The organism is Sutcliffiella halmapala (assembly GCF_050107295.1).
GTDB classification, from domain to species: domain Bacteria; phylum Bacillota; class Bacilli; order Bacillales; family Bacillaceae_I; genus Sutcliffiella_A; species Sutcliffiella_A halmapala_A.
Genome location: NZ_JBNIKR010000007.1, coordinates 1 through 57,671 on the forward strand (window position 1 = coordinate 1; position 57,671 = coordinate 57,671).

General features: G+C 43.2%; 55 protein-coding genes and 1 riboswitch. Of the genes, 46 read left to right on the forward strand and 9 right to left on the reverse strand.

From position 1 onward, the window contains the following. Nucleotides 1–449: 449 nt before the first annotated feature. On the forward strand, nucleotides 450–1,646 hold the full coding sequence (locus tag ACQCT5_RS12560) for an MFS transporter (protein ID WP_499642373.1): 1,197 nt from the start codon (nucleotides 450–452) through the stop codon (nucleotides 1,644–1,646). Between the two features lie 318 nt (nucleotides 1,647–1,964). Then, nucleotides 1,965–3,026: a ribosome small subunit-dependent GTPase A gene (gene rsgA, locus ACQCT5_RS12565; protein ID WP_499642374.1), complete on the forward strand. Its 1,062-nt coding sequence runs from the start codon at nucleotides 1,965–1,967 to the stop codon at nucleotides 3,024–3,026. Between the two features lie 416 nt (nucleotides 3,027–3,442). Here the strand turns inward: rsgA and ACQCT5_RS12570 are convergent, their stop codons facing one another. Next, nucleotides 3,443–4,231, reverse strand: a complete 789-nt coding sequence (locus ACQCT5_RS12570; RefSeq protein ID WP_499642375.1) for an alpha/beta fold hydrolase — start codon at nucleotides 4,229–4,231, stop codon at nucleotides 3,443–3,445. Between the two features lie 273 nt (nucleotides 4,232–4,504). Beyond that, a riboswitch (cobalamin riboswitch) is annotated at nucleotides 4,505–4,681 on the forward strand. Nucleotides 4,682–4,821: 140 nt separating this feature from the next. Here ACQCT5_RS12570 and ACQCT5_RS12575 point away from each other — a divergent pair. From ACQCT5_RS12575 to ACQCT5_RS12595, 5 genes are all read left to right on the forward strand, one after another. Next, the gene (locus ACQCT5_RS12575) at nucleotides 4,822–5,289 is read left to right on the forward strand and encodes an acyl-CoA thioesterase (protein WP_499642376.1); all 468 of its coding nucleotides are present in this window, start codon (nucleotides 4,822–4,824) and stop codon (nucleotides 5,287–5,289) included. 65 nt (nucleotides 5,290–5,354) lie between these two features. Further along, a complete protein-coding gene (locus ACQCT5_RS12580; protein WP_499642377.1) occupies nucleotides 5,355–6,092 on the forward strand; it encodes a YwaF family protein in 738 nt (245 codons plus the stop codon). Nucleotides 6,093–6,389: 297 nt separating this feature from the next. After that, nucleotides 6,390–6,668: a hypothetical protein gene (locus tag ACQCT5_RS12585; protein WP_499642378.1), complete on the forward strand. Its 279-nt coding sequence runs from the start codon at nucleotides 6,390–6,392 to the stop codon at nucleotides 6,666–6,668. Between the two features lie 155 nt (nucleotides 6,669–6,823). Then, nucleotides 6,824–7,150: a cyclic-phosphate processing receiver domain-containing protein gene (locus ACQCT5_RS12590; RefSeq protein ID WP_499642379.1), complete on the forward strand. Its 327-nt coding sequence runs from the start codon at nucleotides 6,824–6,826 to the stop codon at nucleotides 7,148–7,150. Nucleotides 7,151–7,254: 104 nt separating this feature from the next. After that, entirely contained in the window at nucleotides 7,255–7,758 is a 504-nt protein-coding gene (locus ACQCT5_RS12595; RefSeq protein WP_499642380.1) for a mismatch-specific DNA-glycosylase, read from the forward strand. A 94-nt stretch (nucleotides 7,759–7,852) separates the two neighbouring features. On the opposite strand, the gene ACQCT5_RS12600 is transcribed toward ACQCT5_RS12595, so the two are convergent. Further along, a complete protein-coding gene (locus ACQCT5_RS12600; protein ID WP_499642381.1) occupies nucleotides 7,853–9,010 on the reverse strand; it encodes an ROK family transcriptional regulator in 1,158 nt (385 codons plus the stop codon). Between the two features lie 129 nt (nucleotides 9,011–9,139). Between ACQCT5_RS12600 and uxaC the strand changes: the two genes are divergently transcribed. From uxaC to ACQCT5_RS12625, 5 genes are read left to right on the forward strand one after another with little or no spacing between them, the layout of a single operon-like run. Continuing rightward, nucleotides 9,140–10,564, forward strand: a complete 1,425-nt coding sequence (uxaC, locus tag ACQCT5_RS12605) for a glucuronate isomerase (RefSeq protein WP_499642382.1) — start codon at nucleotides 9,140–9,142, stop codon at nucleotides 10,562–10,564. Further along, nucleotides 10,561–11,616, forward strand: coding sequence for a mannonate dehydratase (gene uxuA, locus ACQCT5_RS12610; protein WP_499642383.1), 1,056 nt, complete (start codon nucleotides 10,561–10,563; stop codon nucleotides 11,614–11,616). Before uxaC ends, uxuA begins: the two co-directional genes overlap by 4 nt. After that, entirely contained in the window at nucleotides 11,613–12,461 is an 849-nt protein-coding gene (locus ACQCT5_RS12615; protein ID WP_499642384.1) for an SDR family oxidoreductase, read from the forward strand. The genes uxuA and ACQCT5_RS12615 overlap by 4 nt, the downstream gene beginning before the upstream one ends. A 21-nt stretch (nucleotides 12,462–12,482) precedes the next feature. Then, nucleotides 12,483–13,130, forward strand: coding sequence for a bifunctional 4-hydroxy-2-oxoglutarate aldolase/2-dehydro-3-deoxy-phosphogluconate aldolase (locus ACQCT5_RS12620; RefSeq protein ID WP_499642385.1), 648 nt, complete (start codon nucleotides 12,483–12,485; stop codon nucleotides 13,128–13,130). Then, the gene (locus tag ACQCT5_RS12625) at nucleotides 13,127–14,137 is read left to right on the forward strand and encodes a PfkB family carbohydrate kinase (RefSeq protein WP_499642386.1); all 1,011 of its coding nucleotides are present in this window, start codon (nucleotides 13,127–13,129) and stop codon (nucleotides 14,135–14,137) included. Before ACQCT5_RS12620 ends, ACQCT5_RS12625 begins: the two co-directional genes overlap by 4 nt. Before the next feature lie 94 nt (nucleotides 14,138–14,231). Here ACQCT5_RS12625 and ACQCT5_RS12630 read toward each other — a convergent pair whose 3' ends face one another. The 4 genes from ACQCT5_RS12630 to ACQCT5_RS12645 form a co-directional block, all read right to left on the reverse strand. Next, the gene (locus ACQCT5_RS12630; RefSeq protein ID WP_499642387.1) at nucleotides 14,232–14,492 is read right to left on the reverse strand and encodes a hypothetical protein; all 261 of its coding nucleotides are present in this window, start codon (nucleotides 14,490–14,492) and stop codon (nucleotides 14,232–14,234) included. Nucleotides 14,493–14,692: 200 nt separating this feature from the next. Continuing rightward, a complete protein-coding gene (locus ACQCT5_RS12635; protein ID WP_499642388.1) occupies nucleotides 14,693–15,124 on the reverse strand; it encodes a DUF1801 domain-containing protein in 432 nt (143 codons plus the stop codon). 22 nt (nucleotides 15,125–15,146) lie between these two features. Further along, on the reverse strand, nucleotides 15,147–15,974 hold the full coding sequence (locus ACQCT5_RS12640) for an STAS domain-containing protein (RefSeq protein ID WP_499642389.1): 828 nt from the start codon (nucleotides 15,972–15,974) through the stop codon (nucleotides 15,147–15,149). A 14-nt stretch (nucleotides 15,975–15,988) separates the two neighbouring features. Beyond that, complete coding sequence (locus ACQCT5_RS12645; protein WP_499642390.1) at nucleotides 15,989–16,951, reverse strand: D-2-hydroxyacid dehydrogenase; 963 nt, start codon at nucleotides 16,949–16,951, stop codon at nucleotides 15,989–15,991. A 292-nt stretch (nucleotides 16,952–17,243) separates the two neighbouring features. Here ACQCT5_RS12645 and ACQCT5_RS12650 point away from each other — a divergent pair, with 292 nt between their 5' ends. From ACQCT5_RS12650 to ACQCT5_RS12700, 11 genes are all read left to right on the forward strand, one after another. Further along, nucleotides 17,244–18,011 carry a 3-hydroxyacyl-CoA dehydrogenase gene (locus ACQCT5_RS12650; RefSeq protein ID WP_499642391.1) on the forward strand — a complete coding sequence of 256 codons (768 nt, stop codon included), beginning with the start codon at nucleotides 17,244–17,246 and terminating at the stop codon, nucleotides 18,009–18,011. A gap of 128 nt (nucleotides 18,012–18,139) precedes the next feature. Further along, complete coding sequence (locus ACQCT5_RS12655) at nucleotides 18,140–20,215, forward strand: sigma 54-interacting transcriptional regulator (protein WP_499642392.1); 2,076 nt, start codon at nucleotides 18,140–18,142, stop codon at nucleotides 20,213–20,215. A gap of 160 nt (nucleotides 20,216–20,375) precedes the next feature. Continuing rightward, the gene (locus ACQCT5_RS12660) at nucleotides 20,376–21,899 is read left to right on the forward strand and encodes a class I adenylate-forming enzyme family protein (RefSeq protein WP_499642393.1); all 1,524 of its coding nucleotides are present in this window, start codon (nucleotides 20,376–20,378) and stop codon (nucleotides 21,897–21,899) included. A 10-nt stretch (nucleotides 21,900–21,909) separates the two neighbouring features. Then, nucleotides 21,910–23,085, forward strand: a complete 1,176-nt coding sequence (locus tag ACQCT5_RS12665) for an acyl-CoA dehydrogenase family protein (RefSeq protein WP_499642394.1) — start codon at nucleotides 21,910–21,912, stop codon at nucleotides 23,083–23,085. A 19-nt stretch (nucleotides 23,086–23,104) separates the two neighbouring features. Then, nucleotides 23,105–24,256, forward strand: a complete 1,152-nt coding sequence (locus tag ACQCT5_RS12670) for a thiolase family protein (RefSeq protein WP_499642395.1) — start codon at nucleotides 23,105–23,107, stop codon at nucleotides 24,254–24,256. Nucleotides 24,257–24,280: 24 nt separating this feature from the next. After that, nucleotides 24,281–25,855, forward strand: coding sequence for a fatty acid--CoA ligase (locus ACQCT5_RS12675; RefSeq protein WP_499642396.1), 1,575 nt, complete (start codon nucleotides 24,281–24,283; stop codon nucleotides 25,853–25,855). Beyond that, nucleotides 25,852–26,955 (forward strand): CaiB/BaiF CoA transferase family protein, encoded by a 1,104-nt coding sequence (locus ACQCT5_RS12680; RefSeq protein WP_499642397.1) that lies wholly within the window; start codon nucleotides 25,852–25,854, stop codon nucleotides 26,953–26,955. The genes ACQCT5_RS12675 and ACQCT5_RS12680 overlap by 4 nt, the downstream gene beginning before the upstream one ends. Before the next feature lie 58 nt (nucleotides 26,956–27,013). After that, a complete protein-coding gene (locus ACQCT5_RS12685; protein WP_499642398.1) occupies nucleotides 27,014–28,636 on the forward strand; it encodes a long-chain fatty acid--CoA ligase in 1,623 nt (540 codons plus the stop codon). A gap of 295 nt (nucleotides 28,637–28,931) precedes the next feature. Then, nucleotides 28,932–29,822 (forward strand): TIGR01777 family oxidoreductase, encoded by an 891-nt coding sequence (locus tag ACQCT5_RS12690; protein ID WP_499642399.1) that lies wholly within the window; start codon nucleotides 28,932–28,934, stop codon nucleotides 29,820–29,822. Between the two features lie 23 nt (nucleotides 29,823–29,845). Further along, a complete protein-coding gene (locus ACQCT5_RS12695; RefSeq protein ID WP_499642400.1) occupies nucleotides 29,846–30,355 on the forward strand; it encodes a hypothetical protein in 510 nt (169 codons plus the stop codon). Between the two features lie 57 nt (nucleotides 30,356–30,412). Continuing rightward, nucleotides 30,413–30,790: a TraR/DksA family transcriptional regulator gene (locus ACQCT5_RS12700; protein ID WP_499642401.1), complete on the forward strand. Its 378-nt coding sequence runs from the start codon at nucleotides 30,413–30,415 to the stop codon at nucleotides 30,788–30,790. Between the two features lie 210 nt (nucleotides 30,791–31,000). On the opposite strand, the gene ACQCT5_RS12705 is transcribed toward ACQCT5_RS12700, so the two are convergent. Then, nucleotides 31,001–31,720 (reverse strand): GntR family transcriptional regulator, encoded by a 720-nt coding sequence (locus ACQCT5_RS12705; protein WP_499642402.1) that lies wholly within the window; start codon nucleotides 31,718–31,720, stop codon nucleotides 31,001–31,003. Between the two features lie 292 nt (nucleotides 31,721–32,012). Between ACQCT5_RS12705 and ACQCT5_RS12710 the strand changes: the two genes are divergently transcribed. From ACQCT5_RS12710 to ACQCT5_RS12740, 7 genes are all read left to right on the forward strand, one after another. Further along, nucleotides 32,013–32,318: a PTS sugar transporter subunit IIB gene (locus ACQCT5_RS12710; RefSeq protein WP_386636408.1), complete on the forward strand. Its 306-nt coding sequence runs from the start codon at nucleotides 32,013–32,015 to the stop codon at nucleotides 32,316–32,318. Between the two features lie 4 nt (nucleotides 32,319–32,322). Further along, on the forward strand, nucleotides 32,323–33,660 hold the full coding sequence (locus ACQCT5_RS12715; RefSeq protein WP_499642403.1) for a PTS sugar transporter subunit IIC: 1,338 nt from the start codon (nucleotides 32,323–32,325) through the stop codon (nucleotides 33,658–33,660). Next, a complete protein-coding gene (locus ACQCT5_RS12720; RefSeq protein ID WP_499642404.1) occupies nucleotides 33,653–33,976 on the forward strand; it encodes a PTS lactose/cellobiose transporter subunit IIA in 324 nt (107 codons plus the stop codon). Before ACQCT5_RS12715 ends, ACQCT5_RS12720 begins: the two co-directional genes overlap by 8 nt. A 5-nt stretch (nucleotides 33,977–33,981) precedes the next feature. After that, nucleotides 33,982–35,325, forward strand: coding sequence for a 6-phospho-beta-glucosidase (locus tag ACQCT5_RS12725; protein ID WP_499642405.1), 1,344 nt, complete (start codon nucleotides 33,982–33,984; stop codon nucleotides 35,323–35,325). Between the two features lie 21 nt (nucleotides 35,326–35,346). Then, nucleotides 35,347–36,057, forward strand: coding sequence for a chitin disaccharide deacetylase (gene chbG, locus ACQCT5_RS12730; RefSeq protein ID WP_499642406.1), 711 nt, complete (start codon nucleotides 35,347–35,349; stop codon nucleotides 36,055–36,057). Nucleotides 36,058–36,177: 120 nt separating this feature from the next. Beyond that, the gene (locus tag ACQCT5_RS12735; RefSeq protein WP_499642407.1) at nucleotides 36,178–36,747 is read left to right on the forward strand and encodes a TetR/AcrR family transcriptional regulator; all 570 of its coding nucleotides are present in this window, start codon (nucleotides 36,178–36,180) and stop codon (nucleotides 36,745–36,747) included. Between the two features lie 52 nt (nucleotides 36,748–36,799). After that, nucleotides 36,800–37,741, forward strand: coding sequence for an NAD(P)H-binding protein (locus ACQCT5_RS12740; protein WP_499642408.1), 942 nt, complete (start codon nucleotides 36,800–36,802; stop codon nucleotides 37,739–37,741). A gap of 144 nt (nucleotides 37,742–37,885) precedes the next feature. Here ACQCT5_RS12740 and ACQCT5_RS12745 read toward each other — a convergent pair whose 3' ends face one another. Both ACQCT5_RS12745 and ACQCT5_RS12750 read right to left on the reverse strand, forming a co-directional pair. Next, nucleotides 37,886–39,241, reverse strand: a complete 1,356-nt coding sequence (locus ACQCT5_RS12745; RefSeq protein WP_499642409.1) for an MFS transporter — start codon at nucleotides 39,239–39,241, stop codon at nucleotides 37,886–37,888. Nucleotides 39,242–39,257: 16 nt separating this feature from the next. Further along, nucleotides 39,258–40,106, reverse strand: coding sequence for a patatin-like phospholipase family protein (locus tag ACQCT5_RS12750; protein ID WP_499642410.1), 849 nt, complete (start codon nucleotides 40,104–40,106; stop codon nucleotides 39,258–39,260). Between the two features lie 190 nt (nucleotides 40,107–40,296). Between ACQCT5_RS12750 and ilvA the strand changes: the two genes are divergently transcribed. The 16 genes from ilvA (at nucleotide 40,297) to ACQCT5_RS12830 (ending at nucleotide 57,620) form a co-directional block, all read left to right on the forward strand. After that, nucleotides 40,297–41,556: a threonine ammonia-lyase IlvA gene (gene ilvA, locus ACQCT5_RS12755; protein WP_499642411.1), complete on the forward strand. Its 1,260-nt coding sequence runs from the start codon at nucleotides 40,297–40,299 to the stop codon at nucleotides 41,554–41,556. Between the two features lie 530 nt (nucleotides 41,557–42,086). Next, nucleotides 42,087–43,031, forward strand: coding sequence for a branched-chain-amino-acid transaminase (gene ilvE / locus ACQCT5_RS12760; RefSeq protein WP_499642412.1), 945 nt, complete (start codon nucleotides 42,087–42,089; stop codon nucleotides 43,029–43,031). Nucleotides 43,032–43,095: 64 nt separating this feature from the next. Continuing rightward, complete coding sequence (gene ilvD / locus ACQCT5_RS12765) at nucleotides 43,096–44,763, forward strand: dihydroxy-acid dehydratase (protein ID WP_499642413.1); 1,668 nt, start codon at nucleotides 43,096–43,098, stop codon at nucleotides 44,761–44,763. Between the two features lie 21 nt (nucleotides 44,764–44,784). Beyond that, a complete protein-coding gene (ilvB, locus tag ACQCT5_RS12770) occupies nucleotides 44,785–46,500 on the forward strand; it encodes a biosynthetic-type acetolactate synthase large subunit (RefSeq protein ID WP_499642414.1) in 1,716 nt (571 codons plus the stop codon). Then, on the forward strand, nucleotides 46,497–46,754 hold the full coding sequence (gene ilvN, locus ACQCT5_RS12775) for an acetolactate synthase small subunit (protein WP_204419415.1): 258 nt from the start codon (nucleotides 46,497–46,499) through the stop codon (nucleotides 46,752–46,754). The genes ilvB and ilvN overlap by 4 nt, the downstream gene beginning before the upstream one ends. Nucleotides 46,755–46,782: 28 nt before the next feature. Further along, nucleotides 46,783–47,808 carry a ketol-acid reductoisomerase gene (ilvC, locus tag ACQCT5_RS12780; protein ID WP_499642415.1) on the forward strand — a complete coding sequence of 342 codons (1,026 nt, stop codon included), beginning with the start codon at nucleotides 46,783–46,785 and terminating at the stop codon, nucleotides 47,806–47,808. Beyond that, a complete protein-coding gene (locus ACQCT5_RS12785) occupies nucleotides 47,795–49,345 on the forward strand; it encodes a 2-isopropylmalate synthase (RefSeq protein ID WP_499642416.1) in 1,551 nt (516 codons plus the stop codon). Before ilvC ends, ACQCT5_RS12785 begins: the two co-directional genes overlap by 14 nt. Further along, a complete protein-coding gene (gene leuB / locus ACQCT5_RS12790; protein ID WP_499642417.1) occupies nucleotides 49,342–50,433 on the forward strand; it encodes a 3-isopropylmalate dehydrogenase in 1,092 nt (363 codons plus the stop codon). Before ACQCT5_RS12785 ends, leuB begins: the two co-directional genes overlap by 4 nt. Nucleotides 50,434–50,474: 41 nt before the next feature. Beyond that, the gene (gene leuC / locus ACQCT5_RS12795; RefSeq protein WP_499642629.1) at nucleotides 50,475–51,896 is read left to right on the forward strand and encodes a 3-isopropylmalate dehydratase large subunit; all 1,422 of its coding nucleotides are present in this window, start codon (nucleotides 50,475–50,477) and stop codon (nucleotides 51,894–51,896) included. Beyond that, a complete protein-coding gene (leuD, locus tag ACQCT5_RS12800) occupies nucleotides 51,896–52,489 on the forward strand; it encodes a 3-isopropylmalate dehydratase small subunit (protein ID WP_499642418.1) in 594 nt (197 codons plus the stop codon). Before leuC ends, leuD begins: the two co-directional genes overlap by 1 nt. Before the next feature lie 143 nt (nucleotides 52,490–52,632). After that, nucleotides 52,633–53,073, forward strand: a complete 441-nt coding sequence (locus tag ACQCT5_RS12805) for a MarR family winged helix-turn-helix transcriptional regulator (protein WP_499642419.1) — start codon at nucleotides 52,633–52,635, stop codon at nucleotides 53,071–53,073. A 213-nt stretch (nucleotides 53,074–53,286) separates the two neighbouring features. Beyond that, nucleotides 53,287–54,246: an ABC transporter permease gene (locus tag ACQCT5_RS12810; protein WP_499642420.1), complete on the forward strand. Its 960-nt coding sequence runs from the start codon at nucleotides 53,287–53,289 to the stop codon at nucleotides 54,244–54,246. Beyond that, nucleotides 54,230–55,186, forward strand: coding sequence for an iron chelate uptake ABC transporter family permease subunit (locus ACQCT5_RS12815; protein ID WP_499642421.1), 957 nt, complete (start codon nucleotides 54,230–54,232; stop codon nucleotides 55,184–55,186). The genes ACQCT5_RS12810 and ACQCT5_RS12815 overlap by 17 nt, the downstream gene beginning before the upstream one ends. Continuing rightward, a complete protein-coding gene (locus ACQCT5_RS12820) occupies nucleotides 55,174–55,932 on the forward strand; it encodes an iron ABC transporter ATP-binding protein (RefSeq protein WP_499642422.1) in 759 nt (252 codons plus the stop codon). The genes ACQCT5_RS12815 and ACQCT5_RS12820 overlap by 13 nt, the downstream gene beginning before the upstream one ends. Nucleotides 55,933–56,048: 116 nt before the next feature. Beyond that, nucleotides 56,049–57,026, forward strand: a complete 978-nt coding sequence (locus ACQCT5_RS12825) for a siderophore ABC transporter substrate-binding protein (RefSeq protein WP_499642423.1) — start codon at nucleotides 56,049–56,051, stop codon at nucleotides 57,024–57,026. 15 nt (nucleotides 57,027–57,041) lie between these two features. After that, on the forward strand, nucleotides 57,042–57,620 hold the full coding sequence (locus tag ACQCT5_RS12830; RefSeq protein WP_499642424.1) for a nitroreductase family protein: 579 nt from the start codon (nucleotides 57,042–57,044) through the stop codon (nucleotides 57,618–57,620). Nucleotides 57,621–57,671: the final 51 nt, after the last annotated feature.

The following is a 57,671-nucleotide window of genomic DNA, read 5'->3' on the forward strand; positions in this document are numbered from 1 at the left end:
CTCGGTGGAGCCAGTAGAATTAGCTATGTAAAGTTTCCCCCGAGAAGAAAGGTTAAAGTGATTCCCTTTAACCTTTCTTCTCGGGGCAACCAAGCGAATGCGCGGTAGAAAATGAAATAATGAGATACCCCTAGAAAGACGGAGTAAGTGTCCAAACTTAGGGGGTTGAACCGATATCAACGGAAAAAATGATATATCAACGAAAAATTCCATATATCAACGAAAACGAGACCAATATCGATAATCCGCACTTTCCGACAAAATCCACTTAAATTCTCGTGTGGACTGGCTTCACAAAATAAGAGTGGAAAGAACCTCCACTACCTTTCCCTACAAATACCAGCTGTTCTTTTCATTGACACCCGAAAAGAAAAGTCATAAGATACTAAAGGTGATTATTGTTACGACACACGAAATAAATGAACAATATATAGAAAGAGGGAATAACTTTGGGACCTGAGCAGCGTAAGAAGATGATTGTTATAATGGTCAATATGTTTATCGCCGTCGGTAGCTTCGGTATTATTATTCCAATCCTTCCAGCCTATCTGGAATCCATTGGTGAGGGAGGAATGGCGGCAGGATTGATGATTGCAATCTTTGCTGGTGCACAGCTTGTGATGTCTCCAGTTGCAGGAAAGTGGGCCGATCAATATGGTCGCAGGATTATGATCATTCTGGGACTGGCAGGTTTGACACTATCAATGTTTGTATTTTATGGCTTTGATTCGGTTTGGATGCTGTATCTATCACGTGTGATAGGAGGAGTCGGGGCGGCATTGCTGATTCCCGCACTATTTGCTTATGTCGCAGATATTACCACGATGGAGCAACGTGCAAAAGGAAACAGTTATATTTCTGCCGCAATGTCATTAGGAATTGTCATAGGACCAGGGATAGGCGGATTCCTTGCGGATTTCTGCCTGAAAATGCCACTTTTGGTTTCCGCATTGATCTCACTCCTTGCGACCGTCTTTTCCATTTTGGTATTGAAGGAAAGTAAAGAAAAAGGTATGCATCAAGTGATGCCAGCCGATTCAGATCCCATGGTGAGAAAACTTGTTCAATCCGTCAGAAAACCGTATTTCATTCCGCTTGTCATTACGCTAGTGATGAGCTTCGGTTTAATGGCATATGAATCAGTTCTAGGATTATTTATAGACAACCAGTATGGGGCCACCCCGCAGGAAATTGCTCTGATGATCACTGCTACTGGAATTGTAAGTGTGATTGTACAGTTGTTTGTCGTCGATCGGATAGTAAGACTTTTTGGTGAAGGGAAAGTATTGAATATTTTCATTACAGTAGCAGCTGCTGGATTCTTATTGTCCCTGTTTGCTTCCAGCTACACATTTTTCTTTATCATCACTTTAATCATCTTTTTGGCTACTTCCATCCTGAGACCTGTCATCAATACCTTGATTTCCAAGCTTGCAGGAAATGAACAAGGCTTCGCGATGGGGATGAACAATGCCTATATGAGCATCGGAAATGTTCTCGGCCCGACATTGGCGGGGATTTTGTATGACGTGAATATTTCGTATCCGTTCATTCTGGGTCTTGTCATTTTAAGCTTCACTGTCACACTTTCCGTGTCCTGGCAGAATCGTGAGCGTAAGAAACTGCAACAAATAGAAGCGAATTAAAATGGTCGGAAAAATTATCCACTTATACCTATTTACTTTTTGCTGAATTTAATCTATTATAATCTTTGTAATATAAATTTTCTGAAAGCGAGGGATGTTTTATGGAACGATTAATTGTAATGAACGTTAACCAATTAAATAAAACTGCACAGCCCTTGCAAGCTAATCTTTGAATTCCTTTCCTTTATGGATAAGACTGTAGATTCCCATAGGCTGTGCAATAAGCGCCATGGTTTATAAATTTTTTATGAAAAGACCGTGAAAGCGGTCTTTTTGTTTTACCCAAAATTAATCTACTTTCCATTGGAGGAATAAACATTGAAACGTAATGAACTAGGTTGGAACGATTTTTTGAATAATAGTTTTGCATTATACGAAGAGCAGGGCTTTACAGTAGGAAGAGTCATGCTTGAACATAAGAGAATATACCGAGTCGAAACGGAGAACGGTGAGTATCTGGCAGAGGTGTCCGGAAAATATCGATTTGAGGCGGAAAGCCGCGAGGACTACCCTGCAGTGGGCGATTGGGTTGTCCTAAGTGAAAGGGCGAATGAGAGAAAGGCTACCATTCAGGCGCTGCTCCCTCGCTTCAGCAAGTTTTCAAGAAAAGCTGCAGGACTTACGACGGAAGAACAAATTGTTGCGGCAAACGTGGATACCGTCTTTCTGGTACAATCTCTGAATTATGACTTTAACGCAAGAAGATTGGAACGTTACCTGATCATGGCATGGGAGAGTGGGGCAACCCCTGTAATCGTCCTCACCAAAGCTGACTTGTGTGAGGATGTGGCAGCAAAAATAAAGGATGTAGAAGCTGTTGCATTGGGTGTTCCGGTATTCGCAGTCAGTGTGAAAGATGAAACGGGAGTAGAAGCGTTGGCCCCTTATTTTACTACAGGTAAAACAGTTGCACTTCTGGGCTCTTCTGGAGCAGGGAAATCGACCTTAACGAACTTCCTTTTAGGCGAAGAAAAGCAGGTCATTCAAGAGGTGAGGGGTGACGATGATAAAGGAAGGCACACAACCACTTATCGTGAATTGTATCTTTTGCCGACTGGCGGGCTAGTGCTTGATACGCCAGGAATGAGGGAACTCCAGCTCTGGGAGGCAGACGGGGCTACGGTCGGCCAGAGCTTTCAGGATGTGGAAGAACTGGCTGAACAGTGCTACTTCAGGGATTGCAAACATGAAAATGAGCCCAGCTGCGCGGTAAGGGAGGCAATCCGTGAAGGAACATTGGAGGAAGCAAGATATCAAAGCTATGTGAAGCTGCAAAGGGAGCTTGCCTATCTGGAACGAAAAACGAACAAGCGCGCTCAATTGGCAGAGAAGGATAAATGGAAGAAAATCTCGACAAGTGTGAAAAGCAAGAAAAAATAGCATGCAAAAGAGGTTGGGACAAAAGTGTTTTAGTCTAAATAAAACCCGAACTAATTTGAATTTTAAAATCAAATTAGTTCGGGGCTTTTTTTGAAGTATTCGATTAGTTTTAGGTTACACCAGCGGTTGATTGGAGTGCAAGACGAAGACTCCTACGGGAGAAGTGGCCAAAGTGAGACCCCGCAGGCGAAGCCGAAGAGGCTCACGGGTCACCCGCGGAAAGCGAAGTCTTGCACGGAAATCAATAGCGGTATTTAGAGGCAGTACCTATATTGTTCGTCTTTTATTAGCAATTTTTAGTTTTGTCCCAGCCTCTTTTTTTGGAATAGAAATGTATCCTATGTAATGAATCGTTCTATCGGTACTACTTTCTCCACAAAAAAGAAGCTGAACACCAAGTTCAGCTCCATCACCATCTATGCTGTGATCTGCACCTTGTTTGCACTCTTCATAAAAGAAACAGCAAGATCATTGAATTTTTCACTTTCTTCAATATTGCAAACATGCCCGCAGTTTTCGATGATTTCCATTGTTGCGTTTTCTTCGTTGGCAGCATATTTCTTTGTGCTTTCGAGGAACATATGGTCTTCGGAACCCGATATATAAAGCTTGGGGATTTTATTTTCCGTCTCTGCCAATTTATCGTAGGTGGTGTAACCGTCTAGTCCGTATAGGACCCATCCCAGATAAGCTTCTTTAGAAAGTTTATAAGCTTCCTTTATGAAGGCTTTACGGGAATCGGAATGATTGCGCTTCGGTAATAGAACTCTCGCAAATATTCTATAAGGAACCATATGTGGAAGAATTTTTCTCAAAGGATAAAAGACGGAAAGTCGGCAAAGAAACTCGCCCCATTTTTTTAACTTCGGAGTGGCGCCTCCTAGAATCATCGACTTGATTGAAGATGGGGAACGCAGTGCAATTTCCTGCATAATAATGGTGCCAAGGGAAATGCCAACAAAATGAGCGGATTTTATTTTTAAGGCTTTCAAGATTTCAAGGGTTTTATCACAAGAGTACTCAAATAGATCCACACCTTTTGGATATGGAGTTTTTCCATGCCCTGGTAAATCTAGTAATAGTACATTATATTCGGAACGGAAGGGTTTCAATTGCTTGTAGAATATGGAAGAGTTTCCTCCAAAGCCATGAAAGAGCACAATCCATTCTTTTGAAGATGGGTGAATGAGAGTTTTATAGAACATAGGTTTCCTCACTTATGTTGCATATTTATATTCATGAATCCATACCCGGTTAATGGGGCAGAAAAACTTGCAAGTATAAGTATACACACTAATATAGCCTTTTCTCAACCTTCTTTTCTTACTATTTTGTGACAATGGAATCTTTTGTAAGGTTGCCATCTATTTAACATGTGATTTGAGGCACTTGCCATGAAATCAGGGGAGAAAATTTGCATGAATATTCATATACTAGAAGATATTGTTTAATGGTAGAATATAGTGGCAATATCAATTTAATCATCCAATTAATTAGATGTGCACGCACTTAATAGGGAATCTGGTGAAAGTCCAGAACTGTACCCGCAACTGTAAAGCTGACGAAATAGAGAACCCACTATTACTTTTGAGTATGGGAAGGACTAGAGTAGGGAGAAGCTAAGTCAGGAGACCTGTCTGATTGATGAAGTACTATCTTCTTCGGGAGGTGAGAGATAGAACGAGGGATTGTAAGGAAGGCTTTTTCTCAAGGCTTCTTTCAGCATCCGTCTTTCACTCATCCTTATTAAGGGGTGAGTTTTTTATTTTACTAATAAGGAGGATTATAAGCATATATGAATACCAATTCCGTTTCTTCCAATCAATCAAGGACCATACAGACTAGGTTGGTTCTGCCGCCTGATACGAATCATATGGGTACTATTTTTGGAGGAGTGATTCTATCGTACATAGATGAGATTGCAGCTATTACTGCAATGAAGCATTCCAGGAATGTTGTTGTGACTGCTAGCATCGACCAGGTGACTTTTCTTTCCCCTGCAAAGGTCGGGGATATTCTGACTCTTGAGGCGATAGTGGCCTCAACCGGGAGGACATCCATGGAGATTTTTGTGAAAGTGGAAAACGAAAATTATGAAACAGGTGAAAAAACGACAACCACGACATCATTTTTGACGATGGTGGCAAAAGGAAAAGATGGAAAGCCGACTCCGGTACCAGGTGTAATTCCTGAGACGGAAGCAGAAAAAATGCTTTTCAACAGTGCTTCAGAGCGCAAAATGAAACGTCTGGAAAAAAGATAGCAGGAATTTACCAATGTTTAGTAGAAGTATGGAGAAAGAAATGATACGAAAGGCGGTGGTAAGAAGTGTTGGATTCTTATACTGACCCGAATGCTCTTATGGAAGGGACGCTACTCTTGTCATCGTCCCATATATTTGCGCTGGTTATCGCATTGTCGCTTATTTTACTGTTGTACTTTCTACGCAATAGAAAATACACCAATGTATATGGCAGGTGGGCCATTTTTGGATGCCTTCTTTTGTCAGAGGCATGGCTGAACTATTGGTATATTACGACCGATATGTGGGATATAAGCTACACCCTCCCTTTTCAGCTATGCTCCATCAGCTTGTATCTGTGCATGTGGATGCTGATAACCCGGCAAACCTGGACATTTGAAGTGGTATATTTCCTTGGACTTGGTGGTGCGCTACAGGCGTTGCTTACGCCAGAGCTTTTTTATGATTTTCCACACTTTCGTTTTCTGCATTTCTTTGCAGCCCATAGTGCCATCATCTTGTCGGTTTTTTATATGCTTTGGGTGGAAAAGAAAGCTATTACAATAAAATCCTTGTGGAAAGCGTTTGGCGCGCTGCAACTTATTGCCATCCTGGTATTCTTTATTAATAAGCAAACTGGAGGGAACTATATGTTTCTTGCCAGGAAACCTTCAAATGCCAGCATCATCGATTTGCTCGGACCATATCCATGGTACATCCTCTCGCTGGAATTGGTGGTTATAGTCATGTTTCTCATTCTTTACGCACCAATACTGATTCTGAAAAAGAGAGCTTCACAGTCTATCGATTTGGAAAAAGCATAATAAAGGCCCTTTCAACTTGATTGAAAGGGCCTTCCCGTTAATATTTTTTTAATGTATTTTTCACATACTTGTAAACACCAAAAAAGATCACAGCAAACACTATTACAACAAGTACATCTATTAAGACAGCCATCCTATTTCCTCCGGTACATTTTACTTATAATATATCTTTAATTCCTCCAATTTTCAATGGAAGGCTGCTAGTCCCTGTTCGAACCTACAAACATTTTGTAACAGTCCTGTCACATTCCCGCATTTCGTCATAGTATGTAGAAAAGCCGGAAAGGGGGGACATGTGTGGGAACCCCACTAAAATATATACTTTCCTTATTATTGATAGCTTGCTTTCTTTATGGAGGATTGGCTGCATTGACGTATAATTCCATTCAAATAAAAATCGAAAAACTGGAAGTGCTGGAACAGGAACTATTGGTAAAAGAAGAACAAGGTGAAGTTTCCTATTCCTTCAAGCAAACTTACAAAAAGGAATATGATACGTATATGCACCTGCAAACACGACTTCAATCATTTTGGATGAAGTGGATATTCAATTTTCCGGAATACAAAACACCATAACATTACACTAAATGAAATTGGTACATTATTCCTTAGAAAAAGAGTCCAACCCATGCTGATAAAGGCTTTTGGATTTATCTTCGACCGTATAGGAAAAAAATAGTAACCAAAGTATGTTACACTATACGTAAGTCGAAATAGTTGGAGGGATCATCTTGAAAATAAATGTCTTTCTAGATGATAGTCGCACATGTCCAGAAGGTTACATCCTTGCTGAAGACATTGACGAATGCCTCACCTTGTTAGAGAATAATTCGATTGAGCATCTATCATTGGATCATGACTTACTCAATAGACATCGGAATGGTCTTATGCTCGTTCAAATTATGGTGGAGAATGAACTATATGCAGAAAGAATTACGATTCATTCTGCAAACTCGGTTGGCAGTAAAGCAATGTACAGATACTTTAAACAAGCACAGGAAGAATTGAAAATGCCGCAGTCGATTAAAGTGATATTAAGGCCACTACCTTTATTTTAATAGATTACAATGCAAAAATCAGACGAAAGTAACTGTTCCTACTTCGTTTGGTTTTTTATTTTTGATAAAATTGGGTGAAACAGAAAAGAAATGAGGGATGTGAGGTGGATTTCATCTACGATCATATTAAAAAAGATCTGGATATTTTATTTGTTGGTTTCAATCCAAGCATACGCTCAGGGGAAACGGGCCATCACTATGCCAACCCGAATAACCGCTTATGGACTATTTTACATCAAGCGGGAATAACTCCAAGAAAATATGCCCCAACAGAAGATTTCAAACTTCTCGACCTGAATTTTGGTCTCACCAATATCGTTTCCAGACCGACTGTCGGTGCAGCAGATATTACGAGGGAAGAATACAAAGCAGGACGCGAGGAATTGAAAGGAAAAATTGAAATTAACAAGCCCAGAATAGTCTGTTTTGTCGGAAAAGGGGTCTATCAAGAGTATAGTGGGCATCGGCAAATTGATTGGGGAGTTCAGGAGAGACCGGTAGTTTCAGGGACAATTGATTTTGTCGCCCCGTCTTCAAGCGGACTGGTAAGGATGAAGCTGGATGAGATAGTAGCAATCTACAGGGAACTGAATGCATTAATAAAATAGTAAATCGGTTTGTAGTGTAGCTCATCATAAGAATCATGATGAGCTTTTTGCATTGGTGTATAAGAAAAAAAGCCCATCTTTCTCCTCGAATCCTCTATTCATTTGACAAATCAATGTGATCCATCTTCAAAAATTCCTTGATCACCGTTGCACTCGCACCAAGCATGCAGGCGTTTTTTCCAAGTGATGATAATTTTAACTCCTTGCGATGGTTCATGGAGGACGTTAAATTATCTTTGACTTTATTCAAAATTGCAGGATGATTTGAAAAGAACTCACAGTTGATAATGACTGTTTCGGGATTGAGGATATTTATGATATTGTTCACTCCGATAGCCAGGTGATTTGTATAGTCCTTGATAATTTCCTCCAATTCCTCTATTCCGCTTTCCATGAATTGATGTACTTCCTCATCAGAGCAGTTCGTCCTTCCAATTCTATCCCTTATTGCCTGTAGCAGCACTTTTTCTGATGCATATTGCTCCCAGCATCCCTTATTTCCGCATGTGCAGGTACGTCCGTCAGGTTCAATTATCATGTGGCCCACTTCGCCTGAAAAGCCTTCAAATCCTTGGAATAGCTGCCTTTGAACGATGATGCCCATCCCGATTCCGGAATACGTTGTAATGCAAACAAGGTCGGTACTTTCGTTTGAAAATACTTGTTCTGCAACTGCACATAGATTAGAGTTATTGGCTATAAAAACAGGAGCTTGAAAAGATGATTCCAGGGCTCTTTTTAAATCTACATTCCTCCATTGATGCTGTGGGATATATACAATGTTCTGATTATTATCCACGATACCGTGTACTCCAACCCCGATGCCGATAATTCCATACCTCGATGTGGGCAAAGTTTTGTCCATTTCCAAAATGATTGTTTTCAATTTTTCTTCCACGGCAGGAAAGCTTGAATCTTCAATGGGGTAAATTTCTTTTGTAACAATATTTCCCTTGAGATCTGTGGCAGCGATGCTGATGCACGTTACATCAATATCAATTCCAACCGTATATGCTGCAGATTCGTTCATGGATAGGAAAATCGGTTTTCTGCCGCCGGATGAGAACTCTGCATGTGTTTCGACTAATAGACCTTCATCGAGCAAATCAGCAATCTGTGAAGAAACGGTCGCCTTGTTCAGACCTGTTAACTTGGCAATCTCTGCACGGGAAATGCTTTTATGCTGCATTATTTTTTCCAATATGATTTTTCGATTTAATTGACGAATAAATGAAGCATCACCAGTATTCAAAGGAATTCCTCCATAGTGAAAATGTTGAATAGTGTGTAAATTACCCCTTGATAAGAAAATAGGGGATGTGTATGATTATATAAAATAAAGTTTGTTTAGTAAACAAACTAAGTGGGAGGGTGCAAAAAAATGAAGGCATTTATCCATGATGACTTTTTGTTGAACAATAAAATGGCAAAGGTCCTTTATCATGATTACGCTAAGGAACAGCCTATCTACGATTATCACTGTCATTTGGATCCAAAGGAAATCTGGGAGAATAAGCAATTCGGTTCCATTGCAGAGATATGGCTCTCTGGCGACCATTATAAATGGCGTGCCATGCGCTTAAACGGTGTTTCAGAGAAATACATAACAGGAACGGCATCTGATAAGGAAAAGTTTCTCAAATGGGCAAATACTGTTTCACATACATTGGGGAATCCATTGTTTCATTGGACCCATTTGGAGCTGGCAAGGTATTTTGACTTTCATGAACTGCTAAGCGATGACACAGCAGAAAGAGTGTGGAATTGTACGAATGCAAAGCTTGAAGAAGATTCCTTCCGGACAAGGGAGCTTATTAAAGGATCGAATGTGGAAATGATCGGTACGACGGATGATCCAACAGATACTCTCGTTTATCATGAACGGTTAGCGGAGGATAGAACATGGACACCGAAAGTGCTGCCGACATTCCGTCCTGATAAGGGAATAGAAATTACGAAGGATACTTTTCTTCCTTGGATTGAAAAGCTTTCCAAAGTTACAGATAAAGAGATTGCCAGATTGGAAGATCTGCTTGATGCATTAATGGAGAGAGTGGACTATTTTCATGAAAAAGGAGCTCGCCTCTCCGATCATGGAATCAGCGAAATGGTTTTTGAAACTGCCACGAAAACCGAAGTGGAAGCTATATTCCAAAAGGCATTGAGCAATACCCCGGTGTCCGTGGCGGAAGCGAGGAAATACAAGACTTTCATCCTTCTATTTTTGGGTCAAGTGTACGCAGAAAAGGGTTGGACGATGCAGCTGCATATCGGTGCGATGAGAAATAACAACAAAAGGATGTTCAAGATGGTTGGGGCGGATGCCGGGTTCGATACGATAGAAGATTACACTGTGGCTCAACCCCTGGCGAAGTTTCTGGATGCACTTGATCAAACCAACCAATTACCAAAGACCATTCTCTATAATTTAAATCCAAAAGACAATTTCATATTTGCTTCATTGGCCGGGAGCTACCATGAAGAAGGAGTACCGGGTAAGGTTCAGTTTGGTTCCGGTTGGTGGTACAACGATCAGAAGGATGGAATGGAGCGGCAGATGACCGATTTGGCCAATATCGGCCTGCTTAGCAGATTCATAGGGATGCTGACAGATTCGCGCAGCTTTTTATCCTACACAAGGCATGAATACTTCCGTCGTATCCTTTGCAATCTGATTGGAAGCTGGGTCGAAAAAGGCGAGGCGCCACATGATGAGAGATTGCTGGGTTCGATTGTGAAAAATATATCATATAAAAATGCAAAGAATTATTTTGAAGGAGCAAACATTTCGGAGGTGAGAAAATGAAGCTGGCTTTTCGATGGTATGGAGAGGAAGACAGTATTCCGCTCGAGTATATTCGCCAGATTCCCGGAATGAAAGGTATTGTATCGGCAATCTATGATATACCCGTCGGTGAAGTATGGCCGCAGGAGAAAATAGTTGATTTAAAGAATGTGATTGAAAAGAATGGCTTGTCTCTTGCAGTAATTGAAAGCGTTCCCGTCCATGAGGATATAAAATTGGGCCTCCCTACAAGGGATAAGTATATTTCTAACTACAAGGAGACATTAAGGAATCTTGCGAGCGCAGGTGTGGAAGTAGTCTGCTATAATTTCATGCCTGTCTTTGATTGGACACGATCGGATCTTTACCACCTGTTGGAGGATGGGTCCACCACCTTGATCTACGAAGAAGATACAATAGAAAAAATGAATCCTTCCTCTGGCGGTCTGGCTTTGCCGGGCTGGGATGCTTCTTATAAAGATGGTGAACTGAAGGGCCTTCTGGAGTCCTATCAAAATGTCACCGAAGAAAGGCTTTGGGAGAACCTTGCTCATTTTTTAAATGAGATCATCCCCGTTGCAGAAGAGGTATCGATTAAAATGGCCATACATCCCGATGATCCACCATGGTCTATCTTCGGTTTGCCGAGAATCATCACAGATGCAGAAAGCTTACAGAGATTGATAGAAATACAGCGGAGCCCTTTCAATGGTATTACCTTTTGTACGGGGTCATTTGGGGCAAGGGCGGATAATGATCTTCCCGGTATGATTCGCACTTTCGGATCGAGAATCCATTTTGCCCATTGCAGGAATGTAAAACGGACTGGACTAAAGTCCTTTGAAGAGACCTCCCATCTATCATCTGACGGTTCTGTAGATATGGTGGAGGTATTGAAGGCATATCAGGATATCGGTTTTACAGGGCCACTCCGTCCGGATCATGGCAGAATGATTTGGGGAGAAACAGGGCGTCCGGGTTATGGGCTGTATGACAGGGCGCTTGGTGCTGTCTACCTTAATGGAATCTGGGAAGCACTCAACAAAGTGAAAGGGGGGGAGAAATCAACATGAATCTTCCATTCAGGGTCAATTTAGAAGGGAAAGTGATCGTGGTTACCGGCGGAAGCGGGGTGCTGGGCTCCGCGTTTTGTGAAGCTTTGGCAGATTGCGGTGCAAAGGTTGCCATTATCGGAAGAACGGAACAAAAAGTGCAGCAGCTTGCAGCTGAAATCAACGGAAATGGTGGTATTGCCATCGGATTGGCTGCCAATGTATTGGATAAGTCGGAATTGGAGAATGCCAGAGAGAAAATCCAACTGAAATTCGGCACCTGCGATATTTTGATCAACGGTGCAGGGGGCAATCACCCCAAGGGTACTACAGACCTTGAATATTTTAATCAGGGAGATTTGCAAAAAGATGTTTGGACATTCTTTGATCTGGATGAAGAGGGAATCAATTATGTTTTCCAATTGAATTTCCTTGGGACCCTTCTTCCATCACAGGTATTCGGGAAAGATATGGTAGAGAAAAAAAACGGAACGATTATCAACATTTCATCGATGAATGCATTTTCTCCATTGACCAAAATTCCTGCCTATAGTGGAGCGAAGGCAGCGGTCAGCAATTTCACGCAGTGGCTTGCTGTACATATGTCAAAAGCAGGTGTGAGAGTGAACGCCATTGCACCGGGATTTTTCCTTACAGACCAGAATAGATCACTTCTATTAAAGAATGATGGTTTGCTCACGGAGCGCGCAGAGAAAATAATAGCGCAAACCCCGATGGCCCGTTTCGGGGAAAGTCAGGAATTGATCGGCACGCTGCTCTGGCTAGTGGATGATCGTGCTTCCGGTTTTGTGAATGGTGTTGTGGTACCGGTTGACGGCGGCTTTTCCGCATACTCAGGTGTGTAAATGAAAAGGGGGATGGAAGGAATGAAGCGGTATCAGGTGTTACAAAAGCTTGTCGAACAAGGGATTGTGGCCATTATCCGGGCGGAAAGTCCGGAAGGGGGTCAAAAGCTGGCAGAAGCATGTGCAGAAGGAGGGGTATCTGCAATTGAAGTGACTTTTACCGTTCCGGGTGCGGATAAAGTGATTGGGTCCCTTAAGGATAACAGGAGACTGCTTGTTGGAGCAGGTACTGTCCTTGATACGGAAACTGCCCGGATAGCCATTTTGGCCGGGGCGGATTATATTGTCAGTCCCTGCTTCAACATGGAAACGGCAAAACTCTGTAACAGATATCAAGTTCCCTACCTTCCTGGGTGCATGACGGTAAAGGAAGTGGTGGAAGCATTGGAATATGGGGTGGATATCATTAAATTCTTCCCTGGTAATCTGGTTTCACCTGACGCGATAAAATCCTTTAAGGGACCAATCCCACAGGCTTCCTTTATGCCTACAGGTGGAGTAACCCTGGACAATGTCAGTGATTGGTTCAAGGCTGGGGCAATCGCAGTGGGAGTAGGGGGAGAGCTGACTGCTCCTGCAAAACAAGGAAACTACCAAGGGGTATCTGAATTGGCAAGGCAGTTCGTCAAGAAGGTACATGAGAGCAGAACAGAGGGTGTAAGACTGTGAAAGTGGTGACTTTCGGTGAATTGATGATGCGCCTTACCCCTCCGAATTACAGCCGGATTGTGCAGGCTACTGAGTTTCAGGCGGTCTTCGGAGGTGGAGAGGCTAATGTAGCCTCCTCTCTGGCATTGTTTGGACATAAGGGTCAGTTTGTGACGAAGCTGCCTGAAAATGAATTGGGAACAAGTGCCCTCAGGTATCTGGAGCAACAAGGAATCCATACAGACTTCATTGTCAGGGGAGGAGAAAGATTAGGGCTTTATTTTATGGAGCAGGGTATGTCAATCAGACCTTCTCAAGTCATCTATGACCGGAAAAATTCTTCCATTGCCAAAGCACGCCAGGAAGATTTTGATTGGGAGGAGATTTTTGAAGGAGCCGATCTTTTTCATACAACCGGGATTACGCTTGGAATTAGTGCCGCTGCAAGAGAAATTGCATTGACTGCTATTAAAGCGGCGAAAAACAGGGGGATCAAGACAAGCTTTGATATTAACTATCGAAGTAAGCTGTGGGGGTTGGAAGAGGCTCGGGAAGCAATAAAATCCATTCTCCCCTATGTGGATATCTGTTTTGGAGGCTATTTGGATGCAGTAAATATACTAGGGTTAAATAGTTCAGTTTCAGACGGGAATAGAGAAAAGCTTTATGAGGATCTTTTTCAGCAAATCTGCACCTCTTATGGAGTGAAAAAGGTGATCTGCACGTTTAGAGAGACACATTCAGTAACGAAGCATTCTCTTACGGGTTATCTCTATTCAAGGGGCGAAGGCATTCTTACCTCAGATTCGCAGACCTTTGAAATACTTGATCGGGTCGGAGGAGGGGATGCGTTTGCGGCAGGCTATCTCCACGGGCATCTTTCAGGTTGGAGCGATGAGGACAGTCTGAACTTTGCACTGGGGGCTTCCGTGTTGAAGCACACCATTTCAGGTGATGCAAACCTGGCAACAGAAAGGGAAGTAAGAACCTTTTTGGCCGATAAAGGGGTAAGTGGGATTGTAAGGTAGAGTAGTGCAAGATTTGCTATGCTAAGCTTGCATTCCATTGTTCTCCTAATCTAAATCAAAAACCCTCTCAATATGAAAAGAGAGGGTTTCAGATTTACCCTGAATGTTTCGTGACATCATTGTTTTCCTGCATGCTTCTTAATGCCTGTTTTATTTCTAGCATATTTTCAATCTGAAGGGTCAAGGTATGTTTGATCAATGAATTTTTATCCTGTTGTCCATCTTTTAAATGGGTAATGTCACTTTTAAGTGCTGTAGTGTCATTTTTAATGGAAACTTGATCTTTCTGTATTTGTAGTTGGATCGCTTTTATTTCTTTAAGTTCTGAAAGTATCTCGTTTAATACTTTATCCATTTTTTCGCTCCCTTTGGTTGTCCTATGCAACCTGTTCTTTTGCAAAATACCTCAAAAAAGCTGACAAACCAAGTACATATAGTATAAATTCACTTATTTGGCATTCTTTAAACTACAAGTTACTATAAATACTACTTCTCGTATTGGAAGAAAAGGAAAAAAGCAAATGAATGGGGGGGCCTCCCAAGCATTTGCTTCTTTTAGTTAGTATTATTATTTGGATACGTATCCTGCAGAAAACGCACAGATTGTTCTATCAGCCGTTTTAATACTGCCACATCCACGTCAGCTAATTTGTTGATGTACACACATGCTTTGCCAGTGGTATGCTTGCCGAAATTCTCCAGCAGCTCTTCACGTTTGGAGTCACCAGTGGCAAAATAAAGGCTGATTTTTGCTTTGCGCGGCGAGAAGCCCACAAGCGGTGCATCCCCTTCATGGCCGGTTGGATATTTATAATGATAAGATCCAAAACCGATGATGCTCGGTCCCCACATTTTTGCTTGAAAGCCTGTTGTTTCAGTAAAGATATCCAGCAGCTTATAGGCATCCTCCCGCTTAGTTGGGTTTTCAACATTTTCAATGAATTCTACAACACTTCTATCATTTTCCTTCGTTTTTAACTCGTACATGAAAGAACTCCTTTTTGTATATTTACCGATTAAAAGCAAGTGCTCCGGCTAGTGTCGGTTTTATGGAAACATTATCAAAGGAAAGTCCAAGATTGACAGTCGTTTGCGCAATTTCCGGGCGAATCCCTGAAAGAGAACACTTTACACCAATGAGGGTCAAGGCTTTGATCAACTGGAAAATCTGATCTGCCACCATGGTATCAATAATCACTACTCCTGATAGATCAATGAAGAGATGGTTGATTCCGAGCTTCGAACATTGCTCCAGGGTATGCTCCATCATGAATTTTGCTCTGCCTGTATCGATATCTCCGACTAAGGGAAGCAACGCTCGATTATTATCCAAGGCAATGACAGGGGAGCTCAGTTCCTGGATCATCTCCTGCTGTGCTTTGAGTTTCTGTTCAGAGACTTTCTGATGCTCTTCCACAAACCTCAGGACTACCTTGTCAAATGCTTTAATGATCATATTGTTCCAAGTAATTTCATTGCTTTTGTATGATTCATTGGTCGTGACGAACTCATGTATAAATTGAATATACTGTTCCCTTACTCTGAAAAATTCTCTTATTGTAAGTTGGATCGGGGTATTCAGGTGCTGCTCGTCCTGTGCAATGGATAAAATCCAATTCTGGAAATCATGGAAGAACTTTGTGTCTTCTTCAATGAATATTTTGCAAAGATGCAAGTGGAAATCATAGTTTTGCTTTTTTAATGTTTGAATGACTTCCGGATTCGTAGATGCATATACACCTGTTGAATTTTGTTTATCCAAACTTTCATACCACTGCTCTGTAAGGACTTTCGCTTTGTTTAACAAATATGAATGCAATTCTTCATTTCTATGCATATATACCTCTCCTCTTAGTAGCCTTTAGAATAATCAACCAAATTGATAGTGGGCTTTTTCCCTTCTAAATATTGCAACAGATTAGGCAGGAAGATATTCTCTATTACACGCTTTGTATAGTGCTCCGTTGAACCCGAAGTATGGGGTGTGATGATGACATTGTCCATTTCCCACATAGGACTATTTTCTTCAAGCGGTTCTTTCACGAATACATCCAGTCCTGCTCCGGCAATTTCTCCTGTCTGCAATGCTTCTACAAGCTCCTCTTCCTTTACGATTTCCCCTCTGCCGATATTGATGATGAAGGAGGATTTCTTCATCATCTTAAATTCCTTTTCTCCAAACATTTGGTTGGTAAGCGGGGTCAATGGAAGCGTGATTACTACATAATCGCACTCTGGGAGTACCTGGTGAAGTTCTTCAGGTGTAAACATGCTATCCACGTTATCTGCCTCTTCACCGGAATTCCTAACGCCGAGTACTCTCATTCCAAACGCCTTGGCAATCTTTGCTGTTTCTTTCCCGATTTCCCCAACGCCTATGATTCCGATTGTCTTCCCGTGCATCTCGAGGTTCATATGGGCATGGTGCCATTTCTTTTCCTGTTGATTTTTTACATAGGTATGTATTTTTCTGGTGAGAGCCAGCATCAGACCTAAAATTGTTTCCGAGATCGGGAAGGCATGTACTCCGTTCGCGCTTGTCAGTGCTATATCTTTAGAAGCAAGCTTTTCAAGAGGCATGGTGTTCACTCCGGCACTCCAGGCTTGTACCCAACGGAGTTCAGAGCCTCCACAGAGGGAGATCTCCTCAAGATCCTTCTTCCATCCCACAATAACTTCCGCCTTATTGGCATATGAGGCCCAGACATCCTTTTCCTTACCTACAATCAGTTCCCAATCAGGAGCCAGCGCTTTGATTTTTTTTGTATATTCATCGCCGATATCCTGCGTTATAACCATGATTCGCTTTTTCATGATGAATGTCCTCCAGTACAAGTATTAACTTTATCTTACCAAAATAGTGGAAAAGTTAGAAATAATAAGAACTCTTGCCAGGGATATTTTTTGAGTAGTAGAGACATTGGTTGAGAGCCGATTTATGTTATCCAATGTGAAAATAAAATTCCTAGAATAGATATGTAGTAAAAAAATGCAGATTTCCTATAGAATGTCCATATATTGGACACTTACCTCATGAAATTGCCTGTTCTATATTGGCATACTTATTGCATTGAAAACAATAAACAATTAAATAGGAGGTTATGAAATGAAGGTTGAAAATGTTTGTGGACTTGTAACAGGTGGCGCATCAGGTCTTGGAGAAGCAACAGTAAGGAATATAGTAGCCAAAGGCGGAAAGGCACTTATTATGGATCTTTCAGAAGAGCGTGGCAGAATGCTTGCGGAGGAGCTTGGAAAATCGGTTACTTACGTCAAAACGGACGTGACCAGTGAAGAGGATGTAAGAGCTGCATTGAAACAAGGGATAGAAAAGATCGGTTCAATAAACGCTGTGGTCAATTGTGCAGGAATAGGGGTCGCACAGAAGGTTCTCGGCAAGAAGGGAACCCATCCTCTTGATCATTTTTCAAAAGTGATTTCCATCAACCTGATCGGATCCTTCAATGTAATCCGTCTGGCAGCGGAAAGAATGGTATTGAATGAACGGAATGCTGAGGGAGAACGGGGAGTAATCATCAATACAGCTTCCGTTGCAGCTTTTGATGGACAAATCGGACAGGCTGCCTATTCTGCTTCTAAGGGTGGCATTGTGGGGATGACTCTACCGATTGCAAGAGAGCTTGCTGCTTTCGGTATCAGGGTGATGACGATAGCACCTGGACTGTTCCATACACCAATGTTCGATTCTCTGCCGGCAGAAGCGAGGGACTCATTGGGGAAAATGGTGCCATTTCCATCTCGTCTCGGATATCCAGAGGAATATGCCCAGCTCGTTCAAAGCATTATGGAAAATCCGATGCTAAATGGGGATACGATCCGTCTTGATGGTGCAATCCGTATGCAGCCAAAGTAATTGCCGCAATAAGGGGGGGGGAATCTTTTTTGATGGATACCCGCTCTTTTTTTGTTTAAACTTTCTAACAATCCACGCTATTTTCCTTTACAATGGAAGTATCCGAGGGGAAAGGGGGGATTATTGGGATGATTCCATTAAAAGATATGATAACACCGGTAGGGTATAGAATAACGGCAGAGACCTCCTTGAAACAAGCACTGGAAATAATGAGAGAAAACAAGTGGAATCTACTGCCTGTCACCAATCAGGATCATAGACTGGCAGGTGTCTTCACCCGATCGAGCTTATATAGAATGATTTTGGAACAAATGGACCTGGAGACACCTATAAGGGACTACATAAAGGAAGACGTATCGACACTTTCCATCACCTCCTCCTATTCCGAAGTGGAAAGTATCGTCCGGACAAGCGCAGTTGGGACTGGGGTGGTCGTCGATGAAGCAGGGAGGGTAGTCGGACTTTTTACAAAAACGGATATGGTTTTGAGCCTCTTGAAAGCGACAACGACATTAAAAGATCAGCTTGACACGGTACTGGCACATTCAACTATCGGGGTAGTGATGACAGATGAGAACAAACAGATCATCTATGTAAACGACCGTGCTTGCATGATGACCGGGAGAAAAGCATCAGAGCTACAATCTACTGGTCTATTATCTGTTTTTCCCGAAGCAGGACATGCCTTCGAGAGTGGGGCTCCTTTTCATCCAATAAAAGTGGAAAGATTAAAAGCAGTGCTCACCATGACATCCTATGAGAATGTCCGAAACAAAATAGGACATATTATTCTTTTTCAGGATTTGTCTGAGATTGAAAGCATTGCTACAGAGCTTGAATCAGTAAAAAGCTTGAAGCTCTCCCTTCAGACAGCCATTGATCACGCTTACGACGGAATCATGATGACGGATGAAAAACAATACATACAAATGGTAAGTCCATCATTATTGGAGCTATTTCAAATAGAGCAGAGTGATATCCTGTTTAAAAAAGCGGATAAGGTATTCCCGCAATTTCAACTCTCCAAAGTTTATGAAAGCGGAGCAGCAGAAGTCAGCGATTTCAAAGAAATTAACGGAATAAAATACATTGTTCACCGCATCCCGATTCTGCAGGATGGCAAGGTGGTTGGTGCAATAGGGAAAATCATGTACCGGCAGTTGAATGAAGTAAGTGAGCTCTTCAAAAAGCTTCAAAAAGCGGAAAATAAAGCGAACTATTATCATTCCGAATACCAAAAGTCTGAGTCTGCAAAATTTACCTGGGACCATATTCTCAGCAAGGCCCCCTATATGGAAAAACTGAAGAAAAGTGCAATAAAAGCCGCTAAAGGCCGGTCTACCGTTCTGATCCGCGGGGAAAGCGGAACAGGAAAAGAATTGTTCGCCCATGCAGTCCATAACAGTTCAGCCCGTAAAGAAGGGAAGTTTGTAGTGGTGAACTGCGCAGCAATACCGGAGGATCTGTTGGAATCGGAGTTTTTTGGTTATGAAGACGGGGCTTTTACTGGTGCGAGGAATAAGGGGAAAATCGGGAAATTCGATCTTGCAAATGGCGGTGCACTTTTCCTGGATGAAATAGGGGACATGTCTTTAAATCTCCAGGCAAAACTATTGCGTGTACTCCAGGAAAGGGAATTTTACCGGGTTGGAGGGACCAAGCGGATTCAGGTTGACGTCCGGATTATTGCCGCTACCAATCGGAACCTGGAGGAGATGGTGAAAGAGGGAACATTTCGTGAGGATCTATACTACCGTTTAAATGTGATTTCGTTTCATATTCCACCGCTCCGGGAGAGGGTAGGGGATATTCCATTGTTGATCGGGAAAATGATGACAGAACTGAATGCCGCTTTAAATACGTCCATCACAGGGATGGATACTCATGCAAGAGATGTCCTGGAAACCTATCAATGGCCTGGGAATGTCCGTGAACTTCGAAACGTCATGGAAAGGGCGATGACATTTGCAGAGCATGGCAAAATCCAGCTTGAGGATCTTCCGGAATACATGGTTGGAAAGCTCCGTGAGAAACACGTAGCTTCCTATTTGCCGGAAGTGAAAATGGCTGAGAGCGCAGAAAGGAAAGCCATCGAAAATGCACTCGAAAAGACAAACGGAAACAAAGCGAAAGCTGCTCGTATTTTGGGGATAAGCAGGTCTGGGCTTTATGAGAAAATTAAAAAGTATCATTTGTTAAGATGAAGAAACGAGTAGTCCGATCAACTTCGGAATCATGTCAGAAGTGTCCATTTTGCGGACACTTTTTTTGTTTATTTGAAAATAAGGGTGATTAACCAGCGTTTTGAATATTGGCACAATTCTTGCATAATAACTGTTAACACCCATTAAAGGAGGATGAAAGATGAACATTGGAATGTATTTAGCGCAAAATGCCAGAAAAGTGCCTGAAAAACTAGCAATAAGCTGTGAGGACAGGTCTTATACGTACGAGCAGTTTAATCGGGAAGTTAACAGACTCGCAAATGGATTACTTGATAACGGCCTGTCCAAAGGTGACAAAATTGCTTTCATGATGAAAAACTCCGACCATTTTGTGTTCTCTTATTTTGCAGGGGCCAAAATAGGAGCAGTTATCGTACCCATGAATTTTCGATTAACCGCTTCAGAAATAAGTTATATCCTGGAGCAGTCGGAGGCGAAGGCGGTTATTTGCGACAGCGAATTTGAAGAGGTTATTCAAAGGGCGATGGAAGGTTCCTCTGTGCAAAAGGTGGTGGTCGTGGGAACACCAAAACTCCCTGGGCACCGCTCCTACCATGAAATCCTCTCTGAAAACGAACAGGATCCGGATATCTCAGTCATGGAAACGGACGATCTGGAAATCCTCTATACTTCAGGAACGACAGGCCGCCCTAAAGGCGCATTATTCGATCATCGCCGTATATTCAATGTAGGCTTATCCATGATGATCAGTATGGGGATCAATCAACAAGAGCGTTTTCTACATATTGCACCGCTTTTCCATTCGGCACAGTTGAACCTTTTTCTTGTATCAGGAGTGGTCCTTGGCGCAACCCATTATATTCACAGGGACTTCCATCCGGTGCATACCCTCCAAGCGATACAGGAGCATAGGATCACCCACTTTTTCGGAGTACCTGCCATGTTCAACTTCCTCCTGCAGGTACCGAATGCGGCTGAATACGATCTTTCATCCATTAAACGCTGTGGATATGGTGCTGCACCAATGGCGCCGGAACTTGTAAAAAAGAGCATGAACCTTTTCAAGAATGATCAATTTTACAATCTTTGCGGTCTGACAGAAGCGGGACCTAATGGAATACTGCTCGATCCTAATGGCCATAAAAACCACCTAGGGAAAAACGGCAAGCCTTCTTTCCTGACAGAAGCGAGAGTGGTCGATGAAGCAGGAAGAGATATTGCACCTGGCGCGGTCGGTGAATTTGTCCTTCGGGGAGAATCCATCATGAAAGAATATTATAGAAAACCAGAAGAAACGAAAGCGACACTAAAAGAAGGATGGCTTTATACAGGAGATTTGGCAACGGTTGACGAAGAAGGTAATATCACCTTGGTGGACCGCAAAAAGGATATGATCATCTCTGGTGGCGAAAATGTCTATTCCATTGAAGTGGAAGAGGTTCTTTATGAGCACCCACAGGTTTTGGAAGCAGCAATTATCGGATTGCCTGATGAAGTATGGGGAGAAGCTGTATGTGCTGTAGTTGTCCCCCATAAGGACCAGATGGTAGATGAAGAGGAGTTGAAGCAGTTCTGCCGCCAGAAGCTCGCAGGCTACAAGGTACCGAGAAGGATTTTTATCGAAGAGGCACTTCCCCGAAATGCATCCGGGAAAATACTGAAATATCAACTGCGTCAGCAACTAAATAAAGTGAAGGCTTAGAGGTGGTAAAATGAAATCGCTTTCAACGAAAAAGGGAGTGTTGGAGCATCCTTACTTGACCGAAGAACATCATCAATTTCGGAAGTCTTTAAGAAAGTTTCTGGAGAAGGAAGCCTATCCCTACTATGACGAGTGGGAAGAAAACAGAATCATTCCCAGGTCTTTTTGGGAGAAGATGGGGGAACAGGGCTATCTATGTCCCGATATCGATGAGAAGTATGGCGGAAGTGAAACAGACTGGGGATATTCGGTTGTGATCGATGAAGAGCTGGAACGGGTAGGTACAGGCTTGATCGGGATTGCGCTTCATAATGACATTGTTGTTCCGTATCTTACCTCTTTCGGAACGGAGGAGCAGAGAGATCGCTGGCTGCCCTCTTGCGTAACAGGTAAAACCATTACCGCAATCGCAATGACCGAGCCGGGAACAGGATCTGATCTGGCGAACATCAAGACGACAGCAAGGCTTGAGGGCAATCATTATGTCGTAAATGGAGCGAAGACCTTTATCACAAACGGTATCCATGCCGATTTGGTAATCGTTGCATGCAAAACGGATACAGAGATAAGGCCAAAGCATAAAGGTGTCAGTCTGCTTGTCATTGAGAGGGGACATCCCGGATTCAGCAGGGGTAGAAAGCTGGATAAAGTGGGACTGCATTGCCAGGATACTGCTGAATTGTATTTTGAAGATTGCAAAGTGCCAAAAGAGAATCTCTTGGGTGAAGAAGGAAAAGGCTTTCTATATTTGATGGAAAAGCTGCAACAAGAGCGTCTTCTTGTTGCGATTGGTGCCCAGGTTGCCTCTGAGGAGATGCTGCAGACAACGATTGACTATGTAAAAAGCAGAGAGGCATTCGGGAAGCCAGTCAGCCAGTTTCAGAACACCCAATTCAAAATTGCGGAAATGGCGACTGACGTCGAGATGGGCAGGGCATTTCTGGATAGATTGATCGGGGAGCATATCGCAGGTGAGAATGTCGTCACGAAAGTCTCCATGGCAAAATGGAAGCTGACGGAGATTGCCCGCAATATCGCAACACAGTGCATGCAGCTGCATGGCGGCTATGGCTATATGGAAGAATATAAGATTGCAAGAAGATACCGTGATATTCCGGTAGCGAGCATTTATGCCGGAACGAACGACATTATGAAAACTATCATTGCAAAAAATCTGGGTTTATAGAGAAGGGAAGTTATTCAACATGAGAGAAGTCGTCATTGTCGAAGGGGTACGCTCCCCGGTAGGAAGAAGAAACGGACTATTAAAAGATATGAGACCGGACGATTTGGCCGGTGAAGTTTTAAAGGAACTGGTAAACCGGGCTGGAATTAACGCAGGAATGGTCGAGGATGTCATTCTGGGCTGCGTGACACAATCAGGGGAACAGGCTGGGGATATTGCAAGGGTCGCTGCCCTTATTGCCGGATTTCCGATTGAGGTGCCAGGGACAACCCTTGACCGCCAATGCGGATCCAGCCAGCAGGCTGTCCATTTTGCCTCCCAGGCGATTTTAGCAGGGGACATGGATATTGTGATCGCGGGCGGTGTGGAAAATATGTCACGTGTGCCGATGGGATCCAACTATCAGAAGACACCATTCAGCGAAAAGCTGACGGAGCGTTATGAAATGATCAACCAGGGATTGTCAGCAGAACGGATTGCCGAGAACTATGGTTTTACAAGAGAAGAATTGGACCGGTACTCCTATGAGAGCCATCAGAAGGCGTTGAAAGCGCAAACGGAGGGCTATTTCGATAAAGAAATCATGCCTTTGGAGGTGACTCTGGCTGATGGGACGTCTACTGTTATGAATGAGGATTCCGGTCCGAGGGCAGAGACGTCTGTCGAAGCACTTGGGGCCTTGAGGACTGTATTCAAAGAGGAGGGCGTGATCCATGCAGGGAATGCAAGTCAGATCAGTGACGGTGCTGCGGCACTTCTCCTTATGACAAAAGAAAAAGCTTTAGAGCTTGGGTTGAAGCCCCGTTTCAAAGTCCATACAAGAGTAGTGGTAGGTTCGGACCCGACCTTGATGTTGACAGGACCAATCCCTGCCACAAAAAAAGTATTGCAAAAGTCCGGGCTGTCGCTTGAAGATATCGACATTTTCGAAGTGAATGAGGCATTTGCTCCTGTACCAATGGCATGGTTAAAGGAGACAGGGGCAGATCCGTCTAAGCTGAATCCGAATGGAGGTGCGATTGCACTAGGTCACCCACTTGGAGCAAGCGGGGCCAGAATCATGGTCAGCATGATGCATGAACTTGAGCGGACAGGCGGTAAATATGGACTGCAGACGATGTGTGAAGGTCATGGGATGGCGAACGCGACAATTATTGAACGGTTAACGTAAACTACAAGGTTCAGGAGGAGAAAGATGTCTATTACCATAGCGAAAATCTTTGATCTTGCCGTACAGAAGTTTCCGGATAAAGAAGCGTTATACGATGTAAGGAAGAATGTCCGTCTAACCTATAAAGAATGGGATCATGAAGTGAACAAACTAGCCAATGCGTTTTTACAGGCAGGTGTGAAAAAAGGGGATAGGGTATCCACTTTTCTTTTTAACACGGAAGAACTGGCTACAACCATGCTAGCTTGTGCAAAAATCGGCGCTGTCTTCAATCCGATCAATTTTAGGCTTGGAGCGGAAGAGATTGCTTACATTCTTGAGGATGCACAACCGAAAATCGTGGTGATGGAGCAGGCGCTTGAGCATGTAGTTTCCCAGATTAGCAATCGTTTTGGAGAGATCAGCTTCTGGAAAATTGACGGGGAACCGGCAAGCTATGCCGCAAGCTATCAGGATAAGGTAGCTGCAGCCCCAGATCGAGTGGTGGAATCGGACGTCCAGGAAAGTGACATCTATGCCATCATGTACACAAGCGGTACGACAGGAAGACCTAAGGGTGTCATCCACCTTCATCGTGAAATGGCGGAGCAGAGCCTGATTATGATTTCGGCAACCAGACTGGAAGCTTTTGATGTTGGTCTCGTGACAGCACCGATGTTTCATTGTGCGGAGCTGCATTGTGCGGTGATACCAAGAATACATGTGGGGGCAAGCAATGTCATTCTTCATCATTTTGAGCCGAAAAAAGTGCTGCAGCTGATCCAGGAGGAAAAGGTGACCAAGTTCTTTGCTGCACCGACCATGTGGAACATGCTCCTTCAGGAAAACCTGAACAACTATAATTTGAAGAGCCTGAAGCTTGGGTTATACGGGGCAGCACCAATGGCGCCTGCCCTTGTACGCGCCTGCCACGAGCGACTTGGCATTTCACTTGTACAAGCTTACGGGATGACTGAAATGGGCCCTGCCATCACCTTTTTATCGGAAAAAGATCAGCTGATAAAGGCAGGCTCTGCCGGCCAGGCGTGCTTGAACCATGAGATCCGTATTGTAAGGCCGAATGAAAATGGCCCATCAGACCCTGATGATGTGGTACAAGCAAGGGAAGCAGGAGAAATCATTGTCAAAGGACCTTGTATGATGAAGGGCTACTTCAATAGGGAAGAAGCAACACAACACTCCATGTATAAAGGCTGGTATCACTCGGGGGATATCGGTTATCTCGATGAGGAAGGTTATCTATGGGTAAAAGACCGCGTGGATGACATGATCATCAGCGGTGGGGAGAATATCTATCCTCGAGAGGTAGAGGATGTCCTATATGAACATAAGGGAATTCTCGACATTGCGGTGGTCGGTCTGCCTGATGACAGATGGGGCGAAACCGTCACGGCGTTTGTGGTGAAAAAAGATCCTTCCCTGACTGAAGAGGAATTGGATCAATGGTGTCAGGGCAGCTCTAGGCTCGCCCGATACAAGCGTCCCAGAAAATATATGTTTGTCGATGCGCTTCCCCGAAATGCTAGCGGAAAAATTCAGAAGTTTGTCCTGAGAAAGCAGATGGAGGAAATCCACATGGGAGAAGAAGCGGCCACATGATTGAGGGGATGCTCAAAGGAATCAGAGTGATTGATTTTACCAACTACCTTCCTGGACCTTTTGCCTCACAGCGATTGGCGGAGCTCGGAGCGGAAATCATCAAGATCGAGTCCGTGCATGGTGATCCAGCCCGTCACACCGGATTGAAAAGGGATGGGACGGGCATTGTTTATCTTGCAAACAATCGAAGTAAAAAGAGCATTTCGGTGGATCTGAAAAAGGAAGGCTCCCTGGATTTAATAATGGGACTGATTGATAGTTCAGACGTAGTGATGGAGAGCTATCGGCCTGGTGTGATGAATAAATTAGGGCTCGACTATGAATCTATCAAAAAAAGAAACAAAAATATCGTTTATTGTTCCATTACTGGGTATGGAGCCGGGGGCGAATGGAGTCGTCTAGGTAGCCATGACCTGAACTATATGGCTTTGAGCGGGGTATTGGCACAGTTGAAGGATGAATCCGGTAAACCCATTCATCCCTCCATTACCATAGCCGACTATTTTGGCAGTTTTGCTTCATGCGAACGAATTCTTGCTGCACTTCTATCAAAAGAAAGGACCGGAAATGGCAGCTACCATTGCATCTCCATTACAGATGTGATGGCATCCATGATGGGAAATCACTTGGCTATCCATGAGGCGATAGGGGAGTCAAGTGGCATCACTCAACTTAATGGGGAAATCCTGTGCTATGGAATCTATGAAACGAAGAATGGAAGATTTATCACACTCGGTGCGTTGGAGGAAAAGTTCTGGATCAACTTCTGTGATGCCGTCGACAGGCAGGAGTGGAAAGCAGCTCAATTCTCGGTCCAAAGAGAAAGCAATCCTGTTTTTATGGCTCTGAAAAAACTGTTCCAAAGCAAGACCTTTCAGGAGTGGATTGAGTTTGGTAGACAGGTTGATTGCTGTATAGCGCCAGTTTTGGAAGTTGGGGAACTGGAAGCCTTTCCTTATTTTCAGGAAAAGGGAATCGTGTACAGAAATGAAGAAGGGTATCTCGAAGTGAGTATGCATGATGGTTCCGCAAAGGATAAAGGCAAGCCGCCAAGTCTCGGAGAGCATAATAGTTTGCTTGATTCAGAGGTTCGGCAATGAAAGCCGGTTGAGTAAAACTGCAATCTATAAAAAGTGAATGAGGAAGGGGTAATGCACAATGATGAATGTACCTATGACTGTCAGTTCGCTACTAGAAAGAGCAGAAAAGTTTTTTCCGAATAAAGAGGTGGTTTCCCGCACTCTCTCAGGTGTCGAGCGCTTTTCCTACAGGAAGATAGGTGAGCGGACAAGAAGGCTTTCGAGTGCCCTGGAGAAGTTAGGTGTACAAAGAGGGGATCGAGTAGGGACGTTTGCATGGAACCATCACCGTCACCTGGAAACCTATTTCGGGATCCCAGGTATGGGGGCTGTACTGCATACAATCAATATCCGCTTGGCACCGGAGCATATCTCCTATATTGTGAACCATGCCGAGGATGTTGTACTCCTTGTGGATGAAGATCTCCTGCCGCTGGTGGAACGTGTCAAGGACCAACTTGACACGGTAAAAGCGTTCATCATTATGACGGATAAAGAAGAGCTCCCAGCAACAAGCCTGCATCCTGTGTTTTCCTACGAGGATCTATTGGAGGAAGGCGACCCTAACTATTCCTTTGTAAAAGACATAGATGAAAATGACCCTGCAGGTATGTGCTATACCTCAGCAACGACCGGAAATCCAAAAGGTGTCGTCTATTCCCATCGATCCCTGGTACTCCATAGCTTTGCACTTGGTCTGGCTGACACTGCGGGTCTATCTGAATATGATACATGCATGCCGGTTGTGCCAATGTTCCATGCGAATGCATGGGGCCTTCCATTTGCAGCCACTTGGTTTGGGACGACACAGGTTCTGCCTGGACCGCAGTTTACACCACAGCTGCTTGCGGAGCTTATTGAGCAGGAGAATATCACCCTCACTGCAGGGGTACCGACAATCTGGCTGGGCCTTTTAAATGAGCTGGAAAAAGGAACATACGATACCTCGAGTCTTCGAGCCATTCTATGTGGAGGGTCCGCCGCTCCAAGAGGAATGATCAAGGCCTTTGAAACAAAATACGGCGTTCCGTTCCTTCATGCATATGGAATGACGGAGACGACTCCCCTGGCGACGGTCTCCCGTTTGAAGAGCCATCAGACCGATCTTGATGAAGAACAGATGCTTGATATCCGCTCCATGCAGGGGTTACTTGTTCCGGGATTGGATATGAAGGTAATCGGACCGGACGGAGAAGTGAAATGGGATGGAAAGGAAATGGGCGAGCTTTGCCTGCGGGGACCATGGATTGCCGATGAGTATTACAAGGATGAAAGATCCAAGGATGCCTTCAGGGATGGATGGCTCCATACCGGTGATGTCGTCACCATCGATCCGGAAGGCGTTGTGAAAATAGTCGATAGAACGAAAGATCTGATAAAAAGCGGAGGAGAGTGGATTTCATCCGTTGATCTTGAGAATGCAATAATGGCACACGATGCTGTCTTTGAAGCAAGCGTGGTGGCTGTTCCCCATGATGAATGGCAGGAAAGGCCAGTCGCATGTGTGGTTCTGAAGGAAGCGTATAAGGACAAGGTGGAGAAGCAGGAAATCCTGGACTTCATCGCACCACAGTTCGCCAAATGGTGGCTTCCGGATGAAGTAATCTTTATGGAGGAGATTCCGAAAACCTCTGTAGGGAAATTCCTGAAACGGTCGCTTCGGGATATGGTGACAAAGGAAATGAGCGGAGCGGTGGAATAGGATTATAACTTTAGTAGCGGGCTTCCGATTTTGGAGGCTCGCTTTTTTGTTGGTGACAGGGGGATGAATGGGGGAGGGTCACGGATGCACTGTTGTATGGCTGTACGTGCTGCGGGGATTGTCAATTTGTGTATTTTATCGATATCTGATCCATTTTTGTATATATATGGAATTTTCCATTGATATTTTAAAGTGATAATATAGAAGAAGCACACCATCAAATTATTCTCAGTTGAATATGTACATAAGTGAATCATATACAAACAAATATTGTCGTGGAAAGGACAGTACCTATATGAATAAAAAAGTTGTACTAGCAGGAGGAACAGGCTTTATTGGGAAATATCTGGAGAATGAATTTCTGCAAAAAGGCTATGAAGTGAAGATTATCTCCAGACAGCCGCAGCATATATCCTGGGATGACAAAAAAGGAATTATAGTCGCCATAGAGGGATCGGAAATGCTAATTAATCTTGCTGGAAAGTCCGTTGATTGCCGCTACAATGATCATAATAAAAAGGTGATCATGGATTCAAGAACAGAAACGACTGAAATACTTGGAAAAGCCATACTTGAAGCATTGCAGCCCCCTGAATTATGGATCAATTCCAGCACAGCAACCATTTATCGTCATGCAGAGGATAGGCCGATGACGGAGGAAAGCGGGGATATCGGAACAGGTTTCTCGGTGGATGTAGCGAAGGCCTGGGAAGAGAGCCTATTCCAGTTTCAGCTTCCAAAAACCAGGCAAATAGCGCTAAGGATTGCCATCGTGCTAGGGAAAGATGGCGGTGTCATGATACCGTTCAAGAACCTGGTGAAATTCGGGTTGGGCGGAGTACAGGGACCCGGAAGCCAGATGTTCAGCTGGATACATATCGAGGATGTCCATCAAATTATCCTTTTCCTGAAAAAGCGAAAAGATCTTAGCGGAGTGTTTAACTGCGCTGCTCCAAATCCCATTTCAAACCGGGAGTTCATGGCTTCGCTACGGCAAAAAATGAATCGGAGAATCGGTCTGCCTTCCCCGGAATGGCTGCTTGAAATAGGTGCAGTTGTCATTAGGACGGAAACCGAATTGATCTTAAAGAGCAGATGGGTGATACCAGAGAGGCTGGAGCAGGAAGGGTATACCTTCCAGTATGAAAAAATCAATGAAGCATTGGATGAAATTATCAAAAGCTAAATTAGAGTGAAAGTGGTGATCGGATGTTCTTTTTCCTCCGAAAAATGCAAAAGGTGAACAACAGGGGGCTTGCTAAACTCATGTTCCAGGACGTATCCGATGATTCTTGGGATCAAAGGAATTTAACAAAGGAAAACCTTGATTTCAGCCTAAACAGTTTGGATTATATGAACCAATACATAGACAATCTCCTAAACACAAAAAGGGGACAGGAATTGCTGGATAAGCATTTCAGTAATTTTGTATTAAGAATAGGGGCCTATTTTGGGGAAGTAGTCAAGGAGCATACGGTTAATAGCTTCCATTGGTATGAATATGATACGATTTTCAGCCATACTACAAAATTGGATGAATACGGAGATCAGATTATTGATCAGGATGTCCTTTACGATAAAAAAAGGGAGGTTGTCATTCTACCATTATATGAGGTTCAGCTTTTCCTAAAGGGTCAATCCCGCTATGAAAGGTTGTCCCTCTTTGTGGAAGATATGATAGAGAAGTATAAACGGAACAACTTCCATCATAGTCCCTGATTCGTTTTAATTTACGGAAAAAGGGGAATGTTCCCTATAGACAGAAGGGAGCAGATTATGATGACATTATCAAAAAATGAAATTAGTACATTGAAGCAGACGCTGATCACAATGAAAAAGAGTATAGAAGAAAAACAGGAAAACAGTTTGCTGGACGAGTCCATGAGGGAATCGACTGGTGAAATCACCACCGGTATCGGAAATCATCTTGCAGAAGGAAATGCCGAGCGTGTCGACCGGGAACAAGAGCAAACCCTTGAACAGATCGATGAAAAGGTTCTTGGAGAAATTGATGATGCCTTAGATCGGATCGAAGAAGGTTCTTATGGTGTTTGCGTTGATACAGGAGAAGAGATTCCTTATGATCGTTTGGAAGCATTGCCTTATGCAAAAAGGACTGCAGAAGCGCAGGAGAAATATGATAAAGGATATTGATTTTCGATAAAAGAGGCCGGGACAAAAGTGTTTTAGTCTAAGAAAAACCCGAACTAATTTGAGTTTTAAGAACAAATTAGTTCGGATTTTTTAATTTGTTCAAATATACGTTTAGTTTTTAGAGCTGGTACTTAAATTGTTGTCTTTTTGTAAGAGTTTTTTTGTTTTGTCCCATCCTCTTTCCATTTATTGAAAGTTTCTTTCAAATAACTAATAATTCCTTTCAATGACAAAATTGGCCATATCTCCCCGGAAAATTGTCTTCGAATATTCTATGACACTATCATCTTCTAAATAGGCATACGTTTCCAGCGAAAAGCAGGGAGATCCGACAGGGATATTCAACATCTCATGCATTTCCTTGGACGCATTCACAATCTCCAAGTATTCCACAGTTTTCTTAATATGAGCATTATATTCCTTCTGCAAAAGACTGTATAAAGAATTTTCACAAGCCCCTACATTAAGTCCTGGTGTCTTTCTCCATGGAAGATATGCAACTTCGTATTGCAGAGGCTCTTCATTTACTTCCCTGATCCTGACTAATTTGTTAACTGGATCTCCTTTTTCAAGTTCAAAGATTTCCTCGAGGGAAGAATCTGCTTGAATAACATCCAGACTTACAACTTTTATCGAGGGGTTTTTTCCCTGCATTGCTACTTGTTCAGAGAAGTTCTCCACTGTTGAAGTAAGCTTTTGTTTGACTTTTTTTCCAGCTACAAATGTTCCGCTTCCTTGTTGCTTATATACATAGCCTTCCAAAGCAAGCTGCTGAAGGGAGGTTCTCACTGTTGTCCTACTGACCCCGAATTTTTCACAAAATTCCGCTTCTGTAGGCAATTTGGTGTCTGGCATATATTCACCTGATTGGATAAGCTTCAGTATCATCTCTTTCACTTGAATATGTAAAGCATTCTCTTCTTTTGACATGACCATACAACCTCCTAAAGATAGATTAATGACAAAACATGTAAATTGTCAAATATTTTAAAAGATAATTTGTTATAACAAATAATATTTGTATTGATTTAGCATATATTTATTATTACAATTATAGTACAACAACTAAGAGTCCTCTGTAAATGCAAGATAATATAGGAGTAGAGGGGGAAATGCCATAGAGATAAAAAATTGTATCGCATAAGCGGGAAGAGCATGATATTTTAAAAGAAAGATTCATAAAAAATAATTTGTAACCGCTTACTTGGATGGGGGAGAATCTATGAATATTCTACTATGTTGTTCTGCTGGAATGTCTACGAGTCTATTAGTTAGCAAAATGGAAAAAAGCGCAATCTCCAAAGGGATTGAATGCAAGATTTGGGCTGTCGGAAGTACAGAAGTAAAGAATCATCTCAATCAAGCGGATGTTCTACTGTTGGGACCCCAGGTTCGATATATGGTAAACCAATTGAAAAATGAGGTAAATGGAAGGATTCCTGTAGAAGCGATAAATCCCATGCACTACGGATTGTGCAATGGAGAGGAAGTTCTAAACCGCGCGATTGCATTAGCTAAGGGGGAATAGGGCTGTGAGAGATTTTTTAGAAAAATATATTATGCCAACCGCAGTAAAGTTTGGTAACAATCGCCATCTATTGGCTGTCAGGGACGCATTGATAGGTATGATCGCTATTACAATGATCGGTTCCTTTGCAGTTCTATTGAATAATCTGGGATCTATTATCAAACCTTATGGAAAAATGATGGAGAGTATTTTCGGTCCTACATGGACGACATTGGGTGGCGACATATGGTGGGGAACCTTTGCGTTTATGACGATTTTCGCTGTATTTGGCATCTCGCATAAGCTGGCAAAATCCTATGGAGATGATGGATTTGAAGCAATGCTCATCTCAGCTGCCTGCTTTTTCCTCCTGATTCCGCAAGTGGCAAACGTACCTGAAACAGAAGGCGCTTGGGGTTTCATTGGATGGGGATATTTCAATTCAACCGCACTTTTTACTGGTATTATTGTCGCATTGGCTGCTACAGAGGTCTTCATTCGCTTAACGAGGGTAAAAGCTTTTATTATCCGCTTACCGGAAGGGGTTCCACCTGCAGTTGCAGGTGCATTTGCGAAATTGATACCAGGGATGCTTACGATTTTAAGTTTCGGAATATTCGGATTACTATTCAGGATGCTTTCGGATGGCAAGCCGTTAAACGACTGGCTTAATGCTGTATTGGTGGCTCCATTGACTAGCGCAGCCGATTCACTCTTCTTTGCCATATTAATCGTTCTGCTGGTACATGTATTTTGGGCGGTCGGTCTCCACGGACCGAATATTCTGGGAGGCATCACCACACCACTTTTCACGTCACTCGGGACAAAGAATACGGACCTGTATGCTATGGGAGTGACGGATCTGGATAAGTACGCCATCCTCGCAGGCCCTTTCCTTGATGCATTTGTCTACCTCGGTGGATCGGGAGCTACACTGGGACTGATTATTGCCATGTTTTTGGCAGCGAGGAAAAGGCATAAACAGCTGCTTGCCTTGGGAACGCCGCCTGGGGTATTTCAGATCAATGAACCTTTACTTTTCGGATTGCCGATTGTATTAAATCCGTTATGGCTGATACCATTCATTACAGCTCCGGTCATCATGACAATTGTGGCATATACGGCCATTAAGATTGGATGGGTCTACCCGGTCGTAACTGCAAGTATCCCATGGGTGACTCCTGCCGGTATTGGGGGCTACTTGGCAACGGGTGGACATATTTCGGGAGCGGTACTGGCACTTGTCAACCTGGCGATTTCAATCGTCATATACCTGCCTTTTGTGTATCTCAACGCAAGAATTGATGAGAAAAAACTACAAAATAAAATCGATGTTCATGTAGGGAGCCATATAGATGCATAAAGAAAAACTATACGATATATCCTTTCAATTGATACTTTACAGCGGTAATGCCAGAAGTATGGCGATGGAAGCCCTCCAGGAGGCGAAAAAGGGAAATGTCGACCGGTCCAGGAGTCTTTTGGAAGAAGCTGATAAAGAGTTTCTCCAAGCACATCGCTTTCAAACGGAACTGATTCAAGCGGAGGCTGGTGGGGACCATTATGATGTTCCCATCCTGCTTGTCCATGCACAGGACCATTTGATGAACGCTTTGACGGTGAAGGATTTAGTAAGGGAGTTTATTGATCTGTACGATAGGCTTCATGAGAGAGGATAGTTGAAATGAAAAGTAAGGGATTGAAAATCGTTACAATTGGCGGGGGTTCGAGCTATACTCCGGAACTGATAGAAGGATTTATCAAACGCTTTGAGGAATTGCCGGTTAAGGAAATCTGGCTTGTGGATATTGAAGAGGGTAAGGAGAAGCTGGATATTGTCGGAAATCTGGCGAAACGGATGGTTCAAAAGGCGGGGGTGCCTATTGATATCCATTTGACATTAGATCGCAGAAAAGCACTGAAAGACGCAGATTTTGTGACCACCCAATTTCGGGTAGGCTTGTTGGAGGCCAGAGCAAAGGATGAGCGGATACCATTGAAGTACGGGGTTCTAGGTCAGGAAACAAACGGTCCGGGTGGTTTTTTTAAAGCCTTGCGCACCATTCCTGTAATTCTCGAAATCTGCAAGGAAATGGAGGAGCTCTGCCCGGATGCTTGGCTCATCAATTTTACCAATCCTGCAGGAATGATAACCGAAGCGGTGATCCGGAATACAAACATCAAGAAAGTGGTAGGGTTGTGCAATGTGCCGATCGGGATGGAAATGGGAGCTGCTCAGTTACTCGATGTGGAGCACTCCAGGGTAAGAATAGATTTTGCTGGACTAAATCATCTGGTTTATGGACTGGACGTATTTGTAGATGGATTAAGTGTGAAGGAAAAGTTAATATCGCTGCTTTCGGATCCGGACAAATTTGTGACAATGAAGAATATACATGCAATGGGTTGGGAGCCGGAATTCCTTAAAGCACTCAATCTATTCCCATGCCCGTATCACGCATACTATTATAAAACCAGCGATATGGTGGAGAAAGAAATCGAGGCATCCCAAGTAAGCGGCACCCGTGCCGAAGTGGTGAAAAAACTGGAGGATTCCCTGTTTGATCTCTATAAAAATCCCACCCTGACCGAAAAGCCCTTACAGCTTGAACAGCGAGGGGGAGCGTATTACAGTGATGCTGCATGCAGGCTGATCCTTTCCATCTATACTGATAAAAAGGATATTCAGCCGGTTAACACAAAGAACAATGGGGCAATAAAAGGGATTCCTGACAACTCAGCAGTGGAAATCAGCTGTATCATTACTAAGGACGGACCAAAGCCTATTGCTGTAGGGGAGATGCCAGTACCTGTCCAAGGACTGATCCAATCAATTAAATCTTTTGAAAGGGTTACAATCGAGGCTGCCATCACAGGAAACTATGAAACTGCGCTCTTGGCTTTAACGATTAATCCTTTAGTTGCCTCAGACAAAGTTGCAAAAAAGATTTTGGATGAAATGCTGGAAGCGCATAAAGATTATCTGCCGAATTTCTTTAACAAGGAAAATACCATACTATCAAGTTAAAAATAAAAGGGGGAGGTGGAATTGATTCGACTTATAGTCAATGCGGACGATTTTGGATTGTGTCGCGGGGTTAACTTCGGAATAATGGATTCCCACCTATACGGCATTGTAAACTCCACTACAATGATGATGAATACCCAAGGAACAGAGCATGCAATAGTCCTGGCAAAACAGACCCCTTCCCTGAAGGTTGGCATTCATCTGGTCCTGACTTGCGGAAAACCACTATCCGATAACGTCCCATCATTGGTTGGGAAGGAAGGCACTTTCCATTCGTTATCACATGCTATGCAAAACAAGGGTCTGCTCGACATGGAGGAAGTGGAAAAGGAATGGACCGCGCAGATTGAAAAGTTCCTGCAGACAGGTCTAACGCCTACTCATCTGGACAGCCATCATCACCTCCATTCGTGGGAAGAGCTGTTGCCGGTTGTCCAACAGCTATCCCTCACTTACGGTCTTCCTGTCCGAGCTAATGGCCATGAACATTTAAGAGGGGTGCAAGCCTTTACTGACATTTGTTTGCTGGATTTTTACGGAGATGGAGTCAGAGAGGATTATTTTCAGGGGCTGCCTAAAAGGGTGGGACCAGATACAACAGTGGAGGTAATGTGCCATCCAGCGTATGTGGATTTATACCTGATGAAGGAATCCTCCTATAATCTTCACCGCCTTAAGGAATTGGAAATACTGATTCAAACAAAGCTATCAGAGACAATGGAGCTTGTATAAGAAGTAGGGAGGGCTGGTCATTACTAAGCCCTCTTTATCATGCGTAAATATGTGTTTACATTATTTTCTATATCCTCTATATTTTAATTAAACAGTGGTCAATTAATTGGAGGGGCTTTTATGTCACCAAGAAAATCTGTCGCACAAGAGCTTAACCAGGAGAAAATTATGATAGCTGCACGGGAACTTTTCACAAAGAAAGGCTACCAGCATGTCTCCATGAGGCAGATAGCTGCATCACTCGGTTATAGCCATGGAGCCCTGTACTATCATTTCAAGAATAAAGCGGAACTGTTTTATGCAATGATCGAAAATGACTTTAAATGGCTGGATCAGTGGCTTGATGAGGTTTTAGCAACTGATCTGACGGACGAAGAGAAAATTCGTGAAGTACTGTTGAAGTTCATTCAATTTGGTCTTGAGAACAAAAGCCATTATGAAATGATGTTTATGGTGGGGGACGAGGATGTTCGCAACTATATCAATACTGGTCCGAATAAATCCTATGAGAAATTTGCATATTCGCTTGTCACATTGAGTAATCATAGGATATCCATTCAAAAAACCTGGTCCGTTTTTCTATCCTTACATGGCTTTGTCAGTCATTATTGCAGATGTGAGGAAAGCTTCGAGGATGTGGAGTTGTTAGCAAAAGGGCATGTAGATTTTATCCTGAAATCCTTGGGGTAAAATTTTTTATTGGTATTTGACCGGCGGTTAATTAAAGGGGAGGGATTTGATTATGAATAAAGCGTTAGTAATTGGTGCATCAGGTGGAATGGGGTATGCCATCGTAAAGGAGTTAGTAAGCCGAGGTATTGAGGCTGTAGCCTTTGCAAGAGGTGGAGGGAAACTGGGGGAATTATTTGGAGAAGAAGAATTAGTGACGATTCAGGCAGGGGATGCCGGGAATACGCAACAGCTAATAGAAGCGGCCCAAGGATGTGACGTCATCTTTCATGCACTGAATATCCCTTACTCACAATGGAAAGAAAAGTTACTTCCAATCGTAAAGAATATTCTAAAAGCTGCCGATTTGACTGGAGCAAAACTTGCGGTTGTCGATAACATCTATGCATATGGAAAAAGCAATGCAAAATTATTAACAGAGGGAACAGAGAAAAGACCTCATACGAAAAAAGGGAAAATCCGTTTGGAAATGGAACAATTGATTTTCAATTCAGACTTACCTGCTTTCATTGCACATTTTCCAGATTTCTATGGTCCCAATGCAACCAATACCTATATGCATTATACGCTGGACCAAATAGTATCAAAAAATAAAGCGGGATATGTAGGTCCGAAAACTATTGCAAGAGAATTCCTCCTCACAACTGATGGAGCCAAAGCAATGGTCACTTTGGCGCTTCACCCGAATGCTTACGGACAGAACTGGAATATTCCTGCTAACAGGACCATTACAGGTAATGAACTGGAGCTATTGATAAAAAATGAACTGGGAGAGAAAAAGTCCCTCTACTCCATTTCAAAACCGAAGTTTGCCTTTTTCAGCCTGTTTGCCGGAAAGGACATGAGGGAGGGACTGGAGATGCAGTACATTGCAAATGAGGAAACAATACTTTCTGGATCGAAATATGAGAACGAAATAGGACCCCTCCCCCGCACTTCATACGAAGAAGGGCTGAAAGAGACCATCCAATATATGAAAAATGGAAATAGATGATATAGGCGTGCTAATGGCTTTTTTGAACAAGAACACCAATGAAAAGGCCAATAGAAGCGTGCTAATGGTCTTTTTAAACATAAACCACAATGAAAAGACCATTAGCAGCAGGCTAATGGCCTTTCACGTAAATTGTCTTGTTCATCAAAGGCGTTTGTTTTTCCTATAATGCAGAAAAACAGCAAGTGTCAAAGATAATAGTGCAGTCAGTCCAATAAAGATATTTCGGTAGGCAGCCTCAACAGATATCCCCGATTGCCACACAAGAAGAAGCCCGGTTAAAGCCACCCCGAACGCTCCTCCAAAAAATTGGACAAGTTGTGCAATTCCCATTCCTGCACCAAGTTGCTTTTTATCGAGAATCCTGGAGATTTCATTGGAAATGCTCGAGGTTAATGCTGAAAACCCTGTACTCATGAACATATAAGTAAATAAAATGGCATAGGGCGAGAGTACCCCGAAAAATGCAAAGGCCAATGTTGACACAATAAGAAAGCTTTCTCCAAATAAGATCAAGGGCATATTTCCGAAACGATCGATCAATCTACCTATGAATTGAGCTGCAATAGCCGATAGAATAGCACCTGGAAATATTAACAATCCGATGGCGGCCGGCTCCTTTTCAAAAATCACAGAAAGCATGATCGGCATCAGGAAGAGTGATGAAAAATGGGTGACAAATGCACCAAAGCCTATAAAGAGAAGCTTTGTAAATTGTCTGTCCTTTAATAATGCAGGTTGGATGAAGGGCATTGGAATCCGATGGATATGCCACCAGAGCCAGCCAAGAATAACCAGGCTAACGAGTAATACTGGAAATGAGAAGCTCGATAGATAAAGGAGAAGCCCTGTCACACCAAGTCCGATCAAGATGCTGCCTATAACATCAAATTTCCCTTTCTGCACCTCTTCAAAAGGCAGTAGACGCCTGAAAATAGGGAGCAAAAGCAAGACGAAGCCTGTAACCATGAAAAGGTAATGCCACCCTAAATACTGGGTGATCATGCCTCCGATAACAGGACCAAGTCCAAAACCCAAACTTGCTGCAGATGAGATGAAAGCCATCGCTTTACCTCTGCGGGAGATCGGTATGTATCTTCCTGCAAGCACCATCGCCAGACCAGGTACCGCTCCAGCTCCGGCAGCCTGAAGGAGCCTTGCCCCCAATAGCATATAAAAATCTTTTGATAAAAATCCAATAATGGAGGAAATGGCCAATAAGCTTAAACCGATGGTCAATAGCCGACGAATAGGAAGAAAGTCCGACAAGCGGCTGTATGTCAGTGTCGCGATCGCAAAGACAATCGAATATCCTGACACAATCCAAGATGCGGTGGAAGAGGAAAGAGACAGCTCCCTCAGAACACTAGGGAGGGCAACGTTGAACATCGTCGTATTCATGACCACCAGCCAAACGGTAATGCTCCAGAAGAGAATCACTTTAGTTTCTTGAAGTACAGGCTGCTCACCTGCCTGTGTGTTGGCCGAATCCAGCCCCATAACGATCACCAAGTTTCTATTGTTTTTCTAAAAAAGCAAGAAGCTTCTCATAGTTATTTTTTGCATCCTGCCAACCTAGTTCATATAAATCTATAAGCCTTTGTTGATTCTTTTCAATCCGACTGACCGGAAGCGGCTTGCTTGGTTGGAATAGGAAGGTGGTTCCTTGTTCTTTCTCTTTTTCAATATAGTTGAGTGTATCATTATACTGTTGATAACGAGTTTGCAGCTTTTCAGAAATGATAGGATATTGCTTGTACTTGAAGAGAGAAGAAAAGCGGCTTGCTTTCTTCTTATATCCAACAGGCTTCGTCAATATGACAACATTTTTTTGGAACCCGTCCTGCTGTGCTTTTTTAATAGGGATCGGATCGATGATTCCGCCATCCAATAAAAATCGATCCTGATAGGAAACAACCGGTGCGACAAAGGGTAGTGAACTGGAAGCCCGTATCAATTGAAGCATGCTTTCCCCATGCTCATCCATATGATAATAAATGGGTTCGCCCGTCATACAATCAGTTGTAACGACGACAAATTGCTCGGTTCTTTTGAGGAACGTCTCATAATCATACGGCACAAGTCTGTTAGGAATTTCATCAAAAACGAAATCCATATCAAATAGCTGTTTCTTCTTCCAATAGTTGCGATATGAGAGGTAACGCGGGTCCTTCACGAAATCGATATTCACCTGTCTGTTTCTGCCTTTTTGCCTCGACAGGTAGGAGGCAGCCATGCAAGCGCCAGCGGAAACCCCTATCACATAAGGAAAATAAAGATCCTTTTCCATGAAGTATTCCAGAACGCCTGCAGTATATACGCCTCTCATTCCGCCGCCTTCCAATACAAGCCCACTATTTAGCATATGATACCCCTCTTTTTTTAATAAGTGTTATTGTACCAAAACTTGTTCCGACTTGTCAGAGTGGATGCTCAGTTTTTTTAGCCTTACCAAACTATTGATTCTAAAAATTCGGGTAGTGACATCCCCATCTAGCTGTTGTACAATAATTCACAATATTCTTTCTGTTCAGCTTGAAAGGAGCGGGTGAGTAATGAAAGTTCTACATAACGGGGTACGGGTAGAAGATATCGAACATGCCAGGCAGGTGTTGAAGGATGTTGTGGTACGGACACCTTTGCAGTTGGATCCGATTTTATCGGAGCGTTATCATTGCAAGGTTTATTTGAAAAGAGAAGATCTTCAGGTAGTGCGTTCTTTTAAAATCAGGGGGGCCTATTATCTGGTTCAAAGCCTCACTGATGAACAAAGGAATAGAGGGGTCGTATGTGCGAGCGCGGGAAATCATGCCCAAGGAGTTGCCTATGCCTGCAAAAAGCTTGGCATCAAGGGGAAGATCTATATGCCGACAACCACACCACGGCAAAAGGTTTCCCGGGTTGAATTTTTTGGCGGTGATTTTACGGAAGTTGTCCTGACAGGGGACACCTATGATGACTCTTATCAAAAAGCCTGGGAGGTCTGTGAACAGGAAGGCATGAAATTTGTGCATCCATTTGATGATCCTCTCACCATCACCGGCCAGGGAACGGTTGGTCTGGAAGTATTGGAGCAGCTTGACGAGGAATGTTCCCATGTGTTTATGGGGATCGGGGGTGGCGGCCTGGTATCCGGAGTGGGATCTTATCTGAAAAGTGTAGCCCCCCACACAAAAATCATCGGGGTAGAACCGATGGGTGCGCCTGGAATGAAACAATCCATCTCCATGAATGAAGTGGTTACCTTAGAGGAAATTGACAGCTTTGTAGACGGTGCTGCAGTAAAACAGGTAGGGCAGCTGTCTTTTGAAATGGCAAAAGATTTAGTGGATGATATCATCCTTGTTCCGGAAGGGAAGGTGTGTACCACCATCCTTAACCTTTACAATGAAAATGCAATCATTGCAGAACCGGCCGGAGCCCTTTCAATCGCAGCACTCGATTTCTACAAGGAGGAAATCAAAGGGAAATCAGTAGTCTGCGTAGTGAGCGGAGGCAACAATGACTTAGATCGGATGCAGGAAATGAAGGAACGCTCACTGATCTATGAGGGATTAAAGCACTATTTTATCGTCAATTTCCCCCAAAGGGCAGGTGCACTCCGTGAATTCATGGAAGATGTCCTTGGAGAAACTGATGATATTACCCGTTTTGAATACACAAAAAAGAATAATAGGGACAAAGGGCCTGTTCTGGTAGGAGTGGAGCTCAGGCAGCCTGAGGATTATTTTTCCCTGATCGAGCGGATGAAAAAGAAAGGCTTTACCTATCTGGAAATCAATAAGGATAAGCAGTTGTTTAATTTATTAATATAATATAACCAAGGAAAAGAAAAGGACGAGAAATCTCGTTCTTTTTTCCGTTTATACGTAAGAAAAAGAGGGTATGTAAATTTTTTTTACAAGGTTTTTGTAAACGTTTTCTTTGTTGATGGGACAAAAATGAAAGCGCTTTAAAATAGTCTGTAAAATTAGAATTATCTGAATTTAGGTGTTGACCTCCTGTATGGACGGTATTAAAATAACAACAACTCAAACAAACATTGAGTACGGTAATAACAATTCCCTTATCAGGAGGGTATCTAGGGTTCCGGTGTTTTCAGGAAAATAAAGCGGTGAAGTAATGATACGATATTTCATTCTTAGACCCTAATTTTCCTGTAGCATGACTGGTCCAAGCGATGCCAGCATCATCCCGGTCGATGGTGTACACCGTGAGGAAAAAAGCCTCTACGGATAGGTTCTGATTGAAGCACAACGTGTATTCAACCTGTCCAAGGGGCAACTTTTTAATATTTATTTATCAGAATATTCAAACAATAAAACAAAGAAAGAGGAGATTAGCTATGTGTAGATACATCTATATGAATGGCCAATTAGTAGAAAAAGAGAAGGCAGTTGTATCTGTATATGATCACGGGTTCCTTTACGGAGATGGCATCTTTGAAGGTATCCGAATGTACGACGGAAATGTATTCCGCCTTCGTGAACATCTAGAAAGACTTTATGATTCAGCAAGATCCATTCTTTTAAACATCCCCTATACCATGTCTGAGCTAGAGGACATTATCGTCGAGACCCTGAGGAAAAACAAGCTGTATGACACAGCCTACATTCGATTGGTGGTTTCCAGAGGAGTCGGCGATCTCGGTTTAGATCCCACAAAATGCAAAACTCCAAATCTGATTGTCATTGCCGAGCAGCTGGCATTATTCCCAAAAGAACTGTACGACGTTGGTATCAGCATGGTTACCGTCCCAACCAGACGTAACCGACCTGATATCCTAAGTCCAAAAGTAAAATCACTCAATTATTTGAATAACATCATGGTAAAAGCCGAAGCCAACATGGCAGGAGCGAATGAGGCTCTAACTTTAAATACGGAAGGCTATGTTGCAGAAGGATCCGGACAGAACATCTTTATCCTTAAAGGGAAAAAACTCCTGACCCCTCCAAGCTATGTAGGAGCGTTAGAGGGAATCACCCGAAACGCCATCATCGACCTGGCAAAGGAGCTTGGCTATGATGTTCGCGAAGAGCCATTCACAAGACATGATGTATATGTGGCAGATGAAGTATTCCTTACAGGAACGGCGGCTGAGGTCATTCCGGTTGTAAGCCTTGACGCAAGAATGATTGCGGACGGAAAGCCGGGAAAAGAAACACACAATCTGCTCAACCACTTCCGCAAACTTGTAGTAGAAGACGGACTGAAAGTATATCCAGAAAAAAACCAGGTTGGCTGGGAAATCAGTGGTGGTGTTTTGTTGGGTGAAGCGCTAAATCACTAAAGAGGGGCCTGGCCCCTACGAATTGAACCAATAAAGAAACGTAAGAAGGAGGGAACCGACTACCATGAGAAGCAATACAATCAAACGAGGAATCGACCGGGCTCCCCATCGCAGCTTGCTGCGGGCGGCTGGTGTGAAGGATGAAGATATGGATAAGCCGTTCATCGGCGTTTGCAATTCCTATGTGGATATTATCCCGGGACATATGCATCTAAATAAATTTGCGGAAGTGGTGAAAGATGCGATTCGGGATGCGGGAGGTGTTCCTTTCGAATTCAATACCATCGGAGTGGATGACGGGATCGCAATGGGGCATATAGGGATGCGCTACTCTCTGCCCAGCAGGGAATTGATTGCCGACTCAGCGGAAACAGTTATTAATGCACACTGGTTTGATGGGGTATTCTACATTCCCAATTGCGATAAAATCACTCCTGGAATGCTGATGGCGGCAGCAAGAACCAATGTACCCGCAGTTTTCGTTTCAGGAGGCCCTATGGAGGCAGGTCGAACAAAGGATGGTGCGCCATTGTCCCTTGTATCAGTCTTTGAAGGGGTCGGAAGCGTGCTTGCCGGTAAAATGAGCCGTGAAGAGCTTCTTGAAATCGAATCGAGCGCCTGTCCAACCTGTGGTTCCTGCTCTGGGATGTTTACAGCAAATTCGATGAATACATTGATGGAAATGCTGGGAGTGGCTCTGCCTGGGAACGGTACCATGGTCGCAACTTCAGAAGGACGCCACCAGCTGATCCGGGACGCGGCCAAACATCTCATGAGGCAAATTGAAGAAGATGTGAGGCCACGCGACATTATTACAAAAGAAGCAATTGATGACGCTTTTGCATTGGATATGGCGATGGGCGGCTCCACAAATACCGTTCTACATACACTCGCCATTGCCCATGAGGCTGGGATTGAATATAAACTTGAAGATATCAATAAAATCGCAGAGCGAGTGCCATACCTTTGCAAAGTAAGCCCCGCTTCAGACTATAGCATGGAAGACGTCCATGAAGCAGGAGGAGTCAGTGCCATCATCAAGGAGCTTTGCCAGATTGAAGGCGCCATCCATCCAGGGCGCTTGACGATTTCAGGACAAAGCATCGAGGAAGTAGTAGACCATGCCCAGATAGTCAATGACAGGGTGATCAGGAGGAAAGACAATCCATACAGTCCGGTTGGAGGCCTCAGCATTCTATTTGGGAATCTGGCACCAAATGGGGGAGTAATCAAGGTTGGAGCAGTGGACCCCTCCATCAAGTCCTTTACCGGGGAAGCGATCATCTTTGAATCACAGGAAGAGGCACAAAAAGGAATTGATGGTGGCCAAGTCAGGGAAGGTCATGTGGTAGTCATCCGTTATGAGGGTCCTAAAGGCGGACCGGGCATGCCGGAAATGCTGGCACCGACATCATCCATTGCCGGCAGAGGCTTATCGACAAAAGTAGCATTGATTACGGATGGTAGATTCTCAGGGGCCACGAGGGGAATTTCCATTGGTCATATATCCCCTGAAGCAGCAGAAGGAGGCCCTATTGCTTTTGTAGAAAATGGGGACACCATTCAGATAGATTTAGAGAAACGTACCATTTATCTGCTTGTGGAAAAGGAAGAATTGGCAGCCCGTAAAACCAATTGGCAGCCTCCCGAGCCGAAAGTGAAAAGCGGATACTTGGCCAGATATGCGGCGCTCGTCACTTCTGCTAATACAGGCGGTGTATTGAAAGTATAAAAATAAGGAGGTGGAGAACAAATGAGTACAGCAGAAACCAGTGGCACGAAGGTGGCACAAAAGATACTGACAGGATCTCGCATGATTGTGGAGGCCTTGAAGGAAGAGAAGGTAGAGGTGATCTTCGGTTATCCTGGAGGAGCAGTCCTTAATATATATGATGCATTATATGATGGAGGCATTCCTCATCTGTTGACTAGGCATGAGCAGGGAGCGATACATGCTGCAGAAGGATATGCGCGCATTACAGGCAAGCCCGGCGTAGTGATTGCCACCTCAGGTCCCGGCGCCACGAATATTGTGACTGGTCTCGCGGATGCCATGATAGATTCGCTTCCGCTTGTAGTCATTACCGGTCAGGTCAATTCACAGGTACTTGGATCAGATGCTTTCCAGGAAGCACCGATTCTCGGGATTTCCATGCCAATAACCAAACATAATTTCCAGGTCCAGGATGTAAAAGAATTGCCAAGAATATTTAAGGAAGCTTTCCATATTGCTTCAACAGGGAGACCTGGACCAGTTCTGATCGACATTCCAAAAGACATTACGGCTACCTCAGGAATCTACGATTATTCCAAAGAGGTACATCTGCCGGGATACAAATTACAAACAGAACCAGAAGTTGACGCGATCAAAAAGGTGGCACAGGCCATCAAAAAAGCCAACAAGCCCGTCATTCTTGCAGGTGCAGGCGTTCTCCACAGTAAAGCAAGCAATCTACTAAAAGAGTTCGTTGCCAAAACGACCATTCCTGTGGCCAACACATTACTGGGTTTGGGAAGCTTCCCACATGACCACCCTTTATTTCTGGGAATGGCAGGGATGCATGGAACCTATACGGCCAATATGGCTTTATATGAAGCCGATCTAATCATCAATATCGGTGCAAGATTTGATGATAGGTTGACAGGCAACCTTCAGGAGTTTGCTAAATTCGCAAAAGTTGTCCATTTTGATATCGATCCATCGGAAATCGGAAAAAACGTACCGACAGATTACCCGGTAGTCGGCGATGCCTCAAAATCTCTTCAATTACTATTGGATGAAGCACTGGAAACAGGGGATAAAGGGGAGTGGCTGGAGCGCTTGCTTCAATCAAAGGAAGAATTTCCATTATGGTATGTAGAAGATGGCAAAACATTCAAACCGCAACGATTATTGGAGCTAGTTCATGAGCTTTCCAAAGGGGAAGCCATCATCACAACGGATGTCGGCCAGCATCAAATGTGGGCAGCACAGTTCCATGGTTTCAGGGAGCCTGATAGATGGGTAACATCGGGTGGCTTGGGGACAATGGGGTTTGGCTTACCTGCCGCAATCGGTGCGCAGGTGGCGGACAAGGATGCCGCCGTTATAGCTGTCCTTGGTGATGCCGGGTTCCAGATGACGCTTCAGGAGCTGGCCGTTCTAAAAGAATATAAGCTTCCTGTAAAAGTAGTGCTCGTCAATAATCAATCCATGGGAATGGTACGCCAGTGGCAGCAGCTGTTCTATCAGGAAAGATATTCGGAATCCCTATTGCCCAATCAGCCGGATTATGTGAAACTATCGGATGCTTTTGGAATCAAAGCGGCCATTGTTCAAAACGAAGAGGAGTTTCGAACGGCTTTTGCGGAAGCACTTGCAACAGACGAACCTTATCTCTTGGACTGCCGGGTGACATCGAAGGAGAACGTCTATCCGATGATCGCCCCTGGAAAAGGAATTCAACAAATGGAAGGTGTGAAGCCATGAAGCGGACACTCTCGCTCCTTGTGAACAATCAACTTGGTGTATTGAACCGGTTGACCAACCTGTTTTTAAGAAAAGGACTGAATATTGAAAGCCTGGCAGTCGCACCGGTCAATGAATCGTCCATCTCCCTTATGACCATTGTTGTCAATGTGGTGGAGGAGCAGGAAGTAGAAAGAATAAAGCTCCAGCTGGATAAGCAGATTGACGTCATACAAATTACAGACATTTCCGAGCAGATTGCTCTTTCCAATTAACTGAATTTTACAAAAAGGAGGAAGAAAAATGGCAGCAAAAATGTATTATAACGATGACATTTCACAAGCGGCATTAAATGGGAAAACAGTAGCGGTGGTAGGATATGGTTCGCAAGGTCATGCTCATGCACAAAACTTAAGGGACAGCGGAGTGGAAGTGGTAGTGGGGGTTCGACCAGGAGGATCCTGGCAAAAGGCACAGGAGGACGGATTCCAGGTATCTTCTGTAGCTGAAGCAGTGGCAAAGGCGGATGTAGTCATGGTCCTCCTCCCGGATGAAAGGCAACCGGAAGTGTTCAAACAGGAAATTGAGCCCCATTTGACTGCTGGAAAAGCGTTGGCATTTGCACATGGATTCAATGTCCATTTCCATCAGGTTGTTCCACCGAAAGATGTAGATGTATTCTTGGTTGCACCTAAGGGACCAGGTCATCTGGTCAGACGCGTGTTTAAAGAAGGCGGCGGAGTTCCAGCTCTTTTTGCAGTCCATCAGGATGCCTCCGGGGAAGCAAAAGAAGTTGCATTGGCCTATAGCAAAGCTGTTGGAGCTGGCAGAGCGGCAGTAATGGAAACGACGTTCAAGGAAGAAACGGAAACAGATCTATTCGGGGAACAGGCAGTCTTATGCGGTGGAACGACTGCACTGGTAAAAGCCGGTTTTGAAACACTCGTCGAGGCGGGCTATCAGCCGGAAGTCGCGTATTTTGAGTGTTTGCACGAATTGAAATTAATAGTAGACCTTCTATATGAAAACGGGTTGGAGGGAATGCGCTACTCCATCTCGGACACTGCTCAGTGGGGAGATTTTACAGCAGGTCCAAGAGTAGTGAATGACGGAACGAAAGACGAAATGAGAAAAATCTTAAGTGAGATCCAATCCGGTCAGTTTGCAAAAGGCTGGGTGCTTGAGAACCAGGCTAACCGCCCAATGTTCCATGCGATCAATGATCAGGAAAAGCAGCATCCACTCGAAGTGGTAGGAAGGGAGCTCCGTGCTAAAATGCCATTCATTCAATCGAATAAGAAAGGAGTGGTTGGCAGTGCGAAAGGTTGACATATTTGATACCACATTAAGAGATGGGGAACAGTCAGCAGGAGTCAATCTTCATCCCCATGAAAAGCTTGAGATTGCCCTTCAATTGGAAAGGTATGGCGTGGATGTGATGGAGGCAGGCTTTCCTGCTTCCTCCTATGGGGATTTCCAGGCGGTGCAGCAGATAGCGAGAACAATCAAGAAAGCTACGGTAGTAGGTTTGGCAAGAGCGGTAAAGTCGGATATTGATGCAGTCTATGAAGCAGTAAAAGATGCAGCAAAACCCGGAATCCATGTTTTCCTGGCCACCTCTCCCATTCATATGGAATATAAGCTGAAGAAGAAGCCGAAGGAAGTAGTGGAAGCGGCTGTAGAGGCTGTAGAATACGCTTGCCGCTTTTTTACACATGTCCAATGGTCTGCAGAGGATGCAACTAGAAGTGAATGGCCTTTTCTGGCACATATCATTGAAAAGGTCATTGATGCAGGAGCAACTGTCATCAATCTTCCGGACACGGTGGGATATACAACACCAGATGAATATGCTCAGTTAATCACATATATTAAAAATCATGTCCCCAACATCAATAAAGTTAAACTCTCGGCTCATTGCCATGACGATTTAGGGATGGCTGTCTCCAATTCTTTATCAGCCATTCAAAGTGGTGTCGATCAGATCGAAGGCACCATTAACGGAATAGGAGAGCGGGCAGGCAATGCTTCCTTAGAGGAAATCATCGTGGCATTGCAAATCAGAAAAGATGTCTACCGAGTGGAAACGAATATTGATCTGACCCAGACAGTCAGAACAAGTAATCTCGTCAGCAAGTTGACAGGTATGATTGTCCCACAAAACAAAGCGGTAGTCGGAGCAAATGCTTTTGCACATGAATCCGGGATACACCAGGATGGCGTCCTGAAAAACAAAAGCACCTATGAAGTGATCAATCCGGAAATGGTCGGTCTCAACTCCAACAAGATGGTCTTAGGTAAACACTCCGGAAGCCATGCCTTCAAGCAAAGATGCGAGGAACTTGGTCTCTATCTAAATGAAGAGGAAGGCAAGAAACTATTCAAGGCGTTCAAGGATCTGACAGCCAAAAAGAAAGAAGTTACAGAAGACGACATCTTTGCCCTTATGATGGACTCTTCAGTAAAAGGACTGTTTCCACATTATCAAATGGAAACCCTGCAAATTTCTTATGGGTCCAATATTATTCCAACTACGACCATTGCCATCCAGACAGAAGATGGGGATGTTCTGCAGGAGTCTGCTACAGGAAAAGGGAGTGTCGAATCGGTCTATAACACAATATCCAGAATCCTTAAAAAAGATATTTCCCTATTGGATTACCGCATTCAATCCACAACTTACGGCAGCGATGCCCTCGCTGAAGTTTACGTGAAAATAAAGTGTGATGGAGAAGTGAGCAGCGGAAGAGGCATAGAACACGATGTGTTGGAAGCATCCGCAAAAGCTTATTTGGATGCAGTAAACCGGCTTTCCATCAAAGAAAAGTTTGCAAGGTATTCAACCAAAGGAGTGGAGGTCAGTTGAGCAGCTATAAGATTGCCGTTTTACCAGGTGACGGAATAGGTCCTGAGGTAGTAAAGGAAGCAGTCCTTCTACTTCAAGAGATCGGAACGCAATATAATCATCAATTTGAAATTACGTATGGGAAAATTGGAGGAGTTGCCGTGGATGAAGCGGGAACTCCTCTTCCCGAAGAAACGGTGGAAATTTGTAAAAAGAGTGATGCTATTCTCTTGGGGGCGGTTGGTGGACCGAAATGGGACGTTGAATCCCCTGAACGAAAGCCTGAGACAGGATTGCTTGGCATCCGGAAAGCTTTACAGCTATATGCCAACCTGCGACCTGTTACGCTGTTTTCATCCTTGATCCATAGTTCCCCGCTAAAGAGAGAGGTAGTTCTGGACACTGATATATTGATAGTCCGTGAGCTTACAGGAGGCATCTACTTCGGGTCTCCCAGGGAACGAAGAGTAGGGGAAAAGGGAGTGGAAGTGGTAGATACCCTCTATTACACGGAACAGGAAATGGAACGCATTATCCGGAAAGCCTTTGAGTTGGCACAAAGCCGTAAAAGAAAGCTCATGTCTGTGGATAAAGCGAATGTATTGGAAAGCAGCAGACTCTGGCGGGAGGTGGCGACACGAGTGGCTTCAGATTACCCGGATGTGGAATTAAGTCATATGCTTGTCGACAATGCAGCGATGCAGCTGATCCGTAATCCCAGACAATTTGATGTCATTGTGACGGAAAACATGTTTGGGGATATATTGAGTGACGAAGCATCGATGCTGACAGGCTCCCTTGGTATGCTGCCGTCAGCAAGCTTGGGAGTGGAAGGTCCAGGACTCTATGAACCTATTCATGGTTCAGCTCCAGATATTGCAGGAAAGGATATTGCCAATCCACTTGCCACGATTTTATCGGTAGCTTTGCTTTTGAGGCATTCACTGGGATTGATGGATGAGGCAGATGCGGTCGAGAAAGCTGTGGAACAAGCCCTTGAACAGGGATATCGTACGCATGATATTGGTAGTGAATGGGAGAGAGTGCTGTGTACCACACAAATGGGAGAAGTGGTAAGAGGCTATCTGAAGGCACCTATCAAGAGCTGATAGAAAAAGTAATCGAAATTATGATGCGGAAGGTGAGTGACATGCAGCCGAGAACATTATTCGAAAAGATTTGGGATCAGCATACAGTCGTGAAAGAAGACAATAAGCCCAATTTATTATACATTGATTTGCACCTAGTACATGAGGTGACATCCCCCCAGGCCTTTGAAGGATTAAGATTGAACGGCAGAAAGGTCAGACAGCCCGAACTCACATTTGCCACCATGGACCATAACGTGCCAACGATTAATCCATTTCATGTCACAGACGAGATTGCAGCGAAACAGATGAGTACCTTGGAAAAAAACTGCAAGGAATTCGGTATCCGCTTGGCAGACTTGAATAGTGCCGATCAAGGGATTGTCCATGTTATTGGCCCTGAATTGGGTCTTACCCTTCCAGGTAAAACGATTGTTTGTGGAGATAGCCATACCTCTACACATGGGGCATTCGGTGCATTGGCATTTGGAATCGGAACAAGCGAAGTGGAGCATGTCCTTGCAACACAATGCCTGTGGCAATCCAAGCCGAAAACATTAAAGGTTGATTTCCAAGGGCTTAGGCCACTTGGGGTATCAGCCAAAGATATCATCCTGGCTGTAATCGCAAAATACGGGACGGCTTTTGGTACAGGATACGTACTGGAGTTCACAGGAAAAGTCATCGAAGATATGTCCATGGAGGAAAGGATGACCGTTTGCAACATGGCAATTGAGGCTGGTGCTCGGGCGGGTCTTGTTGCCCCGGATGAAACAACCTTCTCCTATCTGAAAGGAAGAAAATATGCACCTGTAGGGGAGGAACGGGATCGTGCCGAGGTGGAGTGGTACGCGTTAAGATCGGATGCAGGTGCAGTATATGATAAAGTTATTGATTTTGATATCACCAATCTCGAACCACAAGTCACATGGGGCACCAATCCTTCGATGGGCACATCAATCAGTGGATTGGTGCCAGACCCTGCTGATATCGAAAGTGAAACAGAAAAAAAGTCTGTTGCACAAGCCATTGAATATATGGGATTGACGCCAGGAATGAAGATTACAGATATCATCATCGACTATATCTTCATTGGTTCCTGTACCAACTCCCGAATAGAAGATCTGCGTGAGGCAGCAGAGGTTGTTAAGGGAAGAACAGTTTCTCCAGGTGTGACAGCTCTAGTGGTCCCAGGGTCTAAAAATGTAAAGCAACAAGCAGAATCAGAAGGATTGCATGAAGTGTTTTTGGAAGCCGGTTTTGAATGGAGAGAAGCGGGATGCAGCATGTGCCTCAGCATGAATCCGGATGTCGTTCCAGCTGGAAAGCGCTGTGCCTCCACCTCTAACCGGAACTTTGAAGGTAGACAAGGAAGGGGTGCTCGCACGCATCTTGTCAGTCCTGCAATGGCAGCCGCAGCCGCAATAAAAGGCCATTTTGTCCATATAAACGAACTGAGGCTTGAAAAGGAGGGGGTTGTGTAATGGAACCGCTTGTTGAACATATTGGAAAAGTCATCCCTTTGGACAAAGCCAATGTGGACACAGATCAGATCATTCCTAAGCAATTTCTAAAGAGAATTGAACGAACTGGATTTGGCCAGTTTCTATTCTACGATTGGAGATTTGACGACCAAGGACAGCCAAACGAGAAATTTGTGATGAACCAAGCAGAATATAACGGAGCGTCCATCCTATTGGCGCGCAGCAATTTTGGATGCGGCTCCTCTAGAGAGCATGCACCCTGGGCACTTTTGGATTATGGAATCAAAGTGGTGATTGCGCCGTCATATGCGGATATCTTTTACAATAACTGCTTTAAAAATGGGATTTTGCCAATTGTTCTTCCCGAGGATCAAGTGGAACAGCTTTTTCAGATGGCAAAAGATCTAACTTTGACTGTAGATCTTGAATCGCAAGTTATTACCTTGCACGAAGATCCCGTCATTCCGTTTGAAACCGACCCTTATCGGAAAAGAATGCTATTAAAAGGACTCGATGACATTGGTTTAACCGAGATGTATACCAACCAGATAGAATTATACGAAAAAAAGAGAAAATCCTATTCAGTTGTCTAATAATATGAACATAAACCATCTTTCTGTTGAAAGATGGTTTTTATCTGCAACTACTATGGCTATTGAATTATAATGAAGTTAGATTTTTTAATTTATACTTGTATAAACAAGTAACTACTAATAATTATTTTGGAGTGATTTGTATGAGTGAAAAAGAATATAGGTTGGATGATTCACTTGGCTATAAACTTTTCCAGGCTTCACGTTTAATAAATAACCGTATAAATCGCCATTTTAAAGATAACAATTTTCCCGTTACACATGAACAATGGCAAATATTGAGCAGACTTTACGAGAATGATGGTTTAACGCAAAACAAAATCGCAGAATTAAATGAAAAAGATCAGCCAAGTGTATCTCGATTGGTGGACAATATGATTAAAAGAGGGTTGGTAAAACGTGTTTCCCACCCGATTGACGCCAGAATCAATTTGATTTTTCTAACGAAGGAAGCGAAGCAGATTGAAGGTGAACTGACTGGATTTGCCAAACGAACCATTGAAGATGCTACGAAGGGATTGGATTTGGATGAAGTAAATAACTGTCTTCATATATTGGATAAAATCAGAAAAAACCTGATATGAAGAGTTTGTGGAAAAAATCACCATACCATTGGTGATTTTAAAAAAACACTTGTTTAAACAAGTATTTTTTCAAAACCTATTGACAATCAATACTGATAATCATTATCATTATCAGTGAGGTTGGTCTTATTTTTTTATTAGTCAATGAGAATGATTATCCATATCAATAAAAATTTCGATCTTTTTAAATAATTTTAGTTAGGAATGGAAGTAATGAAAAGAAGATATTTACTTGGAGTCCTTATCCTTTTATCGATTGTCTCACTCTTTATCGGTGTAAAGGAAATGAGTCCATTTGATTTATTAAATTTAGATAATGAACAATTGCAGATTCTGTTGCTGAGCAGAATTCCACGATTAATCAGCATCATTATTGCCGGTGTGAGCATGAGCATTTGCGGGTTAATCATGCAGCAACTTACGAGAAATAAATTTGTCTCCCCGACAACTGCTGGAACGATGGACTCTGCAAGATTAGGTGTTTTGGTTTCCTTACTTCTCTTTGCATCGGCAAGTCCTATCTTAAAAATGGGTATTGCATTTATATTTGCACTTTTAGGGACATTTATTTTTATGAAGATTCTTGATCGGATCAAGTTCAAAGATACAGTCTTTATTCCTTTGGTTGGTTTAATGTTCGGCAGTATCATAGGGTCGATCACCACTTTTTTTGCTTACAAGTATGACCTGATTCAGAATATGTCCTCGTGGTTGCAAGGTAATTTCTCCTTGGTCATCAAAGGAAGGTACGAACTTCTTTACATAAGCATTCCATTAGTTATTCTTACTTATTTATTTGCCAATAAATTTACTGTTGCAGGGATGGGAGAGGAATTTTCCATTAATTTAGGACTTCCATATAAGCAGATTGTCAATATCGGGTTGGTCATTGTATCAGCTGTCACCTCCATCATCATACTTACAGTCGGAATGATCCCGTTTTTAGGCTTGATCATTCCCAATATAGTAAGCATCTACCAAGGTGATCATTTAAAGAAAAACCTACCTCATACCGCTCTTTTAGGTGCAGTATTTGTGTTGTTCTGTGATATCCTCGGACGGACCATTATTTATCCATATGAAATTCCGATTGGAATGACGGTCGGTGTAATCGGAAGCGGGGTCTTCCTTTATCTATTGTTTAGGAGAAAATCATATGAAACAAAATTATAGAATTATTCTTTTAGCATGTCTGGCAGTACTTATCTGTTCATTATTCCTGTTTTACAATATCGGTCCAAGTTGGGAGTATATTCTTCCGAGGCGAGCCATAAAAGTATTTGCAATTGTTTTGACTGGTAGTGCCATTGCATTTTCCACTGTGATTTTCCAGACAATAACAAGTAACCGTATTTTGACACCTAGCATAATTGGACTTGATTCGCTATATATGCTCATTCAGACGTTCCTTATATTCGTATTCGGTTCCACCAGTTTCATAGCAATGAACAAAAATATGAACTTTTTAATTTCGATTTTACTAATGGCTGGTTTCGCAATGCTCCTATACCGCTTTCTATTTAAAGGGGAAGGTCGCAATATCTACTTCCTTCTATTAGTGGGAATTGTTTTTGGAACTTTGTTTGGGAGCCTTTCCACTTTTATGCAGGTACTGATTGATCCAAATGAGTTCATGATGGTGCAGGATCGCATGTTTGCCAGCTTCAATAATGTCAACTCCGACCTTCTCATACTGAGCTTTGTCCTATTTGGAGGAATCCTTCTCTATACAGCCAGATATATCAAATATTTGGACGTGCTATCGCTTGGAAAAGACCATGCTATCAATTTGGGAGTACCGTATAATCAAGTCGTTCAAAGATTATTGATTGTTATTGCCATTCTGGTTTCTCTTTCTACAGCCTTGGTGGGACCAATCACCTTTCTGGGATTGCTCGTTGCAAACATTACCTATGAATTTATGAAAACATACAAACACAAGCAGTTGTTGACCGCATCCATATTGATCAGCATATCGGCTTTGGTGGGAGGGCAACTGATTGTAGAGAGAGTTTTTACCTTCAGTACAACACTCAGCGTAATCATCAATTTCATAGGTGGCACCTACTTTATCTATCTATTATTAAGGGAGAGTAAAAAATGGTCGAAGTGAAAAATATTTCGAAAAGCTATGGCGGGAAATTGGTGGTGGATCATGTATCTACTACTATCCAAAAAGGGAAAATCACCTCATTTATCGGTCCTAATGGAGCAGGAAAAAGCACCGTCCTTTCCATGATAAGCAGACTTGTCGGAATGGACAGTGGAGAGGTGGAGGTAGATGGTCAAAATATATCAAAAGTTGATAGTAATGTAATGGCAAAGAAAATTTCCATCCTAAAACAGGCAAACCATTTATCCATTCGTTTAACCATTCGAGAACTTGTAAGCTTTGGACGTTTTCCCTACTCCCAAGGAAACTTAACCAAAACAGACTGGGACTTTGTGGAGGAAGCAATCTCCTATATGGAACTGGAGGAAATCCAGCACAAATTCCTCGACCAGTTAAGTGGAGGCCAGCAACAACGTGCCTTTATCGCAATGGTCATTGCCCAAAATACCGATTACATACTATTGGATGAACCCTTGAACAATCTGGATATGAAGCATTCCGTTCAGATAATGAAAGTATTGAGACGACTAGTTGATGAGCTGGGTAAGACGGTGATTATTGTCATCCATGACATCAACTTTGCATCCTGCTATTCGGACTACATTGTGGCGCTGAAGGATGGAAAACTGGTCAAGGAAGGACCAACGAATGAAATAGTGGTTGAAAAAGTATTAAAAGAAATATACGAACTTGATATCCAAATCGAAAACATCAATGGAAATAACATCTGTATCTACTTTTCTTAGAGAGGATGGGATCGATGGTGGTAATCTTCCGGCATAATATTGGAAAAGTCCCATAAGACTGGCAGCTTTTTCAATAAAAAAAAATATCAAATAAAAAAAATATGAGGTGTAGAGAAATGAAAAACAAATTATCCATTCTAATAATTACCTTCTTCATTGCGTTGGTTACAGCGGCGTGCGGAATTGGAAACAGCACGTCTAAAGAAAATGTGAACAAAGAAACAAATGAAACAACGACTGCGTCCGCTGAGGCTACGAAGGAACTGACAATCAAACATCAACTGGGAGAAACGGTTGTACCAAAAAATCCGCAAAAAGTTGTAGTTTTTGATTTTGGTATACTGGATTCCCTGGATAAATTGGACGTTCCGGTTTTAGGCGTTCCTCAAGCGAATATCCCTCCATATTTATCTAAATATGAAGATTCTTCCTATGAAAATGTAGGAAGCTTGAAAGAACCTGATTTTGAGAAAATCTACTCATTGGCGCCTGAGTTAATAATTATTTCGGGAAGACAAACAGATGCATATGAAGAATTATCTGACATTGCCCCAACTGTTTTCTTAGGTGTTGACACTACACGCTATATGGATTCATATAAAGAAAATATGACAGCCCTTGGTGAAATATTTGGGAAAGAAGATCAAGTTAAAACAGAATTGGGTAATGTGGAAAAAGCCATCAATACCTTACATGAGAAAGCTTCTGCTCTTGACAAGACATCGCTTATCATATTAACAAATGAAGGGAATATCAGTGCATATGGGCCGGGTTCCCGTTTTGGTATTTTACATGATCAATTTGGATTTACACCTGCAGATGATAGTATCGAAGTATCCACTCACGGTCAGAATGTGTCCTTTGAATATATCATGGAAAAAAACCCTGATTATCTATTTGTCATCGACAGAGGGGCTGCAGTGGAAGGAGAGTCCTCCGCCAAAACATTATTGGACAATGATTTGATGAAACAAGTGAAAGCAGTAAAAGAAGACAATGTCATTTATCTTGATCCGAATTACTGGTACCTGTCCGGTGGGGGACTGACATCCGTATCGGAAATGGTAAAAGAAGTCGAAAAAGTATTAGAATAATCCTGGAGGCTATTCATGGGAGACTCTATAAGAAGCGTAATTAGAGAAAGAAGAAGCATCCGCAGTTTCAGGAGTGACGACATACCAACCGATCTATTGCTTGAGTTGCTTCAGGATGCAAGCTTTGCACCAAACCACAAGCTTAGGGAGCCATGGTCCTTCATTCTTTTCCGGGATAATGCCAAGGAGAAACTATGTACGGCGGCTTTAAAGAAAGCGGTGGAAAGTGAAAAAATGAAATCTTTGCCTCAGGATAAACAGGTAGAGAAGATTTCTAAGATGAAAACGACCTATCAAAGTTGTCCAGTGCATATCCTTGTTCTATGCAAAAAATCAGAAACACCTAAAGTACAACTTGAAGATTTTGCGGCCACCTCGGCATTTATTCAAAACTTCCAGCTTCTTGCTTGGGAAAAGGGTATAGGAACGGTCTGGAAAACTCCAGTATTTATGGAGGAGCCTTCCTTCCGCGCAGAACTCGGTGTGGATCCAGAGAAAATGGTTGTAGGACTACTGCACATCGGATATCCAATGGAAATTCCGAAAGTCAAAGACCGCAGTAACATAAAGTTCAAAGTGGAAATTAGAGACTGAGTGTTTTTTCTAAAATATGCAGTGTGAAAATGACCCTGAGGCTTGAAACAG

Coding starts and splice junctions, on each gene's coding strand:
- ACQCT5_RS12665 (WP_499642394.1), top strand. CDS start 21,910: ATGAAATCGCTTTCAACGAAAAAGGGAGTGTTGGAGCATCCTTACTTG.
- ACQCT5_RS12705 (WP_499642402.1), bottom strand. CDS start 31,720: ATGTCAAAAGAAGAGAATGCTTTACATATTCAAGTGAAAGAGATGATA.
- ilvE (WP_499642412.1), top strand. CDS start 42,087: ATGTGTAGATACATCTATATGAATGGCCAATTAGTAGAAAAAGAGAAG.
- ACQCT5_RS12615 (WP_499642384.1), top strand. CDS start 11,613: ATGAATCTTCCATTCAGGGTCAATTTAGAAGGGAAAGTGATCGTGGTT.
- ACQCT5_RS12570 (WP_499642375.1), bottom strand. CDS start 4,231: ATGTTCTATAAAACTCTCATTCACCCATCTTCAAAAGAATGGATTGTG.
- ACQCT5_RS12680 (WP_499642397.1), top strand. CDS start 25,852: ATGATTGAGGGGATGCTCAAAGGAATCAGAGTGATTGATTTTACCAAC.
- ACQCT5_RS12575 (WP_499642376.1), top strand. CDS start 4,822: ATGAATACCAATTCCGTTTCTTCCAATCAATCAAGGACCATACAGACT.
- ACQCT5_RS12820 (WP_499642422.1), top strand. CDS start 55,174: ATGGTCGAAGTGAAAAATATTTCGAAAAGCTATGGCGGGAAATTGGTG.
- ACQCT5_RS12655 (WP_499642392.1), top strand. CDS start 18,140: ATGATTCCATTAAAAGATATGATAACACCGGTAGGGTATAGAATAACG.
- ACQCT5_RS12645 (WP_499642390.1), bottom strand. CDS start 16,951: ATGAAAAAGCGAATCATGGTTATAACGCAGGATATCGGCGATGAATAT.
- ACQCT5_RS12650 (WP_499642391.1), top strand. CDS start 17,244: ATGAAGGTTGAAAATGTTTGTGGACTTGTAACAGGTGGCGCATCAGGT.
- ACQCT5_RS12745 (WP_499642409.1), bottom strand. CDS start 39,241: ATGGGGCTGGATTCGGCCAACACACAGGCAGGTGAGCAGCCTGTACTT.
- uxuA (WP_499642383.1), top strand. CDS start 10,561: ATGAAGCTGGCTTTTCGATGGTATGGAGAGGAAGACAGTATTCCGCTC.
- ACQCT5_RS12735 (WP_499642407.1), top strand. CDS start 36,178: ATGTCACCAAGAAAATCTGTCGCACAAGAGCTTAACCAGGAGAAAATT.
- ACQCT5_RS12740 (WP_499642408.1), top strand. CDS start 36,800: ATGAATAAAGCGTTAGTAATTGGTGCATCAGGTGGAATGGGGTATGCC.
- ilvC (WP_499642415.1), top strand. CDS start 46,783: ATGGCAGCAAAAATGTATTATAACGATGACATTTCACAAGCGGCATTA.
- ilvA (WP_499642411.1), top strand. CDS start 40,297: ATGAAAGTTCTACATAACGGGGTACGGGTAGAAGATATCGAACATGCC.
- ACQCT5_RS12675 (WP_499642396.1), top strand. CDS start 24,281: ATGTCTATTACCATAGCGAAAATCTTTGATCTTGCCGTACAGAAGTTT.
- ACQCT5_RS12750 (WP_499642410.1), bottom strand. CDS start 40,106: ATGCTAAATAGTGGGCTTGTATTGGAAGGCGGCGGAATGAGAGGCGTA.
- ACQCT5_RS12635 (WP_499642388.1), bottom strand. CDS start 15,124: ATGTACGAGTTAAAAACGAAGGAAAATGATAGAAGTGTTGTAGAATTC.
- ACQCT5_RS12725 (WP_499642405.1), top strand. CDS start 33,982: ATGAAAAGTAAGGGATTGAAAATCGTTACAATTGGCGGGGGTTCGAGC.
- ilvN (WP_204419415.1), top strand. CDS start 46,497: ATGAAGCGGACACTCTCGCTCCTTGTGAACAATCAACTTGGTGTATTG.
- ACQCT5_RS12810 (WP_499642420.1), top strand. CDS start 53,287: ATGAAAAGAAGATATTTACTTGGAGTCCTTATCCTTTTATCGATTGTC.
- ACQCT5_RS12815 (WP_499642421.1), top strand. CDS start 54,230: ATGAAACAAAATTATAGAATTATTCTTTTAGCATGTCTGGCAGTACTT.
- ACQCT5_RS12690 (WP_499642399.1), top strand. CDS start 28,932: ATGAATAAAAAAGTTGTACTAGCAGGAGGAACAGGCTTTATTGGGAAA.
- ACQCT5_RS12685 (WP_499642398.1), top strand. CDS start 27,014: ATGATGAATGTACCTATGACTGTCAGTTCGCTACTAGAAAGAGCAGAA.
- ACQCT5_RS12670 (WP_499642395.1), top strand. CDS start 23,105: ATGAGAGAAGTCGTCATTGTCGAAGGGGTACGCTCCCCGGTAGGAAGA.
- ACQCT5_RS12660 (WP_499642393.1), top strand. CDS start 20,376: ATGAACATTGGAATGTATTTAGCGCAAAATGCCAGAAAAGTGCCTGAA.
- uxaC (WP_499642382.1), top strand. CDS start 9,140: ATGAAGGCATTTATCCATGATGACTTTTTGTTGAACAATAAAATGGCA.
- ACQCT5_RS12695 (WP_499642400.1), top strand. CDS start 29,846: ATGTTCTTTTTCCTCCGAAAAATGCAAAAGGTGAACAACAGGGGGCTT.
- ACQCT5_RS12710 (WP_386636408.1), top strand. CDS start 32,013: ATGAATATTCTACTATGTTGTTCTGCTGGAATGTCTACGAGTCTATTA.
- ilvB (WP_499642414.1), top strand. CDS start 44,785: ATGAGTACAGCAGAAACCAGTGGCACGAAGGTGGCACAAAAGATACTG.
- ACQCT5_RS12825 (WP_499642423.1), top strand. CDS start 56,049: ATGAAAAACAAATTATCCATTCTAATAATTACCTTCTTCATTGCGTTG.
- ACQCT5_RS12630 (WP_499642387.1), bottom strand. CDS start 14,492: ATGGATAAAGTATTAAACGAGATACTTTCAGAACTTAAAGAAATAAAA.
- leuD (WP_499642418.1), top strand. CDS start 51,896: ATGGAACCGCTTGTTGAACATATTGGAAAAGTCATCCCTTTGGACAAA.
- ilvD (WP_499642413.1), top strand. CDS start 43,096: ATGAGAAGCAATACAATCAAACGAGGAATCGACCGGGCTCCCCATCGC.
- ACQCT5_RS12720 (WP_499642404.1), top strand. CDS start 33,653: ATGCATAAAGAAAAACTATACGATATATCCTTTCAATTGATACTTTAC.
- ACQCT5_RS12620 (WP_499642385.1), top strand. CDS start 12,483: ATGAAGCGGTATCAGGTGTTACAAAAGCTTGTCGAACAAGGGATTGTG.
- leuC (WP_499642629.1), top strand. CDS start 50,475: ATGCAGCCGAGAACATTATTCGAAAAGATTTGGGATCAGCATACAGTC.
- ACQCT5_RS12700 (WP_499642401.1), top strand. CDS start 30,413: ATGATGACATTATCAAAAAATGAAATTAGTACATTGAAGCAGACGCTG.
- ACQCT5_RS12640 (WP_499642389.1), bottom strand. CDS start 15,974: ATGCATAGAAATGAAGAATTGCATTCATATTTGTTAAACAAAGCGAAA.
- ACQCT5_RS12830 (WP_499642424.1), top strand. CDS start 57,042: ATGGGAGACTCTATAAGAAGCGTAATTAGAGAAAGAAGAAGCATCCGC.
- ACQCT5_RS12805 (WP_499642419.1), top strand. CDS start 52,633: ATGAGTGAAAAAGAATATAGGTTGGATGATTCACTTGGCTATAAACTT.